Origin of the sequence: Leifsonia poae (assembly GCF_027921845.1) — a bacterium.
Lineage (GTDB): Bacteria > Actinomycetota > Actinomycetes > Actinomycetales > Microbacteriaceae > Leifsonia > Leifsonia poae.
This window is the reverse complement of sequence record NZ_BSEN01000015.1, coordinates 759,969-817,362: the sequence shown is the minus strand read 5'-3', so window position 1 is coordinate 817,362 and position 57,394 is coordinate 759,969. Positions and strand designations below refer to the sequence as shown.

General features: G+C 68.7%; 54 protein-coding genes (2 of these 54 only partly in view). 33 read left to right on the top strand and 21 right to left on the bottom strand.

Translation table 11 applies throughout. The annotated features are described in order from the left end of the window. From PKE84_RS18685 to PKE84_RS18625, 13 genes are all read left to right on the top strand, one after another. Positions 1-234 carry the final stretch of an AAA family ATPase gene (locus tag PKE84_RS18685; protein WP_271178747.1) on the top strand. The gene continues 804 nt to the left of window position 1, outside the view, so only the last 234 of its 1,038 coding nucleotides appear in the window; its start codon lies off the left edge, out of view; the stop codon is at positions 232-234. Further along, entirely contained in the window at positions 231-1,568 is a 1,338-nt protein-coding gene (locus PKE84_RS18680) for a DUF58 domain-containing protein (protein ID WP_271178746.1), read from the top strand. Before PKE84_RS18685 ends, PKE84_RS18680 begins: the two co-directional genes overlap by 4 nt. Further along, the gene (locus PKE84_RS18675) at positions 1,565-2,161 is read left to right on the top strand and encodes a hypothetical protein (protein ID WP_271178745.1); all 597 of its coding nucleotides are present in this window, start codon (positions 1,565-1,567) and stop codon (positions 2,159-2,161) included. The genes PKE84_RS18680 and PKE84_RS18675 overlap by 4 nt, the downstream gene beginning before the upstream one ends. Positions 2,162-2,305: 144 nt before the next feature. Continuing rightward, positions 2,306-5,191: an excinuclease ABC subunit UvrA gene (uvrA, locus tag PKE84_RS18670; protein WP_271178744.1), complete on the top strand. Its 2,886-nt coding sequence runs from the start codon at positions 2,306-2,308 to the stop codon at positions 5,189-5,191. Between the two features lie 9 nt (positions 5,192-5,200). Next, on the top strand, positions 5,201-7,246 hold the full coding sequence (gene uvrC / locus PKE84_RS18665; RefSeq protein ID WP_271178743.1) for an excinuclease ABC subunit UvrC: 2,046 nt from the start codon (positions 5,201-5,203) through the stop codon (positions 7,244-7,246). Between the two features lie 36 nt (positions 7,247-7,282). Then, positions 7,283-8,158 carry an RNase adapter RapZ gene (gene rapZ / locus PKE84_RS18660; RefSeq protein WP_271178742.1) on the top strand — a complete coding sequence of 292 codons (876 nt, stop codon included), beginning with the start codon at positions 7,283-7,285 and terminating at the stop codon, positions 8,156-8,158. Positions 8,159-8,213: 55 nt separating this feature from the next. Next, the gene (gene whiA, locus PKE84_RS18655) at positions 8,214-9,194 is read left to right on the top strand and encodes a DNA-binding protein WhiA (RefSeq protein WP_271178741.1); all 981 of its coding nucleotides are present in this window, start codon (positions 8,214-8,216) and stop codon (positions 9,192-9,194) included. A 109-nt stretch (positions 9,195-9,303) separates the two neighbouring features. Further along, entirely contained in the window at positions 9,304-9,930 is a 627-nt protein-coding gene (locus PKE84_RS18650; protein ID WP_271178740.1) for a superoxide dismutase, read from the top strand. 101 nt (positions 9,931-10,031) lie between these two features. Further along, positions 10,032-11,039 carry a type I glyceraldehyde-3-phosphate dehydrogenase gene (gene gap / locus PKE84_RS18645; protein WP_271178739.1) on the top strand — a complete coding sequence of 336 codons (1,008 nt, stop codon included), beginning with the start codon at positions 10,032-10,034 and terminating at the stop codon, positions 11,037-11,039. A gap of 16 nt (positions 11,040-11,055) precedes the next feature. Next, positions 11,056-12,273 (top strand): phosphoglycerate kinase, encoded by a 1,218-nt coding sequence (locus tag PKE84_RS18640; protein ID WP_271178738.1) that lies wholly within the window; start codon positions 11,056-11,058, stop codon positions 12,271-12,273. Next, entirely contained in the window at positions 12,261-13,064 is an 804-nt protein-coding gene (tpiA, locus tag PKE84_RS18635) for a triose-phosphate isomerase (protein WP_271178737.1), read from the top strand. The genes PKE84_RS18640 and tpiA overlap by 13 nt, the downstream gene beginning before the upstream one ends. 108 nt (positions 13,065-13,172) lie before the next feature. Beyond that, positions 13,173-13,424, top strand: a complete 252-nt coding sequence (gene secG, locus PKE84_RS18630) for a preprotein translocase subunit SecG (RefSeq protein WP_271178736.1) — start codon at positions 13,173-13,175, stop codon at positions 13,422-13,424. A 30-nt stretch (positions 13,425-13,454) separates the two neighbouring features. Further along, on the top strand, positions 13,455-13,823 hold the full coding sequence (locus tag PKE84_RS18625; protein ID WP_271178735.1) for an RNA polymerase-binding protein RbpA: 369 nt from the start codon (positions 13,455-13,457) through the stop codon (positions 13,821-13,823). A gap of 138 nt (positions 13,824-13,961) precedes the next feature. Here PKE84_RS18625 and pgl read toward each other — a convergent pair whose 3' ends face one another. From pgl to tkt, 6 genes are read right to left on the bottom strand one after another with little or no spacing between them, the layout of a single operon-like run. Further along, positions 13,962-14,732 carry a 6-phosphogluconolactonase gene (pgl, locus tag PKE84_RS18620; protein WP_271178734.1) on the bottom strand — a complete coding sequence of 257 codons (771 nt, stop codon included), beginning with the start codon at positions 14,730-14,732 and terminating at the stop codon, positions 13,962-13,964. Continuing rightward, positions 14,729-15,691 (bottom strand): glucose-6-phosphate dehydrogenase assembly protein OpcA, encoded by a 963-nt coding sequence (locus PKE84_RS18615; RefSeq protein WP_271178733.1) that lies wholly within the window; start codon positions 15,689-15,691, stop codon positions 14,729-14,731. Before PKE84_RS18615 ends, pgl begins: the two co-directional genes overlap by 4 nt. Then, a complete protein-coding gene (gene zwf / locus PKE84_RS18610; protein ID WP_271178732.1) occupies positions 15,688-17,232 on the bottom strand; it encodes a glucose-6-phosphate dehydrogenase in 1,545 nt (514 codons plus the stop codon). The genes PKE84_RS18615 and zwf overlap by 4 nt, the downstream gene beginning before the upstream one ends. A gap of 29 nt (positions 17,233-17,261) precedes the next feature. Next, complete coding sequence (locus PKE84_RS18605; RefSeq protein ID WP_271178731.1) at positions 17,262-18,872, bottom strand: phosphoglucose isomerase-related protein; 1,611 nt, start codon at positions 18,870-18,872, stop codon at positions 17,262-17,264. After that, on the bottom strand, positions 18,869-19,981 hold the full coding sequence (tal, locus tag PKE84_RS18600) for a transaldolase (protein WP_271178730.1): 1,113 nt from the start codon (positions 19,979-19,981) through the stop codon (positions 18,869-18,871). The genes PKE84_RS18605 and tal overlap by 4 nt, the downstream gene beginning before the upstream one ends. Positions 19,982-20,010: 29 nt before the next feature. Beyond that, entirely contained in the window at positions 20,011-22,104 is a 2,094-nt protein-coding gene (tkt, locus tag PKE84_RS18595; protein ID WP_271178729.1) for a transketolase, read from the bottom strand. Positions 22,105-22,386: 282 nt separating this feature from the next. On the opposite strand from tkt, the gene PKE84_RS18590 reads away from it, so the two are divergent. Then, positions 22,387-23,307 (top strand): heme o synthase, encoded by a 921-nt coding sequence (locus tag PKE84_RS18590; protein ID WP_271178728.1) that lies wholly within the window; start codon positions 22,387-22,389, stop codon positions 23,305-23,307. 2 nt (positions 23,308-23,309) lie between these two features. Beyond that, positions 23,310-23,933, top strand: a complete 624-nt coding sequence (locus tag PKE84_RS18585) for a GNAT family N-acetyltransferase (protein WP_271178727.1) — start codon at positions 23,310-23,312, stop codon at positions 23,931-23,933. Here PKE84_RS18585 and PKE84_RS18580 read toward each other — a convergent pair. Next, positions 23,904-24,851: a COX15/CtaA family protein gene (locus tag PKE84_RS18580; protein ID WP_271178726.1), complete on the bottom strand. Its 948-nt coding sequence runs from the start codon at positions 24,849-24,851 to the stop codon at positions 23,904-23,906. The genes PKE84_RS18585 and PKE84_RS18580 overlap by 30 nt on opposite strands. 295 nt (positions 24,852-25,146) lie before the next feature. Here PKE84_RS18580 and sufB point away from each other — a divergent pair, with 295 nt between their 5' ends. The 6 genes from sufB to PKE84_RS18550 all read left to right on the top strand — a co-directional run bounded on the left by sufB (position 25,147) and on the right by PKE84_RS18550 (position 30,964). After that, the gene (sufB, locus tag PKE84_RS18575) at positions 25,147-26,565 is read left to right on the top strand and encodes a Fe-S cluster assembly protein SufB (protein ID WP_271178725.1); all 1,419 of its coding nucleotides are present in this window, start codon (positions 25,147-25,149) and stop codon (positions 26,563-26,565) included. 3 nt (positions 26,566-26,568) lie between these two features. Then, complete coding sequence (sufD, locus tag PKE84_RS18570) at positions 26,569-27,762, top strand: Fe-S cluster assembly protein SufD (protein WP_271178724.1); 1,194 nt, start codon at positions 26,569-26,571, stop codon at positions 27,760-27,762. Beyond that, positions 27,762-28,085 carry a non-heme iron oxygenase ferredoxin subunit gene (locus PKE84_RS18565; protein ID WP_373877163.1) on the top strand — a complete coding sequence of 108 codons (324 nt, stop codon included), beginning with the start codon at positions 27,762-27,764 and terminating at the stop codon, positions 28,083-28,085. Before sufD ends, PKE84_RS18565 begins: the two co-directional genes overlap by 1 nt. Before the next feature lie 4 nt (positions 28,086-28,089). Continuing rightward, a complete protein-coding gene (gene sufC / locus PKE84_RS18560; protein ID WP_271178723.1) occupies positions 28,090-28,899 on the top strand; it encodes a Fe-S cluster assembly ATPase SufC in 810 nt (269 codons plus the stop codon). Positions 28,900-28,908: 9 nt separating this feature from the next. Continuing rightward, a complete protein-coding gene (locus PKE84_RS18555; protein ID WP_055893974.1) occupies positions 28,909-29,238 on the top strand; it encodes a metal-sulfur cluster assembly factor in 330 nt (109 codons plus the stop codon). Between the two features lie 127 nt (positions 29,239-29,365). Then, on the top strand, positions 29,366-30,964 hold the full coding sequence (locus tag PKE84_RS18550) for an ABC-F family ATP-binding cassette domain-containing protein (protein ID WP_271178945.1): 1,599 nt from the start codon (positions 29,366-29,368) through the stop codon (positions 30,962-30,964). 57 nt (positions 30,965-31,021) lie between these two features. On the opposite strand, the gene PKE84_RS18545 is transcribed toward PKE84_RS18550, so the two are convergent. From PKE84_RS18545 to PKE84_RS18535, 3 genes are read right to left on the bottom strand one after another with little or no spacing between them, the layout of a single operon-like run. After that, a complete protein-coding gene (locus tag PKE84_RS18545; protein ID WP_271178722.1) occupies positions 31,022-31,873 on the bottom strand; it encodes an SURF1 family cytochrome oxidase biogenesis protein in 852 nt (283 codons plus the stop codon). Further along, a complete protein-coding gene (locus PKE84_RS18540) occupies positions 31,870-32,094 on the bottom strand; it encodes a hypothetical protein (protein ID WP_271178721.1) in 225 nt (74 codons plus the stop codon). The genes PKE84_RS18545 and PKE84_RS18540 overlap by 4 nt, the downstream gene beginning before the upstream one ends. Beyond that, positions 32,091-32,405 (bottom strand): DUF3099 domain-containing protein, encoded by a 315-nt coding sequence (locus PKE84_RS18535; protein ID WP_271178720.1) that lies wholly within the window; start codon positions 32,403-32,405, stop codon positions 32,091-32,093. Before PKE84_RS18535 ends, PKE84_RS18540 begins: the two co-directional genes overlap by 4 nt. A 61-nt stretch (positions 32,406-32,466) precedes the next feature. Between PKE84_RS18535 and fabG the strand changes: the two genes are divergently transcribed. Then, complete coding sequence (fabG, locus tag PKE84_RS18530) at positions 32,467-33,177, top strand: 3-oxoacyl-ACP reductase FabG (RefSeq protein WP_271178719.1); 711 nt, start codon at positions 32,467-32,469, stop codon at positions 33,175-33,177. Positions 33,178-33,181: 4 nt separating this feature from the next. Here fabG and serB read toward each other — a convergent pair whose 3' ends face one another. Both serB and PKE84_RS18520 read right to left on the bottom strand, forming a co-directional pair. Next, the gene (serB, locus tag PKE84_RS18525; protein WP_271178718.1) at positions 33,182-33,850 is read right to left on the bottom strand and encodes a phosphoserine phosphatase SerB; all 669 of its coding nucleotides are present in this window, start codon (positions 33,848-33,850) and stop codon (positions 33,182-33,184) included. After that, positions 33,847-35,088: a glucose-1-phosphate adenylyltransferase gene (locus PKE84_RS18520; RefSeq protein ID WP_271178717.1), complete on the bottom strand. Its 1,242-nt coding sequence runs from the start codon at positions 35,086-35,088 to the stop codon at positions 33,847-33,849. Before PKE84_RS18520 ends, serB begins: the two co-directional genes overlap by 4 nt. 46 nt (positions 35,089-35,134) lie before the next feature. Between PKE84_RS18520 and glgA the strand changes: the two genes are divergently transcribed. The 4 genes from glgA (at position 35,135) to PKE84_RS18500 (ending at position 38,197) form a co-directional block, all read left to right on the top strand. Continuing rightward, positions 35,135-36,319, top strand: coding sequence for a glycogen synthase (gene glgA, locus PKE84_RS18515; RefSeq protein ID WP_271178716.1), 1,185 nt, complete (start codon positions 35,135-35,137; stop codon positions 36,317-36,319). A gap of 22 nt (positions 36,320-36,341) precedes the next feature. Beyond that, positions 36,342-37,139, top strand: coding sequence for an ABC transporter ATP-binding protein (locus PKE84_RS18510; protein ID WP_271178715.1), 798 nt, complete (start codon positions 36,342-36,344; stop codon positions 37,137-37,139). A 132-nt stretch (positions 37,140-37,271) separates the two neighbouring features. Further along, on the top strand, positions 37,272-37,523 hold the full coding sequence (locus tag PKE84_RS18505; protein WP_115696813.1) for a type B 50S ribosomal protein L31: 252 nt from the start codon (positions 37,272-37,274) through the stop codon (positions 37,521-37,523). A 266-nt stretch (positions 37,524-37,789) separates the two neighbouring features. After that, the gene (locus tag PKE84_RS18500) at positions 37,790-38,197 is read left to right on the top strand and encodes a hypothetical protein (protein ID WP_271178714.1); all 408 of its coding nucleotides are present in this window, start codon (positions 37,790-37,792) and stop codon (positions 38,195-38,197) included. Between the two features lie 158 nt (positions 38,198-38,355). Here PKE84_RS18500 and PKE84_RS18495 read toward each other — a convergent pair whose 3' ends face one another. The 3 genes from PKE84_RS18495 to treS are packed head-to-tail and all read right to left on the bottom strand — an operon-like array spanning position 38,356 to position 41,232. Next, on the bottom strand, positions 38,356-38,742 hold the full coding sequence (locus tag PKE84_RS18495) for a DUF4190 domain-containing protein (RefSeq protein ID WP_271178713.1): 387 nt from the start codon (positions 38,740-38,742) through the stop codon (positions 38,356-38,358). Positions 38,743-38,783: 41 nt separating this feature from the next. Beyond that, complete coding sequence (locus PKE84_RS18490; protein WP_271178712.1) at positions 38,784-39,470, bottom strand: exonuclease domain-containing protein; 687 nt, start codon at positions 39,468-39,470, stop codon at positions 38,784-38,786. Between the two features lie 52 nt (positions 39,471-39,522). Beyond that, on the bottom strand, positions 39,523-41,232 hold the full coding sequence (gene treS / locus PKE84_RS18485; protein WP_271178711.1) for a maltose alpha-D-glucosyltransferase: 1,710 nt from the start codon (positions 41,230-41,232) through the stop codon (positions 39,523-39,525). A gap of 135 nt (positions 41,233-41,367) precedes the next feature. Between treS and PKE84_RS18480 the strand changes: the two genes are divergently transcribed. Both PKE84_RS18480 and PKE84_RS18475 read left to right on the top strand, forming a co-directional pair. Then, positions 41,368-42,279 carry an alpha/beta fold hydrolase gene (locus PKE84_RS18480; RefSeq protein WP_271178710.1) on the top strand — a complete coding sequence of 304 codons (912 nt, stop codon included), beginning with the start codon at positions 41,368-41,370 and terminating at the stop codon, positions 42,277-42,279. Continuing rightward, complete coding sequence (locus PKE84_RS18475; protein ID WP_271178709.1) at positions 42,276-43,367, top strand: glycosyltransferase family 4 protein; 1,092 nt, start codon at positions 42,276-42,278, stop codon at positions 43,365-43,367. The genes PKE84_RS18480 and PKE84_RS18475 overlap by 4 nt, the downstream gene beginning before the upstream one ends. 18 nt (positions 43,368-43,385) lie before the next feature. On the opposite strand, the gene PKE84_RS18470 is transcribed toward PKE84_RS18475, so the two are convergent. Together PKE84_RS18470 and PKE84_RS18465 are read right to left on the bottom strand one after the other, a co-directional pair. Next, entirely contained in the window at positions 43,386-43,985 is a 600-nt protein-coding gene (locus PKE84_RS18470) for a histidine phosphatase family protein (RefSeq protein ID WP_271178708.1), read from the bottom strand. Positions 43,986-44,016: 31 nt separating this feature from the next. Next, positions 44,017-44,862 carry a Sir2 family NAD-dependent protein deacetylase gene (locus tag PKE84_RS18465; RefSeq protein ID WP_271178707.1) on the bottom strand — a complete coding sequence of 282 codons (846 nt, stop codon included), beginning with the start codon at positions 44,860-44,862 and terminating at the stop codon, positions 44,017-44,019. 109 nt (positions 44,863-44,971) lie between these two features. On the opposite strand from PKE84_RS18465, the gene PKE84_RS18460 reads away from it, so the two are divergent. Both PKE84_RS18460 and PKE84_RS18455 read left to right on the top strand, forming a co-directional pair. Next, on the top strand, positions 44,972-45,796 hold the full coding sequence (locus PKE84_RS18460) for a TrmH family RNA methyltransferase (RefSeq protein WP_271178706.1): 825 nt from the start codon (positions 44,972-44,974) through the stop codon (positions 45,794-45,796). A 19-nt stretch (positions 45,797-45,815) separates the two neighbouring features. Next, positions 45,816-47,060, top strand: a complete 1,245-nt coding sequence (locus tag PKE84_RS18455; protein WP_271178705.1) for a D-alanyl-D-alanine carboxypeptidase family protein — start codon at positions 45,816-45,818, stop codon at positions 47,058-47,060. 55 nt (positions 47,061-47,115) lie between these two features. Here the strand turns inward: PKE84_RS18455 and PKE84_RS18450 are convergent, their stop codons facing one another. Continuing rightward, complete coding sequence (locus PKE84_RS18450) at positions 47,116-47,907, bottom strand: SGNH/GDSL hydrolase family protein (RefSeq protein WP_271178704.1); 792 nt, start codon at positions 47,905-47,907, stop codon at positions 47,116-47,118. Between the two features lie 115 nt (positions 47,908-48,022). Here PKE84_RS18450 and PKE84_RS18445 point away from each other — a divergent pair, with 115 nt between their 5' ends. The 3 genes from PKE84_RS18445 to PKE84_RS18435 all read left to right on the top strand — a co-directional run bounded on the left by PKE84_RS18445 (position 48,023) and on the right by PKE84_RS18435 (position 51,997). After that, on the top strand, positions 48,023-49,846 hold the full coding sequence (locus PKE84_RS18445) for a DEAD/DEAH box helicase (RefSeq protein ID WP_271178703.1): 1,824 nt from the start codon (positions 48,023-48,025) through the stop codon (positions 49,844-49,846). Between the two features lie 578 nt (positions 49,847-50,424). Continuing rightward, entirely contained in the window at positions 50,425-51,165 is a 741-nt protein-coding gene (locus PKE84_RS18440) for a VIT1/CCC1 transporter family protein (RefSeq protein WP_271178702.1), read from the top strand. 34 nt (positions 51,166-51,199) lie between these two features. Beyond that, complete coding sequence (locus PKE84_RS18435; RefSeq protein WP_271178701.1) at positions 51,200-51,997, top strand: AMP nucleosidase; 798 nt, start codon at positions 51,200-51,202, stop codon at positions 51,995-51,997. 9 nt (positions 51,998-52,006) lie between these two features. On the opposite strand, the gene PKE84_RS18430 is transcribed toward PKE84_RS18435, so the two are convergent. The 3 genes in view from PKE84_RS18430 to imuA' are tightly spaced (at most 11 nt apart) and all read right to left on the bottom strand, a layout consistent with a single transcriptional unit that may run on beyond the window. Next, complete coding sequence (locus tag PKE84_RS18430) at positions 52,007-55,396, bottom strand: error-prone DNA polymerase (RefSeq protein ID WP_271178700.1); 3,390 nt, start codon at positions 55,394-55,396, stop codon at positions 52,007-52,009. A gap of 11 nt (positions 55,397-55,407) precedes the next feature. Next, complete coding sequence (locus PKE84_RS18425) at positions 55,408-56,976, bottom strand: DNA polymerase Y family protein (RefSeq protein WP_271178699.1); 1,569 nt, start codon at positions 56,974-56,976, stop codon at positions 55,408-55,410. Continuing rightward, a protein-coding gene (imuA', locus tag PKE84_RS18420) for a DnaE2-dependent mutagenesis accessory factor ImuA' (protein ID WP_271178698.1) crosses the window boundary here: on the bottom strand, positions 56,977-57,394 show its 3' portion. 311 nt of this gene lie beyond the right edge of the window; only the last 418 of its 729 coding nucleotides appear in the window; the start codon falls outside the window, past its right edge — the gene reads right to left on this strand; the stop codon is at positions 56,977-56,979.

Genomic DNA, 57,394 nt, shown 5'->3' with positions numbered 1-57,394 from the left:
GTGGCGCGGGCGCGGGCCGTCATGGCCGGTCGCGACTTCGTGATCCCGGACGACGTCAAGGCGGTCGCCGGGGCCGTGCTCGCCCATCGACTCACCCTCACCGTTCAGGCCTGGACGAGCGGTGTGCAGGCCGTGCAGGTGGTCGACGAGGTCGTGAACTCGGTGGCCGGGCCGCCCGTCGTCGGAACCCGAGCGCATGTGACGGCGAGCGGCCAGGACGGACCGACGGTGTGACCGGAGAGCAGGCGGAGGAGCAGGCGGACGCCGCGCGAGCGCGCCGGCTGACCTGGTTCACAGCGCGCTGGAACCTCAGCCCGGCCGTCGCCGCGGCGGTCGTGGTCGGCGTCGTCTGCGCCGCCGCCGGGTTCTTCGCGTCGCGCGTCGATCTGGCGCTCGTCGGCATCCCGCTGCTCGTGTCCGCCGCGATCGCCTGGGATCGACGTCCAGGGGAGCAGGCGCGGGTCGGTGTCTCGGCGAGGGTGGACGCGGCCGGCGGGGCTCGGCTGACCTCGACGGTCGAGGCGACGTCGGATGCCGGAGCCGACGCGGTGGAGCTTCGGATCTCGCTGAGGGGGCAGCCGCCGATCGACGCGGTGGTGTCCCGTCGCCGTGCCGAGCGCCTCACGGGAACCCTGACAGCGGGGCATTCCGGCCCTCAGCGCCTGGTCTCCGTCGAGACCAGGATGATCGGCGCCGATGCCGCGATCGTCACGGAGCCGACACCACCCGTCACGGCGGAACGCGTCGTGGCGCCGCGCGTGCGGGCCGTACGCAGCCTGCCGCTCCCGTCGCGCCTGATCGGGCTCACCGGACCACACGATTCGGCACGCCCCGGGGACGGCGGCGAGTTCCGCGACGTCGGGCTGTTCGCGGCCGGGGATCGCCTGCGACGCATCGACTGGAAGGCGACAGCGCGGCGGGCGCAGACGCCGGGGGAGCTCTACGTCAGGCGCACGATGGCGACGTCGGATGCGGCGATCCAGTTCGTCATCGACAGCCGCGACGACCTCACGGGCCGGGTCGCGGACTGGGCGGCGGCGTACCCCCGCCCCGGCATCGGCTCGCAGGATCTCGCCCGCGAGGCGGCGGCCAGCCTGGCGAGCGCGTACGCGGCGGCCGGCGACCGGGTCGGGTTCGACGACCTGGCGGACGCCCGCCGGGGGATCCCCCCGCGCTCGGGTTCCCGGCATCTTCAGCGCGTGCTCCGCGCCGTCGCCCAGACCGGGCCGCGCGGAATCGCCACGGAGCGCGTCCGCGCACCCGTGCTCGCACCGGGCGCGCTCGTCTTCGTGCTGTCGACGTTCCTCGACGAGCAGGCCCTCGGCCTCGCCCTCGTCTGGCGCGCGGCAGGGCATCGGGTGATCGCCGTCGACACGCTTCCGGACCGGCTCACCTCGGATCTCACTCCGCGCGACCGCGTGGCGCTCCGGGTGGTCGAGCTGGAGCGCACACTGCGGTTCCGGAGGCTCGCGGCCGGCGGCATCGACGTGATGCGATGGCAGGACGAGGCGGGCGACACCCGTGGTGCGCGGCTCCGCGAGCTGAGCATGCCCAGGCGGCCGCGATGACCCGCGCGACGGACGGCCCTGTCGTTCCGGGCACGCTGGATGCGCCGGCTGCGCCGCGGGCCGGCGACGCGGTCGCGGTGGAATCCGCGCTCGGGATCGGACGCGTCTTCCCCGGCTGGTGGTTGCGCGTGGCCTTCGGTGCCGTCGCCGTCGCGCTCTGCCTGGCGGAGGCCGAGACCCAGTGGGTGGCTGTCGCCCTCGTGCTCGCGGCGCTCGCGATCGCGATGCCGCGCTGGCTGACCGCGTGGTTCCTCATCGGGCTCCTGGCGTTCACGGTGCTCCTCCGCGATCAGTCCGTGGGTGACTGGCGACCCTACGTGCTGATCGCGGGCGCGCACGCGCTTCACGTGCTCGCGTCGTGGATGCTCGTGGTGAGCCCGCGCGCCCTCGTCCATCCGGCGTCACTGTGGCCGAGTGCGCGGCGCTTCCTGCTGATCCAGGCGCCGGTGCAGCTCGTCGCTGCCGGTGCGCTGGCGCTGACGACGGCGTTCTCGCGGGCATCCGTGCTCTGGCTGGCGGCGGTCTCGGCGGCGGCTCTCGTGGTCCTGGTGATCGCGCTCGCGGGTCCGCTCCTCCGGAGGCCCCGGGACTGACCTTGCAATGTCGGTGGTGCGGCATAGACTCGCCGCGTGCCCGGGGTCCCGTGTGCGCCCCATCGGTTAGAATCGAACATATCTTCGATGCGCGCTCGGCGAACACGGCCAGGCACCACCCACAACTAGCGGAGAATTGATCGAGTGAGTATCAGTAAGGTGACCGGATCCCACCTCAGCGTCCGGGGCGCACGCGTGCACAATCTGCACAATGTCGACCTCGAGATCCCGCGCGATTCGCTGGTCGTCTTCACGGGCCTGTCGGGCTCGGGCAAGTCGTCCCTCGCCTTCGACACGATCTTCGCGGAGGGGCAGCGCCGCTACGTCGAGTCGCTGTCCGCATATGCGCGTCAGTTCCTGGGCCAGGTCGACCGGCCCGACGTCGACTTCATCGAGGGCCTCAGCCCGGCGGTGTCGATCGACCAGAAGTCCACCAACCGCAACCCGCGGTCGACCGTCGGCACCATCACCGAGATCTACGACTACATGCGTCTGCTCTGGGCGCGCATCGGTGTTCCGCACTGCCCGATCTGCGGCGAGCCCATCCAGCGGCAGACCGTGCAGCAGATCGCCGACCAGCTCATGGAGCTCGAGCCCGGCACCCGTTATCAGGTGCTCAGCCCGGTCGTCTCGCAGAAGAAGGGCGAGTTCGTCGACCTCTTCAAGGAACTCGCGGCGAGCGGATACTCGCGTGCGATCGTCGACGGCGAGCAGATCCAGCTCAGCGATCCGCCCGTGCTGAAGAAGCAGTACAAGCACGACATCTCCGTCGTGGTCGACCGCCTGGTCGCCGGGCCCGAGCTGCTGACCCGTCTCACGGACTCGCTCGAGACGGCACTCCGTCTCACCGACGGCCTGGTCCAGATCAACTTCGTCGACGAAGAGGGCCCGGACGCGTGGCGCACGTTCAGCGAGAAGCTGTCGTGCCCCAATAACCACCCCATCCAGCTCACCGAGATCGAGCCGCGCACCTTCTCGTTCAACGCGCCGTTCGGTGCGTGCCCCGAGTGCTCCGGCCTCGGCACGCGCATGTCGGTCGACGAGGATCTGCTGCTCGGCGACGACGACCTGAGCATCGCCGAAGGCGTCATCATCCCCTGGACCACCCAGGGCAAGGGGCTCTTCAACTACTACGAGAAGCTGCTCGACGGCCTCGCCCGCGACCTCAAGTTCTCGCTCAAGACCCCGTGGCGCAAGCTCAGCCCGCAGGTGCGCGAAGCCGTGATGCGCGGCGACAACTTCGAGGTCAAGGTCAAGTGGAAGAACCGCTACGGCCGCGAGATGAGCTACACCTCGGGGTTCGAAGGCGTCGTCCCCTACATCGAGCGCCAGTACCTGCAGGCCGAGACCGACACGCAGCGCGCCCGCTGGGCCGAGTACCTTCGTGAGGTGCCGTGCCCGGTGTGCGGCGGCAAGCGGCTCAAGCCGGAGGTCCTCGCGGTTCTCGTGCACGGCGCGAGCATCGCCGACGCGGCGGAGCTGAGCCTCAGCGACGCCCGTGGCTTCATGGACAAGCTGCACCTCACCGAGCGCGAGGAGAAGATCGCCGCGCAGGTGCTGCGCGAGATCAAGGTGCGTCTCGACTTCCTGATCCAGGTCGGGCTCAACTACCTCAACCTGTCGCGCGCCGCGGCGACCCTCTCCGGAGGCGAGGCGCAGCGCATCCGGCTCGCGACCCAGATCGGGTCGGGCCTCACCGGCGTGCTCTACGTGCTCGACGAGCCCAGCATCGGCCTGCACCAGCGCGACAACCGCCGGCTCATCGACACGCTGGTCGCATTGCGTGACCTGGGCAACACGCTCATCGTGGTCGAGCACGATGAAGACACCATCCGCACGGCGGACTGGATCGTCGACATCGGCCCCGGCGCGGGAGTCAACGGCGGCCATGTGGTCCACTCCGGTTCGTACGACGACCTGCTCGCGAACACCAAGTCGCTCACGGGCGACTACCTGGCGGGTCGCAAAGAGATCGACATCCCCTCGAAGCGGCGCAAGATCGACAAGAAGCGCATGATCTCGGTGGTCGGCGCCGAGGCCAACAATCTCAAGAAGGTGACGGTCGACTTCCCGCTCGGCACCTTCGTCGCCGTCACCGGCGTGAGCGGTTCGGGCAAGTCGTCGCTCGTCAACGACATCCTCTACCGCGTGCTCGCGAACAAGCTCAACGGCGCCCGCAAGCTGCCGGGCAAGCACAAGACCGTCACCGGTCTCGACAACCTCGACAAGGTCGTGCACGTCGACCAGGCGCCGATCGGCCGCACCCCGCGCTCGAACCCGGCGACCTACACCGGTGTGTTCGACCGCATCCGCACCCTGTTCTCGGAGACGATCGAGGCCAAGACCCGCGGCTATCTGCCCGGTCGGTTCAGCTTCAACGTCAAGGGCGGGCGCTGCGAGGCGTGCTCGGGTGACGGCACGATCAAGATCGAGATGAACTTCCTCCCCGACGTGTACGTCGCGTGCGAGGTCTGCGGGGGAGCGCGCTACAACCGCGACACGCTGGCCGTGCACTACAAGGGCAAGAACATCGCAGAGGTGCTCGACATGCCGATCAGCGAGGCGGCGGAGTTCTTCAAGCCGATCTCGGCGATCCACCGGTATCTGCAGACGCTGGTCGACGTCGGCCTCGGCTACGTGCGGCTCGGCCAGAGCGCCACGACGCTCTCCGGCGGCGAGGCGCAGCGTGTGAAGCTGGCCACGGAGCTGCAGCGTCGATCGAACGGACGCAGCGTCTACGTGCTCGACGAGCCCACCACCGGTCTCCACTTCGAAGACGTGCGCAAGCTGCTCCTCGTGCTCAACGGGCTGCTCGACAAGGGCAACACGGTGATCTGCATCGAGCACAACCTCGATGTGATCAAGTCGGCCGACTGGATCATCGACATGGGTCCGGAAGGCGGCGCCGGCGGCGGCCAGGTGATCGCGACGGGCACGCCGGAGCAGGTCGCGGACGCCAAGGGCAGCCACACGGGCTACTTCCTCAAGGAGATCCTGCAGGGGGCGGAGAGCGCCCGGGGCGCTGCGTAGGATACCCGCGTGGCAGACACCGTCAGTTACCGGCCGAAGGCCGGGGAGATCCCCACACAGCCCGGCGTCTATCGCTTCCGTGATCCGAATCGGCGTGTGCTCTACGTCGGCAAGGCCAAGAACCTGCGTGCGCGGCTGAGCAACTACTTCCAGCCGCTGCGGAGCCTGCACGACCGCACCAGGCGCATGGTCACCACCGCTGCCTCGGTTGAGTGGACGGTCGTCGCGAGCGAGTTCGAGGCCCTGCAGCTCGAGTACACCTGGATCAAAGAGTTCAACCCGCCGTTCAACGTGCAGTTCCGCGACGACAAGTCGTATCCGTACCTGGCGGTGACGTTGGGGGACCGCATCCCGCGCGTCATGGTGACCCGCAATCGCGGCATCAAGGACGCGCGGTACTTCGGCCCGTACACGAAGGTCTGGGCGATCCGCGACACTGTCGACCTGATGCTGAAGGCGTTCCCCGTGCGGAGCTGCTCCGACGGCGTCTACCGTCGCGCCGAGCTCACCGGCCGGCCCTGCCTGCTCGGCGACATCGGCAAGTGCGCCGCACCCTGCGTCGGCCGGGTCAGCCCGGAGGAGCACCGCGAACTCGCCGAGGACTTCGTCTCGTTCATGGCGGGCAACGACACCAAATACATCCGCGCCCTCAACGAGCGGATGCGCGAAGCCGCGAGCACGCAGGACTACGAGGCCGCCGCCCGCCATCGCGACGCCATCCAGGCCCTGGAGGCCGCGATGGGCAAGAGCGCGGTCGTGCTGCCCGACAACGTCGACGCGGATGTCTTCGGCATCGCCCACGACGAGCTGGCCGCCGCCGTGCAGCAGTTCATCGTGCGCGGCGGCCGGATCCGCGGTGTGCGCAGCTGGGTGGTCGACAAGGAACTCGACGTCGAGCTCGGCGACCTGGTCGAGACCGTCGTGCAGAACGCCTACGAGGGCTCGGACGCCCCGCCCCGCGAGATCCTCGTTCCCGAGCTCCCCGAGGACGCCGCCGAACTGGAGCAGTGGCTCACCGCGCGTCGGCACGAGATCGGCGATCCCGCCTCGCCGCGCGGTGCCCTCAGCGGCAAGGTCGCGCTGCGGGTGGCCCAGCGCGGTGACAAGGCCGCGCTCGTGCAGACCGTGGAGATGAACGCGAAGAACGCGCTCATCCTCTACAAGACCCGCCGCAGCTCTGACTTCGTCGCGCGCTCGAAGGCGCTCAACGACATCCAGGATGCGCTGGGCATGCCCGACGCGCCCCTGCGGATGGAGTGCTACGACGTCTCGCACCTCAGCGGCACCAACATCGTCGCCTCGATGGTCGTGTTCGAAGACGGCCTCCCGCGCAAAGACCAGTACCGGCGCTTCAGCATCCCGGAGTCGACGGACGACACCGAGTCGATCCACCAGGTGATCACGCGCCGGCTCGCCTACCTCAAAGACCCGGCGCTGGAGGCCCAGGAGGCGATCGGTGCGTCGGCGAACGGTGCGTCGGCGAACGGTGCGTCGGCGAACGGTGCGTCGGCGATCGACGCCGGCGCGGACGGCGCGGGCGACGACGACGCGGGCGACGACCCGACGATCGACATCGACGCCGAGCTCCAGGAGGCGGCCGAGAAGCGGCGCAAGAAGTTCTCCTACCCGCCCAATCTGCTGATCGTCGACGGCGGCCAGCCGCAGGTCGCGGCGGCGCGGCGCGCGCTCGAGGAGTCAGGGGTGCAGGGCATCCAGCTCGTGGGCATCGCGAAGCGACTCGAGGAGCTCTGGCTCCCCGACTCCGACTTCCCGGTCATCCTGCCGCGCAACAGCGATGCGCTCTTCCTGATCCAGCGCATCCGAGACGAGGCGCACCGCTTCGCCATCACGTACCAGCGCGCACGGCGCAAGCGCGACATCGGGTCGGTGCTCGGCGAGATCCCCGGTCTCGGGCCGTCCCGGGTGAAGGAGCTGCTCAAGCACTTCGGCTCCGTCGCCCAGCTGAGGAAGGCGAGCGTCGACGAGATCGCCGAGGTGCGCGGTGTCGGCCCCACCCTTGCTGGGGCCATCCATGAACGACTCGCCAGTCGATAGGCTGGGTGGCACCACCGAGCACGAGGAGCGCGCCTGATGAGCACCGACAACGAGCAGCAAGAAGTGCTGATCGTCACTGGAATGTCGGGGGCAGGGCGGTCGACGGTTGCGAATGCGCTCGAAGACCTCGACTGGTACGTGGTCGACAATCTGCCTCCGCAGATGCTGCGCCCCCTCATCGAACTCGCGAATCGGGCCGGATCGACGCTGCCCCGTATCGCCGCGGTGGTCGATGTGCGCGGCCGCAACTTCTTCACCGATCTGCGCGACATGATCCAGAGCCTGCGCGAGGGCACCAAGGTGCGCGTGCTGTTCCTGGAGGCCACCGATTCGGTTCTCGTGCGGCGCTTCGAGCAGGTCAGGCGCCCTCACCCGCTGCAGGGCGACGGCACGATCCTCGACGGCATCTCCGCCGAGCGTTCCCGGCTGCGCGAGATCCGCGAGGCCAGCGACATCATCGTCGACACCTCCGACCTCAACATCCACCAGCTCGCCACCAACATCACCGAGACGTTCGCGGCCGAGAACACGGCCGGCGTGCAGGTCACGGTGATGAGCTTCGGCTTCAAGTACGGACTGCCGCCGGATGCCGACATCGTCTCGGATGCGCGCTTCCTTCCGAACCCGTTCTGGAACCCGGAACTGCGCCCGTTCACCGGGCTCGACGAGGTGGTGCGCGACTACGTGCTCGAGCAGGAGGGCGCGATGGAGTTCGTCGAGGCGTACGTCGCCGCGCTGCGCCCGATCCTGGCCGGCTACCAGCGTGAGAACAAACGGCACGCGATGATCGCTGTAGGCTGCACGGGGGGAAAGCACCGTTCGGTGGCGATTGCGGAAGAGCTCGCCACTCGATTGCAGGAACTCCCGGGGGTCGCGGTGAACACGAAACACCGCGATCTCGGCCGTGAATGACGCCGGCCACCGACTTACGGCCGCACAACGGCCGACACGACAGATAGGAACCCGATTGGCTCTCACCGCCGACGTCAAAGACGAACTCACCAAGGTCGAGATCAGCAAGACCACGGTCCGCGCGGCGGAGCTCGCAACGATCCTGCGCTTCTCCGGCGGGCTGCACCTGATCAGCGGCCGGATCGCGGTGGAGAGCGAACTCGACACCCCTGAGCTCGCCCGTCGGGTGCGCAAAGACCTCGCAGAACTCTACGGAGTGCGCAGCGAGGTGTCCGTGATCTCCGCGTCAGGTCTTCGGCGCACGAGCCAGTACCTGGTACGCGTGCTCGACGGCGGCGAGACGCTCGCCCGCCAGACCGGCCTGCTGGATGCCCGTCGCCGGCCGATCCGTGGCCTGCCGAATCGCCTCACCACCGGCTCCCGCGACGAACTGGCCGCCGTCTGGCGGGGCGCCTTCCTCGCCCACGGCTCGCTGACCGATCCCGGCCGTTCGGCCGCTCTCGAGGTCACCTGCCCCGGCAACGAGTCGGCGATGGCCCTCGTCGGCGCCGCCGGCCGTCTCGGTGTCGCCGCGAAGGCGCGCGAGGTGCGCGGTGTGCACCGGGTCGTCATCCGCGACGGCGACGCGATCAGCGCGATGCTCGTGCACATGGGAGCGACGAAGACCGTCGAGAACTGGGAGCAGCTGCGTCAGCGCCGCGAGGTCCGCGCGACCGCGAACCGCCTCGTCAACTTCGACGACGCCAACCTCCGTCGGTCCGCCCAGGCCGCCGTCGCCGCCTGTGCCCGCGTCGAGCGCGCCCTCGAGATCCTCGGCGACGAGGTGCCGGAGCACCTGCGCTACGCCGGCGAACTGCGCCTCAACTTCCGCGACTCGAGCCTCGACGAGCTGGGCCACCACGCCGACCCGCCGATGACGAAGGACGCGGTCGCCGGGCGCATCCGCCGGCTGCTCGCGATGGCGGACAAGCGCGCGGCAGACGAAGGAATCCCCGGGACGGACGCGAACCTCCCGGCCGACCTCGACGAGGTGTAACGTCCGGGAAGCAACCCCTGGTCGAATCGGTTGCCCTTACTAGACTGAAAATGTCGCTCGAAGCCCGCTCCGAACCGCTCGGGCCGGGAACCATATGAGGAGATGAGTAATGGCTGACTACACGCTCGCAGACCTTCCGTACGATTATTCGGCGCTTGAGCCGAACATCAGCGGTCGGATCATGGAGCTGCACCACGACAAGCATCACAAGGCCTATGTCGACGGTGCGAACACCGCGATCGCCAAGCTCGCCGAGGCTCGCGACGCCGACGACCTCACGTACGTGAACAAGCTGCAGAAAGACCTGGCCTTCAACCTCGCCGGCCACGTCAACCACACCGTGTTCTGGAACAACCTGTCGCCCGACGGCGGAGACAAGCCCACCGGCGAACTGGCCGCGGCGATCGACGAGTTCTTCGGGTCCTTCGACAAGTTCCGTGCGCACTTCACCGCGTCGGCCCTGGGCATCCAGGGCTCGGGCTGGTCGATCCTGGCGTGGGACTCGCTCGGTCAGAAGCTGATCATCGAGCAGCTCTACGACCACCAGGGAAACCTCGCCGCGGCCACGATCCCGCTGCTGCTGCTCGACATGTGGGAGCACGCGTTCTACCTCGACTACGTGAACGTCAAGGCGGACTACGTAAAGGCGTTCTGGAACATTACGAACTGGGGCGACGTTAACGAGCGCTTCACCCGGGCGCGCGAAAAGACATCGGGCCTGCTGCTACTGTCGTAGCGGGGAGAGGTGTCCCGGAAGGGTTGCCTCCCGGGACACCGCCGTCCGTTTTCATCCCATACAAGTGCGCCGTCGGCGCCTCTCAGTAACAGGAGACATCTGTGTCCGTAAAGATCGGAATCAACGGGTTCGGTCGCATTGGTCGTAACTTCTTCCGCGCGGCTCTGGCCAAAGGCAGCGACCTCGAGATCGTCGCTGTCAACGACCTCACCGACAACAAGGCGCTCGCACACCTTCTGAAGTACGACTCGATCACGGGCCGTCTCGACGCGACCGTCGAGCTGGACGGCGACAAGATCGTCGTCAACGGCAAGCCGATCATCGTCCTCGAAGAGCGCGACCCGGCCAACCTGCCGTGGGGTGAGCTGGGTGTCGACATCGTCATCGAGTCCACCGGCCGCTTCACCAAGTCGGAGGATGCGCGCAAGCACATCGCCGGCGGCGCCAAGAAGGTCATCGTGTCGGCTCCGGCCACGGGTGACGACGTCGCCACCATCGTCCTCGGCGTGAACGAGGAGACCTACGACAGCGCGGTCAACGACATCCTGTCGAACGCCTCGTGCACCACGAACTGCCTCGCGCCGCTCGCCAAGGTGCTGCTCGACAACTTCGGCATCGAGCGCGGTCTGATGACCACGGTCCACGCCTACACCGCCGACCAGAACCTGCAGGACGGCCCGCACAGCGACCTCCGTCGCGCCCGCGCCGCCGCCGCGAACATCATCCCGACCTCGACCGGCGCGGCCAAGGCCCTCGGCCTGGTCATCCCGGAGCTCGTCGGCAAGCTCGACGGCTACGCCCTGCGTGTGCCCGTGATCACCGGCTCGATCACCGACCTCACCGTCGAGCTCGAGAAGACCGCGACGGTCGCCGAGATCAACGCCGCCTACAAGGCTGCAGCCGAGGGTCCCCTCAAGGGCATCCTCAAGTACACCGAGGACCCGATCGTCTCGACCGACATCGTCAGCGACCCGCACTCGTCGATCTTCGACGCGGGCCTCACCAAGGTCATCGGCAACACGGTCAAGGTCGCGTCGTGGTACGACAACGAGTGGGGTTACTCCAACCGTCTCGTCGACCTGACCGAGTACGTGGCCGAGCGCCTCTAGCACCAAGGGAACCGACGTGACGCTACGCACACTTGATTCACTCGGTTCGCTCGCCGGCAAGGCGGTCATCGTCCGCTGTGATCTGAACGTCCCTCTGAAAGACGGACAGATCACGGACGATGGCCGCGTGCGAGCGTCGATTCCCACCCTGAACGCCCTGATCAATCAGGGTGCGAAGGTGGTCGTCATCTCCCATCTGGGGCGCCCGGAGGGCGCGCCCGACGCGAAGTACAGCCTGGCGCCGGTCGCCCAGCGGCTCTCGGAGCTGCTGGGCAAGCCGGTGACCTTCGCCCGTGACACGGTCGGCTCCGGAGCGCAGGACGCGGTCGCCGGCCTGACGGACGGCGACGTCGCCCTGCTGGAGAACCTGCGGTTCAACCCGGGGGAGACCAGCAAAGACGATGCCGAGCGGGAGGCGTTCGCCGCCAAGCTCGCCGCCTTCGGCGATGCGTTCGTCTCCGACGGCTTCGGCGTCGTGCACCGCAAGCAGGCCAGCGTGTACGAGCTCGCGAAGGCGCTTCCGAGCGCTGCAGGGCTCCTCATCGCCACGGAGCTCGACGTGCTCGACCGCCTCACCGAGAACCCCGAGCGGCCGTACGCGGTCGTGCTCGGCGGCTCGAAGGTGTCGGACAAGCTCGGGGTCATCGGGCATCTGCTGCCGCGCGTGAACTCGCTGCTGATCGGCGGCGGCATGCTCTTCACCTTCCTCGCCGCCCTCGGGCACAAGGTCGGTTCGAGCCTGCTCGAGGCCGATCAGATCGAGACCGTCAAGGGCTACCTGGCGAAGGCCGAGGAGCTCGGTGTCGAGATCGTGCTGCCGCGTGACGTCGTCGTCGCCTCGAAGTTCGGGGCGGACGCTGAGCACGTCGTTCGTCCGATCGACGGCATCGAAGACACCGACTGGGGCTCGAGCGGACTCGGGCTCGACATCGGCCCGGAGACCGCCGAACTGTTCTCGGAGTACATCCGCGCCGCGCGCACGGTCTTCTGGAACGGGCCCATGGGCGTGTTCGAGCTCGCCCCCTTCGCGGCCGGAACCAAGGCCATCGCTCAGGCGCTGACCGAAATCGACGGCCTCGGTGTCGTCGGCGGCGGCGACTCCGCGGCCGCGGTGCGCGCACTCGGATTCTCCGACGACCAGTTCGGTCACATTTCAACGGGTGGCGGTGCGAGCCTCGAGTTCCTCGAGGGCAAGCACCTGCCGGGACTGGAGGTCCTCGGATGGCAGCAGTGAGCTCGTCGGTGCGGCGTACGCCGCTCATCGCCGGCAACTGGAAGATGAACCTCGATCACCTGCAGGCGATCGCGTTCGTGCAGAAGCTCGCGTGGAGCCTGAAGGACGCCGGGCATGATTTCACGGCGGTCGAGGTGTCGGTCTTCCCACCGTTCACCGACCTGCGCAGTGTGCAGACCCTGGTATCGGCGGACAAGCTGCCGCTCGCTTTCGGCGGTCAGGATGTCTCCGAGCACGAGTCCGGCGCCTACACCGGTGAGATCTCGGCGACGTTCCTCGCCCAGCTCGAGTGCCGCTACGTGATCATCGGTCACTCGGAGCGCCGCACGCTGCACGGCGAGACGGACGAGCAGGTGGCCGGCAAGGTCGCTGCTGCGCTGGCGCACAATCTGTCCCCGATCATCTGCGTCGGCGAGACGGCGGAAGACCTCGAAGTGCACGGCGCGAGCGCCGTGCCGGTCGCGCAGCTGCGCGCCGCACTGGCGAACGTCACCTCCGCGGCTGACATCGTGGTCGCGTACGAGCCGGTGTGGGCCATCGGCTCGGGTCAGGCGGCGACGCCGGAGCAGGCCGAGCAGGTCGCGGCGGCGCTGCGTGCGGTCCTCGTCGAGGTGCTCGGTGAGGATGTCGCCGCCAAGACGCGCATCCTGTACGGCGGCTCGGTGAAGTCGAGCAACATCGCCAGCTTCATGCGGGAGCCGAACGTCGACGGCGCTCTCGTCGGAGGCGCGAGCCTCGATGTCGCGGAATTCGCGAGCATCGTGCGCTACCAGAAGCACGTCGGACTCTAGGTCTTCCAGGTCCGACACAACTGCAGGCGGCTCACGGAGCCGCCTGCAGTTATACTGGTCGTTGGTCTTCCCGGGCATCCGACCCGGTCGCACTGCGAAAGGTTTCTCGTGCAAATTCTCCAGGTCGTCCTGCAGGTGCTGCTGGGCATCACCAGCCTCCTGCTGACGTTGCTCATCCTCCTGCACAAGGGACGTGGTGGCGGCCTCTCCGATATGTTCGGCGGCGGCGTGACCTCGAACCTCGGCGCATCCGGGGTGGCGGAGCGCAACCTCAACCGCATCACGGTGATCCTCGGACTGATCTGGATCACCTGCATCGTCGTTCTGGGCCTCATCACGAAGTTCGATTCCGGCGCGTAGGCGCCCAAAGTACACACAGCGAGGAGCAGCATGGCATCCGGAGGAAGCGCAATTCGAGGTTCGCGCGTCGGCGCGGGCCCGATGGGGGAGCAGGACCGCGGTTTCCACGCGGAACGCATCTCGGTCTCGTACTGGGACGCCCTCGGCAACGAGACAGTCCGTCATTTCGCGGCGAACCTGCCAGACGAAGAGATCCCCGACGTCATCGACTCGCCGTCGTCCGGCCTGCCGGCCGGTCGCGACAAGGCGAACCCGCCGTCGGTGGCGAAGCTCGAGCCTTACAAGACCCACCTGGCGTACGTCAAAGAGCGTCGCACCGAAGAAGAGGCTGAGCAGCTTCTCGAGGACGCACTCAACCAGCTTCGCGCCCGGCGCGGCAAGCTGAGCGCCACCAACTAGCCGGCACCACGCAGAAGGCCCCGCGGTTCGCCCGCGGGGCCTTTCGCGTGCCCGCCCGACGATCGGGAGGCATGTCACCGACGACGAAGCCCCGCTGCCGTCCATGCGGCAGCGGGGCTTCATGCGTTGTGCGCGAGGTCAGTAGCTCGGCGCGATGAGGTTTTCCGGAACGTCGACTGCGGCGTCCTTGTCGACGAAGAACACCGTGCGCTTGCGTCCCTTGGCACCGGCGACCGGGACCTCGGTGTAGCTCGCGCCCGCGAGTGCGAGGCCGAGGGCCGAGGCCTTGTCGGCGCCGGCGAGGACGAGCCAGATGCGGTCGGACGCGTTGAGCACCGGTCGCGTGAGACTGAGGCGCTGCGGCGGGGGCTTCGGCGCGTCACGCTCGGCGATGACCGTCGCCTCCGTCTCACGGATGCCGGCACGGTCGGGGAACAGTGAGGCGATATGCCCGTCGGGCCCGACACCGAGGAACGTGATGTCGAACCGCGGGTGACGCGCGCCATCCGAGGCGAAGGCTTCGAGCTCGGCGGCGTACACCGCGGCCGCCTCGTCGATGTCCGCGATCTCGTCCGACGCGGGGAACGGGTGGATGTTCTCCGGCGGAACGGCGATGTGGTCGAGCAGGGCCTCGCGCGCCTGGCGCTCGTTGCGCTCCTCGCTGTCCTTTGCGACGAAGCGCTCGTCGCCCCACCAGAAGTGCACCTTGCTCCAGTCGACGCTGTCGCGCGCGGGGGAGCTGTTCACCGCCTCGAGCACGGCGATGCCGACGGTTCCGCCGGTCAGGGCGACGTTGGCCTCACCCAGGTCGTCGAGGATGTCGACGGTCTTGGTCAGGAAACGCGCCGCCACCGAGCCGGTGAGCGCTTGTTTATCGGGGTGTACAAGTACCCGCCGTTCGTTCGTCATGCCGTGACGCCCACTCCCGTGTCGTTGGCCTCGAGCTGATCGAGGCCTTTGGTGATCACCTCACCGTACAGATCATCGGGGTCCAGCCTACGCAATTCCTCGGCCAGGCAATCACGCAGGCTCCGGCGCGGAAGCGACAGGTCGTGTGTCGGCTGGTTGGGCTGCGAGAGCCGTGCCACGTTCGGGATCTCCCGCTCGAGCTCGATGACACCGGATGCGCGTCCCATACGCACCCCGTGGATGCCGCTGGAGCCGTTGGCGCGCGACGTCAGGTCGTGCTGCACGGGAACCTGGAGCTGCAGGGAGAGCCAGGCCGCGAGGAGCAGCGTCGAGGGGGAGTCGGCGGCGCCGGCGACCTCGACGTTCTCGATCGGCTCGAAGGGCGGCTGGTCGAGTACCGCGGCGAGCTGCGCCCGCCACAGGGTCAACCGCGTCCACGAGAAGTCCGTGTCGCCGGGCGCATAGGTGCGCGAGAGGTGACGGAGCGCGGCCTGCGGGTCGGGCTGCGCCGACGCATCCGTGATGCGGCGCGTCGCGATGCGGCCGAGCGGCGACTTCGAGACGACCTCGGGGGCGAGCCCCGGCCACCAGACGACGACGGGCGCGTCGGGCAGGAGCAGGCCGGTGACCAGTCCCTCCTCGTCGCTGGCGGTCTCGCCGTAGGCGCGGAGCACGATGACCTCGCTCGCGCCGGCGTCGCCGCCCACCCGGATCTGCGCATCCACGCGGCCATCGCCGGTGGACGTGCGCTCCTCTTCGGTGGACACGACGATGACGCGCATCGGGTGCTCACGGGAGGCGTCGTTGGCGGCCTCGATGGCCTCCTCCTCCTCGCCGAGGTGGGTCGCGATGACGAGCGTCAGCACGCGGCCGAGGGCGACGGCGCCGCCCTCCTCGCGAATCTTGACGAGGGCCTTCGAGACCTTGCTCGTCGTGGTGTCGGGCAGATCGACGATCATGGACGCCTCCAAACGCGGCCGTCGCGGGCGAGCAGTTCGTCCGCGGAGCTGGGCCCCCAGGTTCCGGGACGGTACTGCTCCGGCTGGCCCTGGGTCGCCCAGAATTCTTCGATGGGGTCGAGGATCTTCCACGACAGCTCGACCTCTTCGTGACGGGGGAAGAGGGGCGGGTCGCCGAGGAGGACATCCAGGATGAGGCGCTCGTAGGCCTCGGGGCTCGCCTCGGTGAAGGCGTGGCCGTATCCGAAGTCCATGCTCACGTCGCGCACCTGCATGCCGGCGCCGGGGACCTTCGAGCCGAAGCGGATGGTCACACCCTCGTCGGGCTGCACGCGGATGACGAGCGCGTTCTGGCCGAGGGCCGACGTCTGGCTCTCCGCGAACAACTGCTGCGGAGCGCGCTTGAAGACGACGGCGATCTCGGTGACGCGACGGCCGAGGCGCTTGCCCGCACGGAGGTAGAACGGAACCCCCGCCCACCGGCGCGTGCCGATCAGGAGCTTGATCGCGGCGTACGTCTCGGTGGTGGAGGCGGGGTTCATCCCGTCCTCCTCGAGGAAGCCGACGACCTTCTCGCCGCCCTGCCAGCCGCTGGAGTACTGCCCGCGGGCGGTCGAGGTGGCAAGGTCCTTCGGCAGGCGCACGGCGCCAAGGACCTTCTCCTTCTCGGCACGCAGGTCTGCGGCGTCGAACGAGATCGGCTCCTCCATCGCCGTGAGGGCGAGGAGCTGGAGGAGGTGGTTCTGGATAACGTCGCGCGCGGCGCCGATCCCGTCGTAGTAGCCGGCACGGCCGCCCACTCCGATGTCCTCCGCCATCGTGATCTGCACGTGGTCGACGTAGTTGGCGTTCCAGATCGGCTCGTACAGCTCGTTGGCGAAGCGCAGGGCCAGGATGTTCTGGACCGTCTCCTTGCCGAGGTAGTGGTCGATGCGGAAGACCGAGTCGGGCGGGAAGACCGTCTCGACGACGGCGTTCAGCTCACGTGCCGACTTCAGGTCGCTGCCGAACGGCTTCTCGATGACGACACGGCGCCAGCCGCCGCCTTCGCGCTGGTCGGCGAGACCGGACTTGCGCAGCTGCTCGGTGACGAGCGGGAACGCCTTCGGCGGGATCGACAGGTAGAACGCGTGGTTGCCCATCGTTCCGCGCTCTTTGTCGAGCGCGTCGACCGTCTCCTTGAGACGCTCGAACGCCGCGTCGTCGTCGAACTCACCCGGGACGAACCGGATGCCCTGCGCGAGCTGCTGCCACACCTCCTCCTGGAAGGGGGTGCGGGCGTACTGCTTGACCGCCTCGTAGACGACCTTCTCGAAGTCCTGATCCTCCCAGTCGCGGCGCGCGAACCCCACCAGCGAGAAGCCGGGAGGGAGCAGGCCGCGGTTGGCGAGGTCGTAGACGGCCGGCATCAGCTTCTTGCGGGACAGGTCGCCTGTCACGCCGAAGATGATGAGACTGCTCGGACCAGCGATGCGGTTGAGGCGGCGATCGGAGGGCAACCTCAGCGGGTTGAACTCCGGGGTGATTTCCACCGGGGACATGAAGCTCCTTGGATGCGGGGAGTGCGTAGCTAGTTGAGGGCCTCGAACAGCGGCACCAGGTTCGCTTCTGGGTCGGTGAGGTTGAGAGTCAGGACCGGGCGTCCGTGCTCGCCGAGCACGCTCGCGTCGCCGGCGGCCTGCGCCTGGATGAGCTGACCGAACGTGAACGGACGGCCGGGGATCTCGAGATCCTCGGTGGCCTGAGCGGTGATCTGCAGGAACACTCCGACCGCGGGACCGCCCTTGTGGAACTGACCCGTGGAGTGCAGGAAGCGGGGACCCCATCCGAAGGTGACCGGACGCTTCGCCTTGGCAGCGAGGAGGTCGCGGAGACCGGCGAGCTGGGGGAGTGCCACGCGGTCGACGTATGCCTGGATCGACACATAGCCGTCCGGACCGAGCTGCGCGAGCAGCGCGTCGACGGCGGCATCGAGCGCGGATGCGTCGCCGAGGAAGTCGCCGACCGTGCGGACCTCGACACCGTCGGCGACGAAGGCCGGGGTGGCGGGTTCGGGACGGTTGTCGAGCAGCGAGCGTGCGGCGACCTTGGCGGCCTCGACGTCGGGCTGGTCGAACGGGTTGATGCCGAGCAGGCGTCCGGCGACGGCCGTCGCGAACTCCCACACCAGGATCTGGGCGCCGAGGCTGCCCGAGACGAGGATCTCGCCCTCGTGACGGTTGCTCGGGAACAGGTGGTGGGCTTCGGCGTTGTCGACCAGGCGGACGATCTGGAGATCGCTCAGGTTCTCGCTGAGCTCAGGCGCCAGCGGGTCGAGCACGACCGGGAGGAGGCCGGTTCCCTGCTTGCCGGTGGACTCGGCGATCAACTGCTCCGCCCAGTCGGGGAAGCCGACGATGTGCGTGCCGTCGGCGATCAGGCCGAGCTTGTCCTTGAGCGGGTTGGTGCCGGCGATCGCGGCGGCCAGGATGAGCCCGGGGTTGGTCGGGTCGTCGATGGCGAGCTCGAGCGAGATCGTCTCCGCTTCCTCGAGAAGCTCTTCGAGGTCGACACCGGCGAGGCCGGAGGGGACGAGACCGAATGCGGTGAGCGCGGAGTACCGGCCACCGACGTTCGGGTCGGCGTTGAAGACGCGGTAACCGGCCTCGCGGGCCGACGCGTCGAGCGGCGAGCCCGGGTCGGTGACGACGACGATGCGCTCGCGCGGGTCGATGCCGGCGTCGGTGAACCACTTCTCGTAGACGCGGCGCTGGCTGTCGGTCTCCAGCGTCGAACCCGACTTGCTGGAGATCACGAGGGCCGTGGTCTCCAGGCGGTCGCGCAGGGCGGAGAGGACCTGGCCGGGCTCGGTCGAGTCGAGCACCGTGAGCTCGTATCCGGCGGTGCGCGTGATGACCTCGGGGGCGAGCGAGGAGCCGCCCATCCCGCCGAGCACGATGTGGTCGACGCCCTTGCTGCGCAGCTCGTCGCGCAGGGCGACGATCTCCGGGACCAGCGGACGCGAGATGGCGACGGCCTCGGTCCAGCCGAGACGCTTGGAGGCCTCGGCCTCCGCATCCGGGCCCCAGAGTGCCGGGTCCTGAGCGGTGATGCCCGACGCGACCAGATCGGCGACCAGCTGAGGGACGACCGTCTTGACGGCCTCCTCAGCGGCGCCGGTCACGTGGATCTTGAAGCTCATTTCGCGGCCTCCAGCGCCTTGGTGACGGTGTCGAGCAACTCGTTCCAGGAGACGATGAACTTGTCGACGCCCTCCTTCTCGAGCAGCTCGGTGACCTCGTCGTACGAGATGCCGAGCGCGTCGATCGCGTTCAGCACGGCGTTGGCGTCGTCGTAGTTGCCGGTGACGGTGTCGCCGGTGATGACGCCGTGGTCGAAGGTCGCGTCCAGCGTCTTCTCGGGCATGGTGTTCACGGTGTTCGGAGCGACGAGCTCGGTCACGTAGAGCGTGTCGGGCAGGCTCGGGTCCTTGACACCGGTGGATGCCCAGAGCGGACGCTGCTCGTTGGCGCCGGCCGCGACGAGCGCCTTGGCGCGCTCGCTGGCGAAAGTCTCCTCGTACACCTGGTAGGCGAGACGTGCGTTGGCGATGCCGGCCTTGCTCTTGAGCGCGAGGGCCTCGTCGGTGCCGATCGCGGTCAGGCGCTTGTCGATCTCGGTGTCGACGCGCGACACGAAGAACGATGCGACCGACTGGATGCCCGCCAGATCGATGCCGGCGGCCTTGGCCTTCTCGAGGCCGGTGAGGTAGGCGTTGATGACCTCGCGGTAGCGCTGCAGGCTGAAGATCAGGGTCACGTTGACGCTGATGCCGGCGGCGATGGTCTCAGTGATGGCCTCGAGGCCCTCGACCGTCGCGGGGATCTTGATGAGCACGTTCGGCTTGTCGACCTTGGCGGCGAGCTTCTTGGCCTCGGTGATCGTGCCGGCTGCGTCGTGGGCGAGGCCGGGCTCGACCTCGATCGAAACGCGTCCGTCGACGCCGTTCGAGCTCTCGAACACCTCGGCGAAGATGTCGCTGGCCTCGGCGACGTCATCGGTCGTGATCTCGAAGACCGCGTCGGTGACATCGAGCCCGGCGGCGGCGAGCTGGCGGACCTGCTCGTCGTACGCCTCGCCCTTGGAGAGGGCCGTGGCGAAGATCGTCGGGTTGGTGGTCACGCCGACCACGTTCTTCTCGGCGATGAGCTTCTGGAGGCCGCCCGTCTTGATGCGCTCACGCGAGAGGTCGTCGAGCCAGATGCTGACGCCGGCGGCGGAGAGCTGTGCGGTGGGAGTGGTGTCGGTCATTTCTTCTGTTTCTCCTCGTATGCCCGCGCTCAAAGCGACGCGAGCGATTCCTTGACGGCGGCGACGGCGTGCTCGGTGGTCATGCCGAACTCGCGGAACAGCGTCTTGTAGTCCGCCGAGGCACCGAAGTGCTCGATGGAGACGCTGCGGCCGTGGTCGCCCACGTACTTGCGCCAGCTCAGAGCCAGGCCGGCCTCGATCGAGACGCGCGCCTTGACGGCGGACGGCAGTACCGACTCCTTGTACTCGTCGCTCTGCTCCTCGAACCATTCGAGGCTCGGGGCCGAGACGACGCGGGCGTTGATGCCCTCGCCCTTCAGCACCTCGCGCGCATCGACGGCGATCTGCAGTTCGGAGCCGGTCGCGATCAGCAGCACGTCGGGCGTTCCGCCCGGTGCCTCGGCGAGCACGTACGCACCCTTGACGACGTTCTTGGCAGAGGCGAAGGTGTCGCCCGTGGCGTCGCCGTCGCCGCGCTCGAACACCGGGATGTTCTGGCGGGTCAGCGCGATGCCGGCCGGTCCCTTGCGGCGCTCGAGGATGGTCTTCCAGGCGTACGCGACCTCGTTGGCGTCACCGGGACGCACGACGTCGAGCTGCGGGATGGCGCGGAGCGCCGAGAGCTGCTCGATCGGCTGGTGGGTCGGACCGTCTTCGCCGAGCGCCACCGAGTCGTGGGTCCAGACGAAGATCGACGGAGCCTTCATCAGCGCGGCCAGACGCACCGCGGGGCGCATGTAGTCGCTGAAGATCAGGAAGGTGCCGCCGAACGCGCGCGTCGGGCCGTGCAGGACGATGCCGTTCAGGATGGCCGCCATCGCGTGCTCGCGGATGCCGAAGTGCAGCACGCGGCCGTACGGGTTGCCCGTCCACTCGTGCGTCGAGTGCTCGGTCGGCACGAACGATGCCGCGCCCTCGATGGTGGTGTTGTTCGACTCGGCGAGGTCGGCCGAACCGCCCCACAGCTCCGGGATGACCGGGCCGAGCGCGTTCAGCACCTTGCCGCTGGCGGCGCGGGTCGAGACGTCCTTGCCCGCTTCGAACACGGGGAGCGCCGCTTCGACGCCCTCCGGGAGCTCGCCGGTGAGGAGACGGTCGAGGAGCAGCTTGCGCTCCGGGTTGGCGGCGGCCCATGCGTCGAATGCGACGGTCCACTCGGCGCGCTGCTCTGCGCCGCGCTCGATTGCCTTGCGGGTGTGCTCGATGACCTCGGGGTCGACCTGGAAGGTCTTCTCGGGGTCGAACCCGAGCACCTCCTTGACGGCGCGGAGCTCGTCGGCGCCGAGGGCGGAGCCGTGGATCTTGCCGGTGTTCTGCTTCTTGGGGGCCGGCCAGCCGATGATCGTCTTCAGGATGATCAGCGAGGGCTTGTCGGTGACGCCCTGGGCTGCGACGATCGCGTCGTTCAGCTCGCGAACGTCTTCGGTGTAGACGCCCGTCTTCTTCCAGTCGACGACCTGCACGTGCCAGTGGTACGCCTCGTAGCGCGCCTTGACGTCTTCGGTGAAGGCGATGTTGGTGTCGTCCTCGATCGAGATCTGGTTGCTGTCGTAGATCGCGATCAGGTTGCCGAGCTGCTGGTGGCCGGCGAGCGAGGAGGCCTCGCTGCTCACGCCCTCCTGCAGGTCGCCGTCGCCGGCGATCACGTAGACGAAGTGGTCGAACGGGCTGGTGCCCTGGTCGGCCTCGGGGTCGAACAGTCCTCGCTCGAAACGGCTCGCATATGCGAAACCGACGGCGGAGGAGATGCCCTGACCGAGAGGTCCGGTCGTGATCTCGACGCCGTCGGTGTGGCCGTACTCGGGGTGACCCGGGGTGAGGGAGCCCCACGTGCGGAGCTTCTCGAGGTCGTCGAGCTCGAGGCCGTAGCCGCCGAAGTAGAGCTGGATGTACTGGGTGAGCGAGCTGTGACCCGCCGACAGGATGAACCGGTCGCGTCCCAGCCAGTGCTGGTCGTGGGGATCGCGGCGCATCACCTTCTGGAACAGGAGGTACGCGGCGGGGGCGAGGCTCATCGCGGTGCCGGGATGACCGTTGCCCACCTTCTCGACCGCGTCCGCCGCGAGAACGCGAGCGGTGTCTACTGCCTTGTTGTCAATGGGATCCCATTGCAGAGCTGCCACGTGAAAACTGACCCTTCGTAGAGATGGTGAGGGCCGTCATGGTCCCGCACCGATTGAGGTAGTGCGCGCCGTGGACGTCATCGGCACCGGGGCCGCATCCCGTCCACGTCTTACAAAGGACGGGCGGATTGTGGCGGCTTCGGCTGGCGAGCACCTCCAAGTATAGGTAACACGCACGAAACGTGGAGTGTTCCCCCTGCCGGTTGTGCATATCCTCCGAGCGGGGTAGCCGGGGAACGATATCGTAGACTCGTTCGGGGTCACCGAGTCGTTAGAGGAGCAATGGACGTCGCTGTAGAGAGCCGTGTCGAGTCGAACCGTATCGGTTTCGGTCGCAAGCTGAAGGCGTACGTCGCTCTCACCAAGCCCAGGGTCGTCGAGCTGCTGCTCGTCACGACGGTGCCGACGATGATCCTCGCGGAGGGCGGCATCCCGAACCTCTGGCTGGTGCTGGCCACCGTCATCGGCGGGTACATGAGCGCCGGATCGGCCGGGGCCTTCAACTGCTACATCGACCGCGACATCGACCGGGTCATGAAGCGCACGCGCAACCGGCCCCTGGTCACCGGGGAGTTGACCGATCGCGAGGCCCTGGTGTTCGCCTGGGGGCTCGGCATCGCGTCGATCCTGGTGCTCGGGTTCTTCGCGAACTGGCTCGCAGCAGGGCTCTCGCTCGTCGCGATCCTGCTCTACGTCGTCTTCTACACGCTCATCCTCAAGCGGCGCACCGCGCAGAACATCGTCTGGGGCGGAGTCGCCGGCTGCATGCCCGTGCTGATCGGCTGGGCGGCCGTCACCGGCTCGCTCGACTGGGCGCCGTTCATCCTGTTCGGGGTCATCTTCCTCTGGACGCCCCCGCACTACTGGCCGCTGTCGATGAAGTACCGCAACGACTACAAGGAGGCGGGCGTCCCGATGCTCGCGGTGGTCCGCGGTCGCGCGGTCGTCGGGCTGCAGGTCATCCTGTACGCGTGGGCGATGGTGGCGTGCTCGCTGCTGCTCATCCCGGTCGGCCACATGGGCCTGCTCTACACGGCGGTCTCGCTCGTGGCCGGAGGCTGGTTCATCTACGAGTCGCACCGGCTCTACAACCTCTCGATCCGCCACGAGACGGTGTCTCCGATGCGCGTGTTCCACGGTTCGATCGCCTACCTGACGCTGATCTTCCTCGCGGTCGCCATCGATCCTCTGCTGCCGTTCTGACGATGATCGCGTTGCGCACGGAGAGGCTCTGCCTCGATGCGCCACGCGAGTCGGACATCGACGCGGTCTACCGCGCCTGCCAGGACGCGGACATCCTGCGCTGGATCCCGCTGCCGAATCCGTACACGGTCGAGAGCGCCGAGTTCTTCGTGCGCAGCTATGTCCCGCACGGCGAGGCGAGTGGCGCATTCACGGTGTGGGCGCTCCGGATCGACGATGCGCCGCTGCTGGGGGTCGTCGAAGTGCGGCGCGATCGCACGGCCGGATCGGCGTCGGTCGGCTGCTGGCTCGCAGCGGATGCACGGGGCAACGGCTACATGCGGGAGGGGCTGGCCAGAGTGGTCGCGTTCGCGCTCGACGCGAACGGGATGGCGTTCACCCGGCTGCGCTGGGAGCACCTCGACGGCAATTCGGCGAGCAGGCGGCTGGCGGAGAGCGTCGGCTTCGTGTTCGACGAGGAGCCGGGATCGACCCGCGCGTTCGGCGACGCGCGGCCGGCGCGGATCGGATATCTGCGTGCGCCGGCCAATGACGTGCGCGCAGCCGAAGCCCGCGTGCGCGCGGCCGACTCCGCGCGTGCTACGCGTCGTACCCGCTCAGCGGGCGACGGCGCTGGGCGCGGCTGACGCCACCGCGGGGTCTGCGGCATCGGCGACCGGCGCCTTGAGCGACAGCACGACCGCCGTCATCGCCGCTGCGAGGAGCGCGGCCAGCGTCATGTGGATGCCGACCAGGATGGGGGGCAGTCCCGTGTTCGCCTGGATCAGCCCGACCGCGATCTGAAGCACCTCGACGGCGAGCAGATACATCGTGTAGCGGTGCACCGGCGTCGTACGGATGCGCAGCGACGCGACCACGAGGACGAGCGTCAGCGCGAACGTGACGTAGGCCGGGATCGCGTGGACGTGCTGCAGGATCTCGGGGTCGAGGCCGTTGCGGGGCGCCTTGGCGTCGCCGGCGTGCGGTCCGGACCCGGTCGTCAGGATGCCCACCAGGATGGTCACCGCGACGACGAAACTCGTGATGTGCGTGAGGATGGCGAACCACCGGGGCACGGCGCGTGCGCGGGGGCCGGGGACGGCGTAGACCCGGAGCAGGAACGCGGTGCACAGTGCGACGAGCACCATCGAGACGACGAAATGCAGGCCGACGACGTAGGGGTTCAGGTCGGAGAGCACGCTCAGTCCGCCGATGACCGCCTGCATCGGGATGCCGAGGCCGGCGAGGAGGGTGAGCCAGAAGAGCTCGGGGCGCGTCTTGCGCAGCCGGAGGACCGCGAGGAAGGCGACGATCGCGACGAGGCCGAGCACGACGCCGAGCAGCCGGTTGCCGAACTCGATGACGCCGTGGACGCCCATCTCCGGCGTGTTCACCAGCGAGCTGCCGGTGCACGACGGCCAGGTGGGGCAGCCGAGCCCGCTGCTGGTGAGACGGACGAGGCCGCCCGTGCCGACCAGGATGATCTGAGCGACGAGGTAGACCCAGGCGATCACGCGCAGCCGCACGTCGACACGGTCGGGCAGCCACTGGATGATGCGCTTCATTCTCGGGATGTTTCCTTGCTTCTGGATCGGATACTCGGCCAACGTGCAGGCGCGCCTCTACTATTACCGCTTTGCACCTGTAGAATTGGTGGGTTCGAGAAACGCGCAGTCCTGCGCGTGCCCGCCCTGCTATTGCGCAGTGCGGCCGGGGCACCGTCGCCCGTGTTCTTGAACAGTTTAGGTACGCACACCAGCCACCCGCACAATCACCAACCGCTTCGATCGACGCTGTCGGCCGCAGTAGGGAATGAGCCGGATTGATAGCCGGTTACGAGTGGAAGGAAACGAGGTAGATATGTCAGACATCCTGATCGACCGCCCCGAACTCGAAAGCCTTGGGCAATACGAGTTCGGCTGGGCGGATTCCGACGCAGCGGGTGCCTCAGCACGCCGCGGCATCTCACCGCAGGTGGTGACCGACATCTCCGCCCTCAAGAACGAACCCGACTGGATGCTGCAGCGCCGCCTCAAGGCCCTGCAGCTCTTCGAGCGCAAGCCGATGCCCACCTGGGGTGCCGACCTGTCGGACATCGACTTCGACAACATCAAGTACTTCGTGCGTTCGACGGAGAAGCAGGCCCAGACCTGGGAAGACCTGCCCGAGGACATCCGCAACACCTACGAGAAGCTGGGCATCCCCGAGGCGGAGCGCCAGCGCCTCGTCGCCGGCGTCGCCGCTCAGTACGAGTCCGAGGTCGTCTACCACCAGATCCGTGAGGACCTGGAGCAGCAGGGCGTCATCTTCCTCGACACCGACACCGCTCTCAAGCAGTACCCCGAGATCTTCGAGGAGTACTTCGGCACGGTCATCCCGGCCGGCGACAACAAGTTCGCCGCGCTGAACACCGCTGTGTGGTCGGGCGGCTCGTTCGTGTATGTCCCGAAGGGCGTCAAGGTCGAGATCCCGCTGCAGGCCTACTTCCGCATCAACACCGAGAACATGGGCCAGTTCGAGCGCACGCTGATCATCGCCGACGAGGGCAGCTACGTGCACTACATCGAGGGCTGCACGGCGCCGATCTACAAGTCGGACTCGCTGCACTCGGCCGTCGTCGAGATCATCGTGAAGAAGAACGCCCGCGTGCGCTACACGACGATCCAGAACTGGTCGAACAACGTCTACAACCTCGTCACCAAGCGGGCCACCGCCGGCGAGGGCGCCACCATGGAGTGGATCGACGGCAACATCGGCTCCAAGGTCACGATGAAGTACCCGTCGATCTACCTGATGGGCGAGCACGCCAAGGGCGAGACGCTCTCCGTCGCCTTCGCGGGTCCGGGTCAGCACCAGGACGCCGGCGCCAAGATGATCCACATGGCTCCGTACACCCAGTCGTCGATCGTCTCCAAGTCGATCGCGCGCGGCGGCGGACGTGCCGGATACCGCGGCGAGGTGAGGGTGGACGCCAACGCGCATCACGCGGCCAACACCGTGCGCTGCGACGCGCTGCTGGTCGACTCGATCTCGCGCTCCGACACCTACCCGGCCATCGACATCCGGGTCGACGACGTGCAGCTCGGCCACGAGGCCACCGTCTCGCGGGTCAGCGAGGAGCAGCTCTTCTACCTGATGTCCCGCGGCCTCCCCGAGGACGAAGCCATGGCCATGATCGTGCGCGGCTTCATCGAGCCGATCGCACGCGAGCTCCCCATGGAATACGCACTCGAACTCAACAAGCTCATCGAGATGGGCATGGAAGGCTCTGTCGGCTAAATGATGACCTCCGCCACTACACCGACGAAGACCACCGACGCCGCACACGAGGCCGCACCCAAGCACATGCGCAGTGCTGTGCCCGTTCAGACGCGCAACGACCGCTTCCACTCGACCGACGTCGCCGACTTCCCGGCCGTCACGGGCCGCGAGGCCGGCTGGAAGTACACGCCGGTCGCCCGGCTCGCCGAACTCATCTCGGGCGTGCTCGACGGCGCGCCGTACGTGTACGACGTCACGACCGCACCCGGTGTCACCACCGGCTGGGTCGGCCGCGACGACGCGCGCATCGGAGCTGCCGGCAAGCCGGAGGACCGCGCGTCCGCCAATGCCTGGAGCGCGTTCGAGCAGGCGCTCGTCGTCTCGATCAGCGGCGAGGACGCCAAGGAGGTCACGCTCACGCGGTCCTCGCTCGGCGACGCTCCCCGGGCCGCCCACACGATCATCGAGACCGCGCCGTTCAGCCGCGCCACGCTCATCCTGCAGAACACCGGTCAGGCGCACCTCGCCGAGAACGTCGAGCTGGTGCTCGGCGAAAGCTCGCAGCTCACGCTGGTCACGGTGCAGGAGTGGGACGACGACGCTCTGCACGTCGCGACGCATTTCGCCACGATCGGCCGCGACGCGAAGCTGAAGCACATCGCCGTCACGCTCGGGGGCGGTGTCGTGCGCCTCAACCCGGCGGCCCACCTCGCCGGCGCCGGCTCCGACGCCGAGCTCTTCGGCGCCTACTTCGCCGACGCCGGACAGCACCTCGAACAGCAGGTGTACGTCTTCCACGACGCCGCCAACACCCGCAGCCGCGTCACCTACAAGGGTGCGCTGCAGGGGGAGAACGCCCGCACGGTGTGGATCGGCGACGTGCTGATCGGCCCGAAGGCGGTCGGCACCGACACCTACGAGCAGAACCGCAACCTGGTGCTCACCGACGGCGCCCGCGCCGACTCGGTACCCAACCTCGAGATCGAGACCGGCGACATCGTCGGCGCCGGCCACGCCAGCGCGACCGGCCGGTTCGACGACGAGCAGCTCTTCTACCTGCAGTCGCGCGGCATCACCGAAGACGAGGCGCGCCGGCTCGTCGTCCGTGGATTCCTCTCCGAGATCGTCCAGCAGATCGGCTCGCCCGCGCTGCAGGAGCGGCTTCAGGCCGCCATCGAGGCGGAGCTGGAAGCCGTCACGGTAGCGACCCGCTGATGGGGACGCGAGTGTGCTCGCTCGACGAGCTCGTGGTCGACCAGGCGACGCGCGTCGTCATCGACGGCGTGCCCATGGCGGTCGTCAAAGACTCCGCCGGTGATGTGCACGCGATCGGCGACACCTGCACTCACGGCGAGATCTCGCTCTCCGAGGGCTTCGTCGAGGGCGAGACCCTCGAGTGCTGGGCCCACGGCTCGCAGTTCTCGCTCATCAGCGGCAAACCCCTCAACCTCCCGGCGTACGAGCCGGTACCCGTCTACCAGGTCGAGCTGATCGACGGAGACGTCTTCATCGACCCGAACGCAACGAAAGAGATTTAGATTCATGTCAGTTCTCGAAATCCGCGACCTCCACGTCACCGTCGAGACCGAGCAGGGCATCAAGCCGATCCTGAACGGCGTCGACCTCACCATCCGCGAGGGCGAGATCCACGCGATCATGGGCCCGAACGGCTCCGGCAAGTCGACGCTCGCATACACGATCGCCGGTCACCCGAAGTACACCGTCACCCAGGGCACCATCACGCTCGACGGCGCCGACGTGCTGGCGATGACCGTCGACGAGCGCGCCCGCGCCGGTCTCTTCCTCGCCATGCAGTACCCGGTCGAGATCCCCGGAGTGACCAACACCAACTTCCTCCGCACGGCGAAGACCGCGATCGATGGCGAGGCGCCCTCGATCCGCTCCTGGGTCAAGGACGTGCGCGAGTCGATGGACAAGCTCCGCATGGACAAGTCGTTCGCCGAGCGCAACGTCAACGAAGGCTTCTCTGGCGGCGAGAAGAAGCGCAACGAGATCCTGCAGCTCGAGCTGCTCAAGCCGAAGTTCGCCGTTCTCGACGAGACCGACTCCGGCCTCGACGTCGACGCTCTGAAGGTCGTCTCCGAGGGCGTCAACCGCGCCAAGGCGAACACGGGCCTCGGCATCCTGCTCATCACCCACTACACGCGCATCCTGCGCTACATCCAGCCGGACTTCGTGCACGTGTTCGTCGCCGGCCGCGTGGCGGAGGAGGGCGGCCCCGAGCTCGCCGAGCGTCTGGAGGAAGAGGGCTACGACCGCTTCGTCGACGCCCCCGAGCCCGCCAAGGCCGACGCCATCGACGCGGATGCCCCCATCGGCGCGGAAGCGTAGGCTGGACGCATGCCCGCCACACTGAGCCCGGCGCTCTTCGATCAGGTCGAAGAGGCGCTGAAGAACGTGATGGACCCCGAACTCGGGATCAACGTGGTCGACCTGGGCCTGATCTACGACCTGGCGTGGGACGACGAGAACAACGCGCTCATCATCTCGATGACGCTCACCTCGGCGGGCTGCCCGCTCACCGACGTGCTGGAGGAGCAGACCGCCGAGTCGCTCGACGGCATCGTGGAGGCGTTCCGCATCAATTGGGTGTGGATGCCGCCGTGGGGCCCGGAGCGCATCACGGACGACGGGCGCGACATGATGCGCGCGCTCGGCTTCGCGATCTAGGCGCTGCGACCGCTCCGACTGATCCGACCATGACGACGTGGGCCCCGGCTGCTGCCGGGGCCTCACGCGTGTAATGCCCGCAATATACTGTTAGCTTCCCCCCGACGAATGAAAGTGGATGACGCCTGTGCTCAACGTGCAGAACCTTGAGCTCAGAGTCGGAGCCCGCCTCCTGATGGAGAACGTGAGCTTCCGCGTCGCCGCCGGCGACAAGATCGGGCTCGTCGGCCGCAACGGCGCCGGCAAGACCACCCTCACCAAGGTGCTCGCCGGCGACCTCCTGCCCAACGGCGGCAAGGTCGAGCGCAGCGACAACCTCGGCTATCTGCCGCAGGACCCGCGCTCCGGCAACCTCGACGACCTCGCCCGCACGCGCATCCTGGATGCTCGCGGCCTCGGGTCGATCGTGCTCGGGATGCAGCAGGCCACGCTCGACATGGCCAGCACCGAGTCCGCCGTCTCCGAAGCCGCCATGAAGACGTACGGGCGCCTCGAAGAGCGCTTCCACATGCTCGGCGGCTACGCAGCCGAGGCGGAGGCCGCGTCGATCGCCAGCAACCTCAATCTGCCCGACCGCATCCTCGACCAGCCGCTGAAGACGCTTTCGGGTGGTCAGCGGCGACGCATCGAACTGGCGCGCATCCTGTTCTCGGATGCCCAGACGATGATCCTCGACGAGCCGACCAACCACCTCGACGCGGACTCCGTCGTGTGGCTGCGCGAGTTCCTCAAGAGCTACAGCGGCGGCTTCATCGTGATCTCGCACGATGTCGAACTGGTCGGCGAGACCGTCAACCGCGTGTTCTACCTCGACGCGAACCGTCAGCAGATCGACATCTACAACATGGGCTGGCGCCACTATCAGCAGCAGCGAGCGGCCGACGAGGAGCGACGCAAGAAGGAGCGCGTCAACGCCGAGAAGAAGGCCGGCGCTCTGCAGCTGCAGGCCGCGAAGTTCGGTGCGAAGGCGTCGAAGGCCGCCGCTGCGCACCAGATGGTGGCGCGCGCCGAGAAGCTGCTCTCCGGCCTCGAGGACGTGCGTGCTGTCGACCGCGTCGCCAAGCTGCGGTTCCCGACTCCCGCTCCGTGCGGCCGCACGCCGCTGCAGGCCAAGGACCTGTCGAAGAGCTACGGCTCGCTCGAGATCTTCACCGCCGTCGACCTCGCGATCGACCGCGGCTCCAAGGTGGTCGTGCTCGGCCTGAACGGCGCGGGCAAGACGACCCTGCTGCGGATGCTCGCGGGCGTCGACAAGCCGGACACAGGTGCCATCGAGCCCGGCCACGGTCTGCGGATCGGCTACTACGCACAGGAGCACGAGACCATCGACGTCGATCGTTCCGTCCTCGAGAACATGGTCTCGTCGTCCCCGAACCTTACGGAGACCGAGGCGCGCCGCGTACTCGGATCGTTCCTGTTCACGGGCGACGACTCGCACAAGCCGGCCGGCGTGCTGTCCGGTGGCGAGAAGACGCGCCTCGCCCTGGCGATGATCGTGGTGTCCGGCGCCAACGTGCTGCTGCTCGACGAGCCGACCAACAACCTCGACCCGGCGAGCCGCGAAGAGATCCTGGATGCGCTCGCCCACTACGAGGGCGCTGTCGTTCTGGTCAGCCACGACGAGGGCGCCGTCGAGGCGCTCAATCCGGAGCGGGTGCTCATCATGCCGGAGGGTCAGGAAGACCACTGGAACAAGGACTACCTCGACCTGATCTCGCTGGCCTGATCTCGGCTGCCTGAGTTCGCCGGCCTGATCGGCCCGGCCTCGCCGGCCTGATCGGGCTCAGCGGGCGGCGTCGAGCAGGTCGTCCTCCACGTCGGCGTCGGTGCGCTTCAGCGCCCGTTTGCGCTCGCGTTCGGCGGCGCGCACGCGCTCCTCCGGGTCGTCCTCATTGCGTTTGCGGTACTCGGTGCGCAGCGCGTAGCCGAGACCGAAGAAGCCGATCACCGCGAAGATGATCCACTGGATCATGTACGACCAGTGCAGGCCTTCGTCTTGCGTCGGGGGATCGGTGACGGTCGGCGTCGGTGCCGTCGCCGGGCTCGGCTTCTGCGAGTCGAGCAGCCCGTACGCGCCCGTGTACACATCGGCGCCGCCGAGCTTCTGCTTGACGACCGAGAGCTGGATCGTGCCGACCTGATCGCCGGAGGCGGTGCGCCCCGGGATGCCGGGCTCGCTGGGCTTGAGGCGCGCGACGACGGAGACAGTCCCCGCCGGGGCAGGGGGCACCGAGTCCGGCTTGTCATCGGAGTTGCCGGTGGGCAGCCAGCCGCGGTCGATGATGAAGAGCGCCCCGCTGGCGGTGCGCAGCGGTGTCAGCACCTCGAATCCGGGGCCGCCGTTGAACGGCCGGTTGCGCACCAGGAGCTCCTGATCGCGCACGTACGTGCCGGTGACGCTGACCCGCTTCCACTGCTGGTCGGCGCTGAAGGCGTCGAGGCTGGTGAGTTCGTCGGTGAGCGGGACGGGGCGGGAGTCGAAGTTCGCGGAGATCAGCGCGTTGGCCGCGGCGGCCTCCTTGCTGCGGGCGAGCTGCCAGGCCGACAGGCAGCCGCAGGCGATGGCGAAGACGATGGCGAACGCCAGATACCCGAGCCAGCGCCGCGAGAAGGCGAAGCCCCAGCTGGCCTTCACGCGGTGGTCCGCTCGTCGTCGATGGCGACGACCGCCACCGGGAAGTCACGGGCGGCGAGGAACTCGCGCAGGAAGTCGACGTGCTCGTCGCAGGCGAGCCACACCTTGACGCGGTCGGCGGTGTGGATCTTCGGATTGCGCCACTCGATGCGCGACGTTGCGGTCTCCGAGCATCCCGCCCGGGAGCAGGTCAATCGCTCCGGCTCTCCGAACCCGATCACGCGTCGTGGCCTTTCGTGTCTTCGCGGCCTCCCGCCGGCGGCGGAGGCGTCATGGGAAGGATATTGCCTGGACGCTGAACGTCCTCTTTACGCGGGTCGCTCGCGACGTTCGCGACGACCACGGCGAAGTACGGAAGGAACACCGCTCCGATCGCCGGGATGATCCACCACAGACCCGGGCAGAACGGGATGGCGATGATGCAGAGCACACGAACGCCCATGGCGACCGAATACTTGATCATCCGGTGTCGTCGCTCGTCGTCGGGGGAGAGCGGAAGACTCGTTATCGACTGCTGCTGCTGATGCTTCATGTCCGTTGGGTCAAGCCTACGTCCATAAACTGGTACCCGTTCCGTTTCGAGAGGATATTGAATGACCACCCAACGCACCGTGCTCGTCACCGGAGGAAACCGCGGGATCGGCTACGCGATCGCCGAGGAGTTCCTGGCCCAGGGTCACCGGGTGGCCGTCACCGCTCGCTCCGGCGAAGGTCCTGAAGGTTCTCTCACCGTACGCGCCGATGTCACCGACATCGACGCGATCGACGCGGCGTTCACCGAGATCGAAGAGAAGCTCGGCCCGGTCGAGGTCGTGGTCGCGAACGCCGGCATCACCCGCGACACGCTGCTGATGCGGATGTCGGCCGAGGATTTCGACACGGTCGTCGACACCAACCTCGGTGGATCGTTCCGCGTCGTCAAGCGTGCCTCGAAGGGCATGCTCAAGGCGCGGTTCGGCCGTATCGTGCTGATCTCGAGCGTCGTGGGGCTCTACGGTTCGGCCGGACAGGTGAACTATGCGGCGTCGAAGGCGGGACTCGTCGGCATGGCGCGGTCGATCACGCGCGAGCTCGGCGCCCGCGGCATCACGGCGAACGTCGTCGCACCCGGCTTCATCGAGACCGACATGACGGCGGCGCTGCCGGACACCCAGCAGGCCGAGTACAAGAAGAACATCCCGGCCGGGCGCTTCGCCACGGCCTCCGAGGTCGCGAAGGTCGTGGCGTGGGTGGCCGGCGACGATGCCGGCTACATCTCCGGCGCGGTCATCCCGGTCGACGGCGGCCTCGGCATGGGCCACTAGCCGGTCAGCCGCGCAGGCCGAGCAGGGGGAGGATCTGCGAGAGGTCCTGGCGATCGATCACGACGTCGGCCTCGGCCCGCACCCTCGGTTTGGCGTTGAAGGCGACGGCGAGGCCGGCGATCTCCATCATCCGGAGGTCGTTGGCGCCGTCGCCGATCGCCACGGTGCGCGCGTGCGGGATGCCGGCGGCCTGCGCCCACTCGGTGAGCGCATCCGCCTTCGCCTGCGCGTCGACGACGTGGCCGACGGTCGCGCCGGTGAGTGCGCCGTCGACGACCTCGAGGCGATTCGCCCGCCAGTGGTCGAGGCCGAGACGCTCGGCCAGGGGATCGAGCGTCTCGTGGAAGCCGCCGGAGACGACGCCCACCAGACCCCCGGCGGCGTGCACGCCGGCGATCAGCTCGGGCACGCCGTCGGTGACCCGGATGCGCTCTCCGACGCGAGAGAAGACCTCGGCCGGCAGTCCGGCCAGGGTCTTCACCCGTTCACGCAGGCTCTGCGCGAAGTCGAGTTCGCCGCGCATGGCGCGCTCGGTGATCTCGGCGACCTCGGTGCGGGCTCCTGCCTCCTCGGCGAGGAGCTCGATCACCTCATCGTGGATCAGGGTCGAGTCGGCGTCGAGCACGACGAGGAAACGCGGGGATGTTCGGTTCGGGGGACTGCTGAGCGTCATGGAACGACGTGCACTCCCTTGCCGACGACGGTGAGACCGGAGTCGGTGACGGTGAAGCCGCGCGCGCGGTCCCGCTCGGGGTCGACGCCGATGCTGGCGCCCTCGGCGACGACGACGTCCTTGTCGAGGATGGCGCGGCCGACGAACGCGTTGGGCTCGATCACAGCCCGCTCGAACACGACGGAGTCGACCACCTTCGCGCCGGAGTCGACCTTCGCCCACGGGCCGAGCACGCTGCGCTCGAGGTGGGCGCCCGAGATCACGGAGCCGAGGGAGACGATCGAGTCGATGGTCGTGCCGAGCGCTCCGCGGCCGTCGCGCACGATCTTCGCGGGCGGCGAGTTGAGCACCTGGCTGAAGATCGGCCACTCGCGGTTGTAGAGGTTGAAGACCGGCAGCGCAGAGATCAGGTCCTGATGCGCTTCGAAGAACGAGTCGATCGTTCCCACGTCGCGCCAGTAGTAGCGGTCCCGGTCGGTGGAGCCGGGCACGTCGTTGCGATTGAAGTCGTAGACGCCCGCCTCGCCGCGTGCGACGAAGTCCGGGATGATGTCGCCGCCCATGTCGTGGTTGGAGTCGGGGCGGTCACCGTCGCGGACCACGGCATCGATCAGGGCGTCGGCGTCGAAGACGTAGTTGCCCATCGAGGCGAGCACCTCGTCGGGGGAGTCGGGCAGCCCGATCGGGTCCGACGGCTTCTCACGGAACGCGCCGATGCGATCCGGATGCGCCGGGTCGACCTCGATGACACCGAACTGGTCGGCGAGGGAGATCGGCTGCCGGATGGCCGCGACCGTCGCCGGCGCGCCCGACGCGATGTGCGCGTCGATCATCTGGCCGAAGTCCATGCGGTACACGTGGTCGGCGCCGACCACGGCGACGATGTCGGGCTTCTCGTCGCGCAGCAGGTTGAGGCTCTGCAGGATCGCGTCGGCCGAGCCGCTGAACCAGCGCTTGCCGAGGCGCTGCTGCGCCGGAACCGACGCGATGTACGAGTTGAGCATCCCGTCGAGGCGCCAGGTCTGCGAGACGTGACGGTCGAGGCTGTGCGACTTGTACTGGGTGAGCACGACGACCTGTCGCAACTGCGAGTTGATCAGGTTCGAGAGGGCGAAATCGATGAGTCGGTACTGCCCACCGAAGGGGACGGCCGGCTTCGCTCTGTCGGCGGTGAGGGGCATCAAGCGCTTCCCTTCGCCACCCGCGAGAACAATGCCGAAGATCTTCTTGCCTGCCATGCCACCACAGTAGAGGCAACCGAGGTGGTGTACTAGCGTTCACCTCATGCGCGTCGATCTTTTGACCAGGGAGTATCCGCCCAACATCTACGGCGGGGCCGGAGTTCACGTGGCCGAACTGGTCCGTGCACTGCGCACGGACACCGACGTGATCGTCCGGGCCTTCGGAGACCCCGTTGACGAGCCCGACACATTCGGGTACGGCGTTCCCGAGGAGCTCGCCGGAGCCAACGGATCGATCAGCACACTCGGCGTGGACCTCCAGATGGCACAGGATGCTGGGGGCGCCGATCTGGTGCACTCGCACACCTGGTACGCGAACGCCGCAGGCCATCTCGCGAAGCTGCTGCACGGCATCCCGCATGTGGTGACGGCGCACAGCCTCGAGCCGTTGCGCCCGTGGAAGGCCGAGCAGCTCGGCGGCGGCTACCGTGTGTCGAGCTGGATCGAGAAGACGGCGTTCGAGGGCGCCGATCGCGTCATCGCGGTGAGCGAGGGGATGCGCCGCGACATCCTGCACGCGTATCCGTCCCTCGATCCCGAGAAGGTCACGGTCGTGTACAACGGCATCGATCTCGACCGCTGGAAGCCGCTCAAGGACGACGAGAGGGCACGCGCGCTGGGGATCGATCCCGAGCGCCCGGCCGTGGTCTTCGTGGGCAGGATTACCCGCCAGAAGGGTCTGCCCTATCTGCTCCGGGCGGCGCGGCTGCTGCCCAAGGAGGTGCAGGTCATCCTGTGCGCCGGGGCGCCGGACACCCCCGAGATCATGGCGGAGGTCACGCGCGGCGTGGAGGCGCTGCAGGCCGAGCGCGACGGCGTCGTGTGGATCGACCGGCTGCTGTCGCAGGAGGAGCTGCGGGTGGCGCTGACGGCCTCGACGGTGTTCGTCTGCCCCTCCGTCTACGAGCCGCTCGGCATCGTGAACCTGGAGGCGATGGCGTGTGGTCTCCCGGTCGTCGGAACAGCGACGGGCGGCATCCCCGAGGTGATCGTCGACGGCGTCACGGGCCGGCTGGTGCCGATCCAACAGGCGGACGACGGCACCGGCACGCCGACGAACCCGGATGCGTTCGTAGCCGAACTCGCGGCCGCCCTGATCGACGTGGTCAGTGATCCGGAGCGTGCCGCGCTGATGGGCGCCGCAGGGCGCCTCCGGGCCGAGACGGCGTTCAGCTGGACGTCCATCGGGGAGCAGACACGAGCGATCTACCGGTCACTCGTCGGCTGACGACGCCGCTAGGCTAGAGGTCATGGCCAGCGTTCTCAAGCTCGAAGATGTGTCCGTCGTCCGTGATGAGAATTCGATTCTCGACTCGGTTAACTGGACCGTCGAGCCGGACGAACGCTGGGTCGTCCTCGGCCCGAACGGTGCGGGCAAGACGACCCTCCTGCAGATCGCGGCGGCCGCCATGCACCCCACGTCCGGCGTGGCGACGGTGCTCGGAGAGCCCCTCGGCCACAGCGACCTCGCCGAGCTGCGTCCGCGGCTCGGCTTCGCGTCGAGCGCGCTCGCGCGCCGCATCCCGCGCAACGAGACGGTGCTCGACGTCGTCATGACGGCCGCATACGCGGTCACCGGCCGATGGAACGAGGAGTACGAGGAGATCGACGAGCGCCGCGCGCACCGCGTGCTCTCCGAGTGGAACCTCGACCACCTCGCCGAGCGCACGTTCGGCAACCTCAGCGACGGCGAGCAGAAGCGGGTGCAGATCGCCCGTGCGGTCATGACCGACCCCGAGATCCTGCTGCTCGACGAGCCGGCGGCCAGCCTCGACCTCGGTGGACGTGAAGAGCTGCTCCAGCTGCTCGGCGGGTACGCCAGCGACCCCCGCTCGCCGGCCATCATCATGGTCACGCACCACGTTGAGGAGATCCCGCTCGGGTTCGGCAATGCGCTGCTGCTGACCGACGGCCGCGTCGCGGCGCAGGGCACCGTGGCCGACGTCATCACGTCGGAGCGTCTGAGCGACACCTTCGGCCTGCAGATCGAGCTCACGGAGCAGGACGGTCGTTACTCGGCACGTGCCCGACAGGCCGCGGCGGAGTGAAGGCCGAAGCACGCCGCATCATCTGCTAAACTCGATAGCTGGCCGACGAGGTTGTTGACTCGCGCCACTAGCTTCCCGTCCCGGCAGAGCCCTGGACACGACCACACACAACTACGCAACAAGGAAGTCCTGATGAAGACTGGCATCCACCCCGACTACGCTCCCGTCGTTTTCCGCGACCTGGCCTCGGGTGCGACGTTCCTTACCCGCTCGACCGTGTCGAGCGACAAGACGATCGAGTGGGAAGACGGCAACACCTACCCGGTGATCGACGTCGAGATCTCCTCGGAGTCGCACCCGTTCTACACGGGCAAGCAGCGCATCCTCGACTCGGCCGGCCGCGTCGAGAAGTTCAACTCGCGCTACAAGAACTTCGGCAAGTAAGCTCACCGCTTCTTCCGTTCAACGGCCCTCGCCTTCCGGCGGGGGCCGTTCTGCGTGTGCGCTGCGGGCCCGGGGGCGTGCCTCGGGGCGCAACTCCGGAAGTTCGGCGGCGATTCCGGCGAAAGTTCCGGAGTTATACGGGAGCGACCCGCGTGTCGGGCCAGAGTTCCGGAGTTAGATCGTTCTGCAGACGGATCCGGAGCCCGGAACGGCCGACCTAGACTGGCGCGGAGCAGTCGGGGAACGGTGTCGGGGGAGAGGCGGACATGCCGGATGAGGAGAGCGGTCCGTCGACCGCGGACGTGCTGTTCCCGTCGGAGCCGACCGGGTTCGAGCGGTGGAAGCCGATACTGGTGGCGCTCGCCCTCATCGGAGCGCATGTGCTGCTCGCGGTGCTGTTGCTGGTCGTCGTGCTGCAGGTCTCGTCCGCGGTCGGAGGTGGAGAGATCTCCGGCAAGGACGACTTGTACCGGCTGGGCTCGGGCCCGCGCAGTGCCGCCGCCGGTGCGCTCATCCCGATTCCGATCGGCGCCACGGCGGCGTTCGCGGTCATCCTGAGTGCCCGCCGCCCTCGCGCATGGGTGCCGGTCGTCATGGCGATGGGCGCGAGCGTCGTGCTGTGCGCACTCTTCCTGGCAACGCTGCACGCGCCGACGCCGATTGTCGGTGGCTGACGGCGGCTGACGGCGGCTGATTGCGGTGGCCGACGCGGCCGCACCACAACTCCGGATGTTCGAACCGGCGCCGCCCCGACGTTCCGGAGTTCAGCGGCACGTGGCGGCGTGTCGCTTCGAGGTTCCGGAGTTGAGCTGACGGGCCGCCGCGCAGCCGATCAGGTGGTGCTGTACTGGTAGCCGACGTTCGCAGCGATGGCGACGAAGATGATCGCGAAGATGATGCCGAGCACGATCTCGGCGAAGCCGATGATGATGGCGGCGATCGCGAAGCCACGACCCTGCTCGCCGCTCTTCTTGATCTGCGAGAGCGCGATGAAGCCGAGGATGATGCCGACGAGAGAGATGAAGAACGACAGGATGAAGCCGACGATCGCCATCGTGTTGTAGCCGCGCTGCGGAGCGCCGCCCTGGTACGTCTGCTCCCCGTACTGCGGCGCCGGCGGGTAGGCGGGCTGCTGTGCGTACTGCGGCTGCTGAGACTGCGGCTCCTGAGACGGGGGCTGCTGCTCAGGCTGTTGCGGAGGCTGCTCTGGTGTGCTCATGCGCCGACTCTAGTGCGGCGCACGGTGCCGGGGGAAGGACCCTAGCGGACGGGCCACGCGCCCGAGGTTGTGAACAACGGGTCGCGTTCGCGCCGCATGTAGGCCTGGAAGTCTTCGGCCTGCTGCTGGCACCAGTTGATCTGCAGGCGGTGGAGCTCCGCGGCCTCCAGGGCGAGCGCTTCGGTGTGCACCCGGGCGAGTGCCTGGGCGACACGACCGGCGGCGATGGCATCGGCCCCCGCGTCGTGGGCGTCGGTCAGGTCGACGCCGTAGTGCAGTGCGGTGACCTCGAGCGTGCGCTTGCCCCGCCGGTACTTGTCGACCGCCTTGTCGATGACGAGCGGATCGATGATCGGGCCGGGCGCGACGAGCGGCGAGATGCCGTGGCGGTGCGCCTCGCGGTCGAGGAGCGTGAAATCGTACGGCGCGTTGTAGGCGACGACGGGCGTTCCCCGGTTGAACAGCTCACGGAGGGCGGCGACGATCTCGGCGACCGCCTGTGCTGCGGGCATGCCGAACTCGGCGGCGTGCGCCGTGCTGATGCCGTGCACGGCGGTCGCACCGGCCGGGATCTCGACGCCGGGGTCGACGAGCCAGTCGTGTCGCTCGACGACGCGCCCGGTGTCGTCGAGCAGTCCGACATGCGCTGAGACGACCCTGGACGACTCGACGTCGATCCCCGTGGTCTCGAGATCGAAGACGCCCAGTTGATCGTGCCAGTTGCTCATGGCACCAGGGTAAGCGGGACCACCGTCACCGCCGTGGTGGCCGGTCGGCGCGTCAGTTGTGGCGCTGCTCGATGTGCAGCCAGTAGAAGCTCTGCGTGCCCAGCGTCAGCGTGAACCGGCCGTCTTCTGCGACGGTCGGGAACTCGGCTCCGCCGAACATGTCGTAGAGCGTGCTGCCGGCGAACTCGGACGCCTCCAGCGACACCGACACCGGATTGTGCGCGAACGAGAACACGCAGAGCACGTCCTCCGGCTGGTCGCCGAAGTGCGTGCCGCTTCCGGCATACGACCGCACGAAGGCCAGTACCGACTCGTGGTTGGTCTGCAGCACCCGGATCTCGCCGAGCCCGAACACCGGATGCGCCTTGCGCACGTGGATCACGTTGCGGATCCAGTGCAGCAGGGACCGCGACTGGGCGAGCTGGGCCTCGACGTTCACCTGGTTGTAGTGGAACACCAGCGACTGCACCACCGGCAGGAAGAGCTTGCCTGGGTCGGCCGTCGAGAACCCGGCGTTGCGGTCGGGCGTCCACTGCATCGGCGTGCGCGAGCTGTCGCGGTCGGGCAGCCAGATGTTGTCGCCCATCCCGATCTCGTCGCCGTAGTAGAGGAACGGGCTGCCGGGCAGGGAGAACAGCAGTGCGTGGGCGAGCTCGAGCTCGGCCCGCGAGTTGTCGAGCAGGGGAGCGAGGCGGCGGCGGATACCGATGTTGGCGCGCATCCGCGGGTCGTAGGCGTACCAGCCGTACATCGCCTGGCGGTACTCCTCGCTGACCATCTCGAGGGTGAGCTCGTCGTGGTTGCGGAGGAAGACGCCCCAGCCTGCGCCATCCGGGATGTCGGTGGTCTCGGAGAGCACTCGGATGAGCTCGGCGGCCTGCTGCGAGCGAAGCGCGTAGAAGATGCGCGGCATCACCGGGAAGTCGAAGGCCATGTGGCACTCCGGCTCGTCCTCGGTTCCGAAGAAGGCCGCGACTTCGCGCGGCCACTGGTTCGCCTCGGCGACCATCATGCGTCCGGGGTACTCGCGGTCGACCATCGAGCGCAGCTGCTTGATGAACTCGTGGGTCTTCGGCTCGCCCTCGCCGTTGCCCTCGTCGGACTCGTAGAGATACGGGATGGCGTCGAGCCGGAATCCGTCGACGCCGAGGTCGAGCCAGAACCGCACGATGTCGAACATCGCCTCGTGCACGGCCGGGTTCTCGAAGTTGAGGTCGGGCTGGTGGGAGAAGAAGCGGTGGAAGTAGAACTGGCGGCGGGCCTCGTCGAACGCCCAGTTGGAGTCCTCGGTGTCGACGAAGATGATCCGGATGTCCGGCCACTTCTCGTCGGTGTCCTCCCAGACGTAGAAATCGCCGTACGGGCCCTCGGGATCGGAGCGCGACTGCTGGAACCACTCGTGCTGGTCGGAGGTGTGGTTCATCGGCAGGTCGATGATGATGCGCATGTTGCGCTCGTGCGCCTTCGTGACGAGGTCTTTGAACTCGTCGATGGTGCCGAACTCCGGCAGGATCGCGCGGAAGTCCGACACGTCGTAGCCGCCGTCGCGAAGCGGCGACTGGAAGAATGGGGGGAGCCACAGCGCGTCGATGCCGAGCCACTGCAGGTAGTCCAGCTTGGAGGTGAGGCCGGCGATGTCACCGGAGCCGTCGCCGTTGCTGTCGACGAACGACCGCACCATCACCTCGTAGAACACGGACCGCCGATACCACTGGGGGTCGAGCGTCAGCCCGGGGAGCGTGATGGGCGCAGTGAAACTCACGGTTCTCCTTCTGGCGCGGCGGCCGACTGCAAGCGATTACAACCACACGAGTCTAGGTGCACGCGAGGGTGGCCTGTCCAGTCCCAGCGGCGTATTGCCGGGAGCGTCCAGCCCTGCTGCCTAGACTGGTCTGCGATGACCGTTTCCTCACCATACGCCGACGCGCTCGGACGCATACCCGTGCGCGCAGATCAGGCCTCGATCCTGGGCGGCGTCACGCGCTACTGGGACTACGGCGACCCGCACGCCACGACGACGATCGTGCTCGTGCACGGCTTCCGCGGTGACCACCACGGGCTCGAGCCGGTGGTCGCGAACCTGCGGGGCGTCCGGATCGTCTCGCCGGACCTACCCGGCTTCGGGGAGTCCGATCCGCTGCGCGAGACCGCGCACGACATCGACGGCTACGCCCGCTGGCTCCGCGAGTTCGTTGCCGCCCTCGGCATCCAGGGGCGCCTGGTCATCCTGGGGCACTCGTTCGGCTCGATCGTGGTGGCGGCGACGCTGGCCGACCACGCGGTGCCCAACGCGCTCGAGCCCGACGCGGTCATCCTGGTGAACCCGATCGGCCAGCCGGCGCTCGAAGGTCCGCGTGGGGTGTTCACGCGCCTCGCGATCTTCTACTACTGGCTCGCGGCGGTGCTGCCCGAGCGGCTCGGCTTCTGGCTGCTGCGCAACGGCGTCATCGTGCGTGTCATGAGCATGACAATGGCCAAGACCAGGAAGAAGGGGCTGCGGCGCTGGATCCACGACCAGCACGACCGCTACTTCAGCGCCTTCAGCGACCGCGGTGTCGTGCTGGAGGCGTTCCGTGCGTCGGTCTCGCACGACGTGAGCGAGTACGCGGCGCGCATCCCGGAGCGGACGCTGCTGATCGCCGCCGAGAAGGACGACATCACTCCGATCGCGGCCGAATACCACCTGCAGACCCTGTTCCCGGATGCCCGGCTCGTCGTGATCGACGGTGTCGGCCACCTCATCCACTACGAGACGCCCGGTGAGGCCGCGCAGGCGATCGACGCGTTCCTGGCAGAGGACGTCCGGTGAAGATCGTCTTCGACTGCCGCTACACGCGGATCGGGAGGCACGACGGGATCAGCCGCTACACGGCCGGACTCGTCTCGGCGCTGGCGAAGCGTCACGCGGTCACGATGCTGATCAGCGACCACCGACAGCTGGAGATGCTTCCCGACGTGCCCTGGGAGCTCGTGAGCTCGCCGACGAGTGCGGGGGAGCCGTGGGTGGCCCGTCAGGTCAACAGGCTTGCCCCCGATGTCGTCTTCACTCCGATGCAGACGATGGGAGGCTGGGGCCGCCGGTACCGCCTCGTGCTGACCGTGCACGACCTCATCTACTACCGCAACCGCACGCCTCCGCGCGACCTCCCCGCGCCCATCCGGTTGCTCTGGCGGCTGTACCACCTGGCCTGGTGGCCGCAGCGGATGCTGCTCAACCGGTCGGATGCAGTGGTCACCGTCTCGAAGACCACCAAGCAACTCATCGCCGACCATCGCCTCACGCGCCGGCCGGTGCATGTCGTGACGAACGCGGCGGACATGCCGCCCATCGCCCCCGAGCGCGCGGCCCGCAGCCTGCCCGAGACGAAGAGCCTGGTCTACATGGGCTCCTTCATGCCGTACAAGAACGTGGAGACGCTCGTGAAGGCGGCGGCGCTGCTGCCGGACTACGAGCTGCACCTCATGAGCAGGGTGAGCGATGCGGAGCGGGAGCGCCTCGGCGCCATCGCACCGGATGCCCGGATCGTGTTCCACAACGGCGCGAGCGACGAGGAGTACGCGGAGACGCTCGCCTCGGCGACGGCGCTCGTGACGGCCTCGCTCGACGAGGGCTTCGGCATCCCGTTGGTGGAGTCGATGACGCTCGGGACGCCGGTGGTGGTGAGCGATATCCCGATCTTCCGCGAGATCGGGGGAGACGCCGCGCTCTACTTCGAGGCGACGAGCGCCGGAGACCTGGCGGCGCGCATCCGGCACCTGGAGGAATCGGGGGTCTGGGCGGCGCGGTCGGCGGCCGCGCGCACCGAGGCGGCCCGGTTCACCTGGGAGGCGTCGGCGGAGCACCTGCTGACGGTGCTCACGGCGGTCGTGGGGCGTGCCGACCGGCGCCTGAGGTAGCGGACTTCCCTTACGGCCTCAGAGAACGGAGGCCGTGTAGAGGTCGCGCTCTTCCGGCGTGAGGTTGAAGCGGTCGAGGGTGAGGGCGCCGTCGTCGTAGACGAACTCGTGCACCGAGCCGTTGGGGATGACCTCGTTGGGGCCCGGCCGCGCGTGGTCGGTGACGTGCCGCGCCAGGGATCCGATGACGCCGCCGTGGCTGACGACGATGATCGATTCCCCCGGGTGGCGTTCGCCGAGCTCGAGCAGCGCGGGCAGCGCCCGCTCGACGACGGCGTCCCGCGACTCGCGACCGGGGACGGGCGTGCCCTCCGGCCAGCGCGCGAGGATCTCAGAGCCGGTCAGCCCCTCCGCCTCGCCGTAGCGTCGCTCGGCCACGGCGGGCAACGGCAGGGGAGCATCCAGCCCGGTGTGCTCCGCGATGATCGCCGCCGTCTCGGATGCCCGCCCGAGCGGACTCGTGTAGATCGCGTCGTACGTGCCGCCGGCCAGGGCGCGACCCGTCGCCTCGGCCTGCGCCCGTCCCGTGGCGTTGAGCGGGATGTCGCTGGAGCCCTGGATGCGTTTGGCGAGGTTCCAGTCGGTCTGACCGTGGCGTACGAGGGAGATCCGGGTCACGCGCGTCCTTTCGTCGCAGGACGCGCGGCGGTCAGGCGAGGCGCCTGGCCAGTTCGACCAGAGTCTCCGTGGTCCCGGCGTCCAGCTTAACGGTCGCCCGGGTGTCGCCCTTGGTCACGCCCCTGTTGACGATGACGATGGGCAGGCGCTTGCGCCGTGCCTCTTCGAGCAGCCGGATGCCGGAGTTGACCACCAGGGACGAGCCGGCGATCACGAGCGCGTCCGACGAACGCACCAGGGCGCTCGCCTCGCGGTACTTCTCGGCGGGGATGAACTCGCCGAAGAAGACGACGTCGGGCTTGAGACGGCCGCCGCACACCGTGCAGGTCGGAACCACGAACGAGTCGATGTCGGTGACGATCGCGTCGCCGTCGGGCGCGATCTCCACGGCGCCCTCGGTGTCGAGCCACGGGTTGGCGTCGTCGATGCGCGCGGAGACGCTCTCACGGGCGAACATCTGACCGCAGGTGAGGCAGAGCACGCGGTCCATGGCCCCGTGCAGGTCCACGACCTTGCGCGAGCCGGCCTGCTTGTGCAGCCCGTCGACGTTCTGGGTGATGACGCCGTTCGCAGCGCCGGAGAGCTCCAGGTCGGCGATCGCCCGGTGGCCCGCGTTCGGCGAGGCGGCGGCGAATCGCCGGTAGCCGAGATGGCTGCCGGCCCAGTACCGCTTGGCGTACTCCTCGTCGGCGAGGAACTGCTGGAAGGTCATCGGAGTGCGCTTGGGCGCGCCCTCGCCCCGATAATCCGGGATGCCCGAATCGGTGCTCACGCCCGCGCCGGTGAGCATTGCGAACCGCCGCCCCGACAGGATGTCGACAGCGCGGTCGAGATCGCTCGCCAGCTCGGGCGGGACCTCGGTCGTGAACGCAGCCATCGACACCTCCTGATACAGCCTGCCCTAAGTCTAAACACCGGAGTTTTCCGAATTGTTTCCGGCTACTGGCAATCTGGATGCTGCACCCGACCACGAAAGGCGGCCTCCTGTGCGCATCCACCGCATCACCGACCTCGGCGACGAGGGCCTCGCCGACTACTCACGGCTCACCGACGTCGCCCTGCGGCGCGTCAGCGAGCCGGCGGGCGGCCTCTACATCGCCGAGTCGTCGAAGGTGATCACGCGGGCACTGGCCGCGGGACATCGGCCGCGCTCGGTGCTGCTGCAGGAGCAATGGCTCCCCGACATCGAACCGCTGCTCGGCGCGTACCCGGACGTTCCCGTGTACGTCGGCGACAGCGGCGTGCTCGAGGAGCTGACCGGCTACCACCTGCACCGCGGCGCGCTCGCGGCGATGCACCGGCCCGAGCTTCCGCCGCTCGCCGACCTCCTCGCGGATGCCCGCCGCGTCGTCGTGCTCGAAGACATCGTCGATCACACCAATGTCGGGGCGATCTTCCGAGCGGTGGCCGGGCTTGGCGCCGATGCCGTGCTGGTCAGCCCGCGCTGCGCCGATCCGCTCTACCGGCGCAGCGTGCGCGTGAGCATGGGGACGGTGCTGCAGGTGCCGTGGACGCGCATCCCGGAGTGGAACGAGGCAGCGCCGATCCTGCACAACGCGGGGTTCGAGATCGCGGCCCTCGCGCTCTCCGACGACGCGGTCGGACTGGACGAGTACGCCGCCGATCCACCGGAGCGGGTGGCGATGGTGCTCGGGTCGGAGGGCGACGGGTTGAGCAGGCGGGCCCTCGCCGCCGCAGACACGGTGGTGACCATCCCGATGCTGCACGGAGTCGACTCCCTCAACGTCGCCGCCGCGAGCGCCGTGGCACTCTGGGCGTTGCGGGCGCGTTCTCAGGGATCTGCTGACTAGCCCACCGTAGAATCTCCGGGTGCACGATCAGCCCCGCCGTTACACCCGACAACAGGTCTACCGTCGTCGTCGCATCGTCGTCTTCGGATTCCTCGGGATCGTGCTGGTCAGCATCCTGTACATCACGGGGTCGCTCTTCGCACCCATGCCGGCGACCGCGGCCGTCACCCAGCATCAGGCGAGCATCGCGCAGCCGGCCGCCGATCTGGTCTGGCCGACCTGGGGCTCGAGCGCGATCACCGCGCCGGACTATCCGGGGGCGAGCGAGCTCCACGGATCATCGGCGAGCGTTCCGATCGCCAGCGTGACCAAGACCATCACCGCGCTCGTGATCCTGGACAAGAAGCCGATCGCGTCGGGTAAAGACGGCCCGACGATCTCCTTCACGCAGAAGGACGTCGACATCTGGAATCAGGTGATCGCTGAGGGCGGCTCGTGGGCCCCGGTGGTGGCCGGGACGAGGATGACCGAGCGGCAGGCGCTGGAAGCGATGCTGCTGCCGTCGGCCAACAACTACGCGATCTCCCTGGCGAACTGGGCGTACGGCTCGACCGGCTCCTTCGTGTCAGCGGCCAACTCGTGGCTGAAGGCGAAGAAGTTCACCGGCACGCACCTGGACAGCCCCGACGGCCTGACCCCCGGCAGCGTCAGCACGACGAAGGACCTGATCGGCATCGGCAAGCTCGTGCTCGCCGACCCGGTGCTCTCGGCGATCGTGTCGCAGAAGAACGTCACCCTGCCGGGCGCAGGCAAGCAGGACAACACGAACACCCTGCTCGGTGTCGGCGGCATCGACGGCATCAAGACCGGCAACACCGACGAAGCCGGCAACTGCCTGCTGTTCTCGGCGAAGGTGACCGTCGGCCAGAGCACGGTGCGCGTCATCGGCGTCGTGCTGGGGGCTCCGACCCACAACGATCTCTGGGCGGGAGTGCAGAAGCTCTTGACCAGCATGAAGAACGGCTTCGCCGAGGTGGATGCGGCGCATGTCGGGCAGTCGTACGGCACGTACACGACGCCGTGGGGTGCGAAGACGACCCTGGTCTCGACGTCGACGAAGATGTTCCTGGTCTGGTCGGACACGCCGATCCAGGTGGCGCTGCAGACCCGCACGGTGCAGTCGGGCAAGGCGGGCGACGTCGTCGGCCAGGTGACCTTCACGCTGAACGGGAAGACGCAGACGGCTCAGCTGGCGCTGAAGGACGCGCTGCCGGATCCGGGGCCGTGGTGGCGCCTCGCGCATCCGGGCGGTCTCGGGGCCTGAGGGGCGCTGGGGGCGCTTGGGGCCCGACCGTCTCGGGGCCGAGAGGCGCTTGCGATCAGTCCTCCGTGTGGATCACGAACGGGCCGGCATCCGGACGCTTCGGCTTGACCAGGTCGCCCGATGACTGGTGCCGGATGCGCCGGATCACCCACGGGACGAGGTACTCGCGCGCCCACGAGAGGTCTTCCGAGCGGGCCCGACGCCAGGTGCGCTCCGGCAGCGGCTCGGGTTCGAGCGGCTGCAGGTCGTTCTCGACGTTGAGGGCGGAGAGCACCATGCGGGCCACGGTGTGGTGGCCGAGCGGGGCGAGGTGCAGGCGATCGGGGGCCCACATCCGCGCGTCCTGGATCTCGGTGAGCGACCACTGGTCGGCGACGATGCAGTCGTAGCGGGCGGCGATGGCACGCACGTTCTCGTTGTAGATCGCGACCTTGCCGCGGATGCCGCGGAACACGGGGGAGAAGCCGACATCCACGCCGGTGAAGACGACGATGGTCGCGCCCTCCGCGCTCAGCCGTTGCACGGCCTGGTCGAAGAGCGCGGCGATCTGGTCGGGGTCCGTGCCAGGGCGGATCACGTCGTTGCCGCCGGCTGAGATCGTGATCAAGTCGGGGCGAAGCGCGACCGCCGGCTCGACCTGCTCGTCGAGGATCTGGCGGATCAGCTTGCCGCGCACGGCGAGGTTGGCGTAGGCGAAGTCGTCGGTCTGCCGGCTCAGGACCTCGGCGACGCGGTCGGCCCAGCCGCGGTGGCCACCGGGGCTCCGAGGCTCAGGATCGCCGATCCCTTCGGTGAACGAGTCGCCCAGAGCGACGTAACGGGACCAGGGATGCTGTGCTTCGGCCATGCTTCCATTCTGCACTTCTCGCGATGCGCGGTCGTCGCGACGGGGCCGGGTTCGGCGCGCCCGGGCCGCACGACGGGTCGGCGGATGTCGGCGGCAGGCGGTAAATTCGATACACGTGGAAACGCCGACCTCACCCTCCGAACCCGATCGTCCGGGCGCGCACGCGGGTACCTTCGCGGCGGAACATCTCTCTCCCTCCTTCCCCGAGCGTGCGGCCTGGGGAACGGCGAACAAGCTTCGCGCGTGGCAGGCCGAGGCGCTCGACGTCTACTTCCAGAGCGAACCACGCGACTTCCTCGCGGCCGCGACGCCCGGCGCCGGCAAGACGACCTTTGCGCTGCGTCTCGCGACGGAGCTGCTGTCGCGCCGCATCATCGAGCGCGTCACCGTTGTGGCTCCCACCGAGCACCTCAAGCGGCAGTGGGCCGAGGCGGCGGAGCGCGTCGGGCTGCACCTCGACCCCGAGTTCAAGAACTCCGACGGCCGGTACGCGCGCCACTACAAGGGTGTCGCGGTCACGTACGCGCAGGTCGCGATGCGGCCGAGCCTGCACAAAGACATCACCGAGAGCTACCGCACGCTGGTCATCCTCGACGAGGTCCACCACGGCGGCGACGCGCTCAGCTGGGGCGACGGCATCCGTGACGCGTTCGAGCGGGCGACCCGCCGCCTCTCGCTGACGGGAACGCCGTTCCGTTCGGACACGGCGCCCATCCCGTTCGTGACGTACCTGCCCGACGAGCACGGCATCCGCACCTCGCTCACCGACTACAACTACGGCTACGGGCGCGCGCTCGAAGACGGTGTCGTCCGTCCGGTGATCTTCATGGTCTACGCGGGGCACATGCGCTGGCGCACCAAGACCGGCGACGAGATGGAGGCCCGTCTCGGCGAGGGCAACACCAAAGACATCACGTCGCAGGCGTGGCGCACTGCGCTCGATCCACGAGGGGAGTGGATCCCGGCGGTGCTCAACGCGGCCGACCGGCGCCTCACCGAGGTGCGCAACGCCATCCCGGATGCCGGCGGCCTGGTCATCGCGACCGACCACTACGCGGCGCGCGCCTACGCCGACCTGCTTCAGCAGATCTCGGGGGAGCCGGTCACGGTCGTGCTCTCCGACGAGAAGGAGGCGAGCGACCGGATCGCCGACTTCTCCGCCGGAACGTCGCGGTGGATGGTCGCCGTGCGCATGGTGTCCGAGGGCGTGGACGTGCCGCGGCTCGCCGTCGGGGTGTATGCGACCAGCGCTTCGACGCCGCTGTTCTTCGCGCAGGCGATCGGACGCTTCGTGCGTGCGCGTCGCCGCGGTGAGACGGCCTCGGTGTTCCTGCCGAACGTGCCCGCCTTGATGTCGCTGGCGAATGCGCTCGAACTCGAGCGGGACCACGCGCTCGACCGTGCGTCGGAGGAGCTCGCCGAAGGCGACTTCTACAACCCCGAAGACGCGATGATGGCCGAGGCCAACCGCGACGAGAAGGCGTCGGAGGCGCTGACCGAGCAGTTCGCGTTCGAGGCGCTCGGTTCCGAGGCGAACTTCGACCGTGTGCTGTACGACGGCAAGGAGTTCGGCAGCTACGCGGTGCCGGGAAGCGACGAGGAGCTCGACTTCATCGGACTGCCGGGCATCCTGGAGCCGGATCAGGTGCACGAGCTGCTCACCCAGCGACAGCAGCGGCAGGCGCGCCGCACGTCGTCGCGGCCGGCCTCGGCGGAGGGGCACCCGCCGGCGCCGCTGTACCGCAACCTCAAGGAGCAGCGCTCGCTGCTCAACAGCCTCGTCGGCCTCTACTCGAAGAACACGGGCGAGCCGCACGGCCTCATCCACGCGGAGCTGCGCCGCGTCTGCGGCGGGCCGGCGGTGGCGCAGGCGAGCGTGACGCAGCTGCAGTCGCGCATCGACTTTCTGCGCAAGCGCCTCGGCCGCCCGCTCGTCTGAGCGGCGGCGCGCGCGGGCGGCCCTCGCGAGAGGCGCCGAACGTCGCGCATCCGAGCGGAATGAGCGACGTTCGGCACCGTTCGCGAGTGCGTCATGGTGCCAGCGCGGCTCGCTTCGCGCGAGAGGCGCACCCGCGCCGGTGCGGCGCCGGTGCCGGCGCCGGCGCGGTGGTCGAGTTGCGGCGAATGTGCGGTTGGAGGTGCGCGTGACCGCACATTCGCCGCAACTCGATGCCGCGTGGTGGCTCGCGTGAGTCTCCGTGGTGAGGCGTTCGCGCGAGAGGCGCGAAATGTCGCGCATTTCGCCCGAATGAGCGACGTTCGGCACCGTTCGCGAGCGCGTTATGGTGTCAGCGCAGGTCGCTTCTCGCGAGAGGTGCGAAATGTCGCGCATTCGCGTGGAATGAGCGACATTTGACACCGTTCGCGGAGGCGGCCTGGCGCCGGCGCCTGCGCGACGGTCGAGTTGCGGCGAATGTGCGGTCGGGGGTGCGCGGGACCGCACATTCGCCGCAAGTCGCTGGCGAGCGAGCGCGCGATTGCCTGGCGCGCGCGGCGCGGACGTGCTGTGCTTGGCGTATGACTGACGGCGCGAACAGGGCAGCGGTCCCCGGGCAGCATCCCGAGGAGCCGCACCGGGAGGGGCTGGCCAAACGGCTGAACTGGCTGCGCGCCGGCGTGCTGGGGGCGAACGACGGCATCGTGTCGGTCGCCGCCGTCGCCGTTGGCGTCGCGAGCGCGACGCCGCAGCTCGCCCCGCTCATCACCGCCGGCCTCGCCGCGCTGGTCGGCGGTGCGATCTCAATGGCGCTCGGCGAGTACGTGTCCGTGAGCAGCCAGCGTGACAGCGAGCACGCGCTGATCGCGAAGGAGAGTCGCGAGCTGGCGGAGATGCCGGAGGCGGAGCTCGAGGAGCTCACGGGCCTTTATGAAGCGAAGGGCCTCAGCCGGACGACGGCGCGCCAGGTGGCGGTGGAACTGACCGAGCACGACGCGCTCTCCGCGCACCTGTCGGCCGAGCTCGGCATCGACCAGAACGATGTGGTGAGCCCGTGGCACGCCGCGCTGGCGTCGGCCGTCGCATTCACGATCGGAGGCATCCTCCCGCTCGTGCCCATCCTGCTGCTACCGGCGGACATCCGGATCCCGGTCACGTTCGTCGCCGTGCTCGTCGCGCTGGCCGTCACCGGCTGGGTCGCCGCGTTCATCGGTGGAAGCCAACGGGTGAGGGCGACCCTCCGCGTCGTGATCGGGGGAGCGCTCGCCCTCGCGGCGACCTTCCTGATCGGAGCGCTGCTGGGGACGACCGGCGTGGTCTGAGCGCGAGCCGGCGCGGACGGTGGATGGTGTGATCATGAAAGAGAAACAGGAGATCGTCTCCAACTGGCTGCCCCGGTACACCGGGACGCCGCTGGCCGACTTCGGCGAGCACATCCTGCTCACCAACTTCGGGGACTACGTCGAACGCTTCGCCAGTTGGAGCGGTGTCGAGGTGCGCGGATCCGACCGCGCGATGCCCAATGCGACCGCGGACGGCATCACGATGATCAACTTCGGGATGGGCAGCCCCAACGCTGCGACGGTCATGGACCTGCTGAGCGCGATCTCGCCCAAAGCGGCGCTGTTCCTCGGCAAGTGCGGCGGCGTCAAGAAGAAGAATGCGATCGGCGACCTGGTGCTGCCGATCGCCGCTATCCGGGGCGAGGGGACATCGAACGACTACCTGCCGCCCGAGGTGCCGGCGCTGCCGGCGTTCCAGCTGCAGCGCGGTGTCTCGACGACGATCCGCGATCTCGGCTTCGACTACTGGACGGGCACGGTCTACACGACCAACCGCCGTGTCTGGGAGCATGACGACGCGTTCAAGACCTACCTGCGGCGCACTCGGTGCATGGCCGTCGACATGGAGACCGCGACGATCTTCGCCGCCGGCTTCGCCAACCGGATCCCGTGCGGTGCCCTGCTCCTGGTGTCCGATCAGCCGATGGTGCCGGAAGGCGTGAAGACGGAGGCGAGCGACCGCAGCGTCACCGCGGAGTTCGTGGACCGGCACATCCGGATCGGGGTCGAGGCGCTGAAGCTCGTGCGCCGCAACGGCCGCAGCGTGCGCCACCTCCGCTTCGAGGACGAGGAGAAGTCGGGCAACGTGTAGCCGCGTTCGTCAGCGGAAGTCCCGGGAGGTGGTGCGCATCCCGACCCCGAGCGTCTCGAGGCGATCGGCGATCACGTTGATCACGCCCTCCTCCGAGCGCTCCAGCATGCCCCGGATGACCATGGCCGGCGCCTCCCTGGCGACGCGTCGGTAGCGGTTCCAGACCCCCACCGGGCAGATCACGTTGACCAGGCCGGTCTCGTCTTCGAGGTTGAGGAAGGTCACGCCGGCGGCGGTCGCCGGACGCTGGCGGTGCGTGACCACACCGCCGACCTCGACGCGCCGGCCGGATTCGGCGAACGGCAGCTGCTCGGCGCTCAGCACTCCGCGACCGGCCAGCTCCGAGCGCAGGAAGCCGATCGGGTGGTCGTCGGTCGAGATGCCGGTCGCCCACAGGTCGCTCGCGAGCTGCTCGGCCGGCGTGAGCATCGGCAGCAGCGGCGGCTGCACCGTGATGCTGGTGCCGCTGAGGTACTCCGGCTTCTCCTGCGCTGCATTGCCGGCGCCCCAGATGGCCTGACGCCGGCTGAGGTCCATGCTCTCGAAGGCGCCGGCGGCGGCCAGAGCCTCCAGCTGGGCGACGTTCAGCCCGACGCGGCGGGACAGGTCGCCGAGGTCGGTGTACGGACCACCGGATGCCCGCTCGGCCACGATGCGGGCCGCCAGCTTCTCGCCGATCGACGTGACACCGGCGAGCCCGAGGCGCACGGCATGGCCGGCGTCACGGCGATGCCGGGCGTAGTCGAGCGGGATCGCGCGCCGGAAGGGCCCGATCTCGGGCTGGTCGGTCTGCAGGCACGGGTCGTCGCCGGTGGGCTCGTGGTGCGCCTCGTCGAGCGGTTCGAGCACCGGGAACACCTCGGAGAGCTGGATGTCGGGACGATGCACCACCACACCGTGCCGTCGGGCGTCGGCCGTCAGCGTGCGCGGCGAGTAGAACCCCATCGGCTGCGCCCGCAGCAGCGCGGCGAGGAAGGCGCCGGGGTAGTGCAGTTTCATCCAGGAGCTCACGTAGACGAGCAGGGCGAAACTGATGGCGTGGCTCTCGGCGAACCCGAAGTTGGCGAACGCCTCGATCTTGGCGTAGATCGCGTCGGCGTCGTCGCCGGTGATCCCGTTGTTCGCCATGCCGGTGTAGAGCTTTTCGCGCAGGGTGCCGATCTTCTCCTGCCCACGCTTGGATCCCATCGCCCGGCGCAGCAGGTCCGCGTCTTCTGCGGTGCAGTCGCCGACCGCGACCGCCATCTGCATCAGCTGCTCCTGGAACAGCGGGACACCCATCGTGCGCTCCAGCACGGGCTCCAGCTTCGGATGCAGGTAGGTCACCTTCTCCTGCCCGAGCTTGCGCCGGATGTACGGATGCACCGCGCCACCCTGGATGGGACCGGGCCGGATGAGCGCGATCTCGATCACCAGGTCGTAGAACGATCGCGGCTGCAGGCGCGGCAGCGTGCCGATCTGCGCCCGGCTCTCCACCTGGAACACGCCGATCGAGTCGGCTCGGCAGAGCATGTCGTACACGCCCTGCTCTTCTTTCGGGATGCTGTCGAGCGTCCACTCCTCGCCGAGCGCCGACGCGATCGTCTTCATCGAGTAGTCGAGCGCGCTGAGCATCCCGAGCCCGAGCAGGTCGAACTTGACCAGCCCCATCCAGGCGCAGTCGTCTTTGTCCCACTGCAGCACGGTGCGGTTCTCCATGCGGGCGTGCTCGATCGGGCACACCTCGCCGACCGGGCGGTCGGTGAGCACCATGCCGCCGGAGTGGATGCCGAGGTGTCTCGGGAACTTGAGCACCTGCTGTGCCAGGTCGACCACTTCATCCGGGATGTCGTGGTCGGCCGTCGGCTGGATCGATCCCCAGGAGTCGATCTGCTTCGACCAGCCGTCTTGCTGGCCGGGGCTGTAGCCGAGGGCCTTCGCCATGTCGCGCACCGCGTTCTTGGGGCGGTAGGTGATGACGTTGGCCACCTGGGCGGCGTTGAGGCGGCCGTAGCGACGGTAGACGTACTGGATGACCTCCTCGCGCCGGTCGGAGTCGAAATCGACGTCGATGTCGGGCTCCTCCTCGCGCATGCTGGAGAGGAACCGCTCGAACGGCAGGTCGTACTTGATGGAGTCGACCGCCGTGATGCCCAGCAGATAGCAGACCGCCGAGTTGGCCGCCGACCCGCGCCCCTGGCAGAGGATGCCCTGGCTGCGCGCGAATCGGACGATGTCGTACACGATCAGGAAGTAGCCAGGGAAGTTCTTGGCCTCGATCACGTCGAGCTCCCGCTGGATGCGCTCCCGCTTGGCCTCGTCGATGTGCCGGTACCGCTCGGCGGCGCCCTGCCAGGTGAGCTCCCGCAGCCAGCTCATCGGGGTGTGCCCCTCCGGCACCTCCTGGGCGGGGAGGTTGGGCCGGGCACTGCGCAGCCGGAACGCGAGGTCGTCGGCGATCTCGACGGTGCGTTCCACCGCGCCCGGGTAGCGGGCGAACCGGGCCGCCATCTCGCGGCCGCTGCGCAGGTGGGCGGTGTTCGCCGCGGGGAGCCAGCCGTCGAGCTCGTCGAGGCTGCGCCGGGACCGCACGGCCGCCAGCGCGGACGCGAGCGGATGCTGGGCCGGCGAGGCGTAGTGCACGTTGTTGGTGGCGATCACGGGCATGCGGAGCCGCTCGGCGATGCGGGCGAGTGCGTCGTTGTCGGTGGTGTCGCGCGGATTGCCCTGGTCGATGAGTTCGACGAGCACGCTGTCGCGCCCGAACAGTTCGGCCAGGCGCGCCACCTCGCGCTCGGCCGCCCGTTCGCCGTCGGAGGCCAGCGCCCGTCGCACATCGCCTTTGCGGCAGCCGGTGAGCACGGCCCAGTCCCCGCCGGAACGGTCGGAGAGGTCGGCCAGGTCGTAGAGCGGTCGGCCCTTTTCCTGGCCGGCGAGCTGGGCGGCGGTGAGGGCGGCGGCGAGCGCGTGGTAGCCGGCCTGCTGCCGGGCGAGCACGACCAGATGGCTGCCCTCGGGATCGGCCTCACCGTTCTGCGGCTTGCTGAGCTCGAGCGAGAGCTCGGCGCCGAACACCGTCTTCACCCGGTCGTAGGCCTCGGCGGCCTCGGCGAGGTGCACGACCCCGTAGAGCCCGTCGTGGTCGGTCATGGCGAGACCGTGCAGGCGCAGCCGGGTGGCCTCCTCGAGCAGCTCCTCCGGCGAACTGGCGCCGTCGAGGAAGCTGAAGTTGGAGTGCGCGTGCAGCTCGGCGTATGGCACGTGGCCGTCGTCGGGCTCGTCGGGCACGACGGGCGGCGGGATGTACGGGGCACGCTTGCGCGACGACGGCCGCTCATCGACCTGTTCGCCGGTTCGCCGGGTGCCCGACAGCCGCCTCTCGAACTCGGCCCACGGGATCGGGGGGTTATTCCAGCCCATCGCTGCGCTCCCTAGTCATACCGCGCCTCCGCCCGCCAGCCCTCGTCACCGAGCACCAGCAGCCAAGCCGTGCCGTCGGCATCGACCACCTGGAAGCGCTGCACCGTGCGCGCGTGCTCCGGGTCCCACCAGCGTTCGCGCACCGGCCACGGACCCGCCCACGCCGTCACCTCGCGGGCGTTGCGCGCCTCGCGGGCATCCAGGGCCGACCCGGCGGCCGAGAAGCGGTGGATGGGCGCGCTGACCGTTCCCCGCTCATCCACCGTCACCGGGTCTCCGCCGGCGGAGTAGACGCCCACCGGACGCGCCACCTCGAACACCGTCGCCGGGGCGGGCGCCGGCAGGCTCCCCGGCCAGGGCTGCTCGGCGCGGGCCGCGCCGACCGCGCGGTCGCCCCACGGCACCAGGATCTGCCGCTCGGCCAGGGCTCGACCGCCGCCGATCGTCGCGGTGAGCACGGCGTCGTGACCGAGCATGCTCTGCACCCGGGACAACCCGTGGTGGATGCGCTCGTCGGCGCCTCCGCCCCACAGACCGTCTTCGTGGTGGCCGATGTCGTCGACGCTCTCGGGGGCGACGAGCACGCGCATGATGGGGGAGCCGAGTCCGCTGTCGACCGCCCCGCTGCCCTGCAGCTGCCAGCGCACCCGGTCGACGACGTCGGCGGCGGAGAAGAGCCGTGGATGCAGCCACGTGCGTTCGCTCGCCCGGCCCGACTCGTCGGTCACCTCGATGCGGAGCGCCGTGCACACCAGTCCGGCCTTGGTGAGGCCGGCGATGAAGGTCTCGGCGGTGCCGCGGAAGGCGAAGGTCACCTGATCGACCCGGTCGAGCGGCGGCTCGAACTCGATGACCCGGTCGAGCTGCTTGGGCGGGGTGCGGGGCACGACGGCCGCCCCGTCGAGGCCGCTGGCCAGAGTGTGGCAGCGTGCGCCCAGTTCCCCGAACCGCTCACGCACGTCGGTGGGATCGAGCGCGGCGAGGTCACCGAGCCGGTGGATGCCGAGACGGTGCAGGAGCGGGGTGAGCGCATCCTGGCCCAGCATCGACACCGGCAGCGGCGCCAGGAAGTCGGGGGAGGCGCCGGGCGGGATGATCCGTACGCGATCGAGGCCGGTGCTGCGTGCCGCCTGCTCCGCTGCGAACGGGCCGTCGGCGATGCCGATGCGCGCGTCGGGGATGCCGAGTCCTTCGAGGCAGCGCAGCAGCTCGGCGGCCGCCTGCTGCTCGCCTCCGTAATACCGCGCCGGCCCGCGGGCACGCAGCACGCAGGTACCGGGACGCACCGCCTGCACGCCGGGGGTGATCTCTTCGATGGCGGCCAGCACCGGCTCGAAGGCACGCGTATCCAGCACCGGATCGTACGGATGCACCAGCAGCTGGGTGCAGCGGGCCTGGGCTTCCCGGATGCGCAGGCCGCGCTTGACCCCGTCGGCGCGCGCCGCCGCCGAGCAGGCGAACACGAGGTTGCGGTCGACGAGCGCGAGCGGGGCGGTGGCGGGGAGCTCGAGGGTCTGCACGGTCGCGGTGACCGGCCAGTCCGGACACCACAGCACGATCGCTCTGGTCACGGCCGGCACTCAGATCACCGCCTCCAGATGCGGGACGTCATCCATCGCGGAGAGTCCGGTGACGGCCGCGGGCGAGACGGCCCGGAAACTCTCGCTCGGATCGGGCAGCCACAGGTCGGCCCGTCGGAGCGATCCTGGGCCGCCGCGGGTCGCCGATTCCACGGTGACCCGGTGCGCCGCGAGATAGCCCGTTCCGTCGCCGAGGCCGTCCCACCCGCTGCGCGACACCGTGAGGGTCGCCTCGACCTGGGGCCAGTCGCCGACCACGATGAGGGTGGACTCGCGCTGCCGCAGCCGGGCGGTGAGCCGTGCGACATCGCCGTCTCTCGCCCGTGCCGGCGGCACGATCACCACGACGCTCAGCACGTCGACCACCGCGGCCGTCACGGTGAGCCAGTTCTCGCCGGGATGCGGAACCAGCACGAGC

Coding starts and splice junctions, on each gene's coding strand:
- PKE84_RS18675 (WP_271178745.1), top strand. CDS start 1,565: ATGACCCGCGCGACGGACGGCCCTGTCGTTCCGGGCACGCTGGATGCG.
- rapZ (WP_271178742.1), top strand. CDS start 7,283: ATGAGCACCGACAACGAGCAGCAAGAAGTGCTGATCGTCACTGGAATG.
- PKE84_RS18650 (WP_271178740.1), top strand. CDS start 9,304: ATGGCTGACTACACGCTCGCAGACCTTCCGTACGATTATTCGGCGCTT.
- tpiA (WP_271178737.1), top strand. CDS start 12,261: ATGGCAGCAGTGAGCTCGTCGGTGCGGCGTACGCCGCTCATCGCCGGC.
- PKE84_RS18625 (WP_271178735.1), top strand. CDS start 13,455: ATGGCATCCGGAGGAAGCGCAATTCGAGGTTCGCGCGTCGGCGCGGGC.
- pgl (WP_271178734.1), bottom strand. CDS start 14,732: ATGACGAACGAACGGCGGGTACTTGTACACCCCGATAAACAAGCGCTC.
- PKE84_RS18615 (WP_271178733.1), bottom strand. CDS start 15,691: ATGATCGTCGATCTGCCCGACACCACGACGAGCAAGGTCTCGAAGGCC.
- zwf (WP_271178732.1), bottom strand. CDS start 17,232: ATGTCCCCGGTGGAAATCACCCCGGAGTTCAACCCGCTGAGGTTGCCC.
- PKE84_RS18605 (WP_271178731.1), bottom strand. CDS start 18,872: ATGAGCTTCAAGATCCACGTGACCGGCGCCGCTGAGGAGGCCGTCAAG.
- tal (WP_271178730.1), bottom strand. CDS start 19,981: ATGACCGACACCACTCCCACCGCACAGCTCTCCGCCGCCGGCGTCAGC.
- PKE84_RS18590 (WP_271178728.1), top strand. CDS start 22,387: ATGGACGTCGCTGTAGAGAGCCGTGTCGAGTCGAACCGTATCGGTTTC.
- PKE84_RS18585 (WP_271178727.1), top strand. CDS start 23,310: ATGATCGCGTTGCGCACGGAGAGGCTCTGCCTCGATGCGCCACGCGAG.
- PKE84_RS18580 (WP_271178726.1), bottom strand. CDS start 24,851: ATGAAGCGCATCATCCAGTGGCTGCCCGACCGTGTCGACGTGCGGCTG.
- sufB (WP_271178725.1), top strand. CDS start 25,147: ATGTCAGACATCCTGATCGACCGCCCCGAACTCGAAAGCCTTGGGCAA.
- sufD (WP_271178724.1), top strand. CDS start 26,569: ATGACCTCCGCCACTACACCGACGAAGACCACCGACGCCGCACACGAG.
- PKE84_RS18565 (WP_373877163.1), top strand. CDS start 27,762: ATGGGGACGCGAGTGTGCTCGCTCGACGAGCTCGTGGTCGACCAGGCG.
- sufC (WP_271178723.1), top strand. CDS start 28,090: ATGTCAGTTCTCGAAATCCGCGACCTCCACGTCACCGTCGAGACCGAG.
- PKE84_RS18555 (WP_055893974.1), top strand. CDS start 28,909: ATGCCCGCCACACTGAGCCCGGCGCTCTTCGATCAGGTCGAAGAGGCG.
- PKE84_RS18535 (WP_271178720.1), bottom strand. CDS start 32,405: ATGAAGCATCAGCAGCAGCAGTCGATAACGAGTCTTCCGCTCTCCCCC.
- fabG (WP_271178719.1), top strand. CDS start 32,467: ATGACCACCCAACGCACCGTGCTCGTCACCGGAGGAAACCGCGGGATC.
- serB (WP_271178718.1), bottom strand. CDS start 33,850: ATGACGCTCAGCAGTCCCCCGAACCGAACATCCCCGCGTTTCCTCGTC.
- PKE84_RS18520 (WP_271178717.1), bottom strand. CDS start 35,088: ATGGCAGGCAAGAAGATCTTCGGCATTGTTCTCGCGGGTGGCGAAGGG.
- glgA (WP_271178716.1), top strand. CDS start 35,135: ATGCGCGTCGATCTTTTGACCAGGGAGTATCCGCCCAACATCTACGGC.
- PKE84_RS18510 (WP_271178715.1), top strand. CDS start 36,342: ATGGCCAGCGTTCTCAAGCTCGAAGATGTGTCCGTCGTCCGTGATGAG.
- PKE84_RS18505 (WP_115696813.1), top strand. CDS start 37,272: ATGAAGACTGGCATCCACCCCGACTACGCTCCCGTCGTTTTCCGCGAC.
- PKE84_RS18500 (WP_271178714.1), top strand. CDS start 37,790: ATGCCGGATGAGGAGAGCGGTCCGTCGACCGCGGACGTGCTGTTCCCG.
- PKE84_RS18495 (WP_271178713.1), bottom strand. CDS start 38,742: ATGAGCACACCAGAGCAGCCTCCGCAACAGCCTGAGCAGCAGCCCCCG.
- PKE84_RS18490 (WP_271178712.1), bottom strand. CDS start 39,470: ATGAGCAACTGGCACGATCAACTGGGCGTCTTCGATCTCGAGACCACG.
- PKE84_RS18480 (WP_271178710.1), top strand. CDS start 41,368: ATGACCGTTTCCTCACCATACGCCGACGCGCTCGGACGCATACCCGTG.
- PKE84_RS18465 (WP_271178707.1), bottom strand. CDS start 44,862: ATGGCTGCGTTCACGACCGAGGTCCCGCCCGAGCTGGCGAGCGATCTC.
- PKE84_RS18450 (WP_271178704.1), bottom strand. CDS start 47,907: ATGGCCGAAGCACAGCATCCCTGGTCCCGTTACGTCGCTCTGGGCGAC.
- PKE84_RS18440 (WP_271178702.1), top strand. CDS start 50,425: ATGACTGACGGCGCGAACAGGGCAGCGGTCCCCGGGCAGCATCCCGAG.
- PKE84_RS18435 (WP_271178701.1), top strand. CDS start 51,200: ATGAAAGAGAAACAGGAGATCGTCTCCAACTGGCTGCCCCGGTACACC.
- PKE84_RS18430 (WP_271178700.1), bottom strand. CDS start 55,396: ATGGGCTGGAATAACCCCCCGATCCCGTGGGCCGAGTTCGAGAGGCGG.